This window comes from Micromonospora halotolerans, from assembly GCF_032108445.1.
Classification (GTDB): Bacteria; Actinomycetota; Actinomycetes; order Mycobacteriales; family Micromonosporaceae; genus Micromonospora; species Micromonospora halotolerans.
Window position 1 is genome coordinate 2,666,468 of record NZ_CP134876.1, and the last position, 55,503, is coordinate 2,721,970.

Consider the following 55,503-nt stretch of genomic DNA (forward strand, 5'->3'; position numbering starts at 1 on the left):
GATGCCGGCCGACGTCACGGCCGAGATCTGCCAGGTGCTCGGCTGCGCCGACGAGGTCGAGGAGCTTCGTGAGGTCTGAGCCACCCGGCCCGGAGTGGACCGGCGGGGCGGAGCCGGCTGACGCGACCGACCCGGCGCTGGAGACCGTACGCCCCGGGCAGCCGACCCCGGGCCGGCCGGCACGCGTCGGTCCGGGCGCGGACGAGGGCCTGGCCGAGCTGGACGGCGTGGGTCGCCGGCAGCGGCACGAGCTGTGGATGCGCCGGGCCCTGGAGGTCGCGGTGACCGGCCCGGACAGCGTCCCCGGCGACGGCGCCGACGCGGTCGAGGACGTCCCGGTCGGCGCCGTGGTCTACGGCCCGGACGGCGCCGAACTGGCGATCGGCCGCAACGAGCGGGAGCTGACCGGCGACCCGACGGCGCACGCCGAGGTCCTGGCGCTGCGCCGGGCCGCCGAGCGGCTGGGCCGCTGGCGGCTGGAGGGCTGCACCCTGGTCGTGTCCCTGGAGCCGTGCACGATGTGCGCGGGCGCCATCGCCCTGGCCCGGATCTCCACGGTGGTGTTCGGGGCGTGGGAGCCGAAGACGGGCGCCGTCGGCTCGCTCTGGGACGTGCTGCGCGACCGCCGCCTCACCCACCGCCCCGAGGTGTACGGCGGGGTGCGGGAGGCGGAGAGCGCAGCCCTCCTGCGCGCCTTCTTCCGGTGAGGAAGGGCCCCTTCTTAACGCCTCAGGTAGAGCAGGGGTCCCCTGTTAACACGCCCGCGCCCGCTCAGGCGGGCAGGGGGGCCGGACGCAGCAGGGTCGCGGCCACCGCCCGGGCCGCCTCGGTCCAGGCGGTCGGGCGCAGGGTGGCAGGATCCAGCCGGACGATCGACCGGGTGCCGTCGGCGTGCAGGACGCTGCCGTCCACCGAGCGGAACTCGAAGGCGTAGCGGGCGCTGCTCGTGCCGAAATGGTCCAGCCAGAAGTGCACCGCCACCGGGCCGACCCCGGTGACCGGGGCACGGTAGGCGATGGTGAACTCCCGGACGGCGTGGAACACGTCGGGGGCGGCGTGCACGTCGCCGCGGAAGGCGACGCCGCGCTCGGCCCAGTACGGCGTCAGGGCGCGCTCCAGCAGCACCGCGTAGCGGGCGTTGTGCAGGATGCCCATGGCGTCGAGGTCGTCGAAGTGCACCGGGACGTGCTCGACGTGCCCGAACTCGACAGGGGTCTGGCTCATGACGGGCCTTCCGGTAGCAGGGCCGGGTCGGGGCAGAGTGCCCGCAGCCGGTTCAGCAGGCCCCGGCGGGCGTGCTGGTAGGTGACGTCCGGGTCGAGCAGCCGGGACCGCATGACGGCGCTGATCCCCAAGGCGTCGATCTCGTACGCCAGTTGCGGGACGTCCAGGTCGGCGGGGAGTTCGCCGAGCTCGACGGCCTCCTGGACGAGGCGTTCGAGGAACGCGGTCCACCGGGCGAACGCCTCGGCGAGCCGGTCCCGGACCGGGCCGGGACGGGCGTTGTACTCGAAATCGGTGTTGGCGAAGAAGCAGCCGCCGGGGAGGACCCGGGCGGCGTAGAACTCGATGCGTGCCTCGTGCAGCGCGCGCAGTCGCCGGACGCCCCGGGGAGCGCGCAGGGCGGGGCCGACGATCCGCTCCTCCCACTGCGTCACGGCGCGCTCGACGGTGGCGAGTTGCAGCGCCTCCTTGGAGCGCCAGTGCGCGAAGAGGCCGGACTTGCTGACCCCGAGCCGGTCGGCGAGCTGGGCGAGGGAAAGCCCGTCCAGGCCGACCTCGGTGGCCATCGACACGGCGGTGTCCAGCACGGCGGTGCGGGTGCGGTCGCCGCGGGCGACGCGGCCGTCGGGGGTCATGCCGGCAGCGTAACAAGAACAAGCACGACCGGTCGTATTTATTCGGAGTGACCCCGGTAACGCCGACCGCCCCGCCACCTCAGCGGTGGCGGGGCGGTCGCGGATCGGGTCGGGTCAGGCGACAGCGGTGTCGAGGGCGATCTCGACCATCTGGCCGAACGTCTGCTCGCGCTCCTGCGACGTGGTCTTCTCGCCGGTCTTGATGTGGTCGCTGACGGTCAGGACGGTCAGCGCGCGGGCCTTGAACCGGGCCGCGATGGTGTAGAGCGCCGCCGACTCCATCTCCACCGCGAGCACGCCGTAGTCGGCCAGGGTGTCGTAGAGGTCCGGCCGGTCGGTGTAGAACGCGTCCGCCGCCAGGATCGGGCCGACCCGCATGGTGATGCCGCGCCGCTCGGCCACCTCGACGGCGGTACGCAGCAGCCCGAAGTCGGCCACCGGGGCGTAGTCGATCAACCCGTCGAACCGCATCCGGTTCATGTTCGAGTCGGTGGACGAGCCGATCGCCGCCACCACGTCGCGCAGCTGGAGGTCCTCGGTCAGGGCGCCGCAGGAGCCGACCCGGATCAGCGTCTTCACGCCGTACTCGTTGATCAGCTCGTGGGCGTAGATGGAGGCGGAGGGCATGCCCATGCCGGAGCCCTGGACGGAGACCTCGACGCCGTTCCAGCGGCCGGTGAAGCCCAGCATGCCGCGAACCGTCGTGTAGCAGCGGGCGTCCTCGAGGTAGGTCTCCGCGATCCACTTGGCCCGCAGCGGGTCACCCGGCATCAGGACCCGCTCGGCGATCTCTCCCGGCTCAGCGCCGATGTGCGTACTCATGGCAAGGATCCTGCCAGGCCGGGCGCGGGGATACCGGTTCGGTGTCCAGACCCGGGGTCCTGTACCCTACTCGGCGGTGGCGTGTCCGAGTGGCCTAAGGAGCACGCCTCGAAAGCGTGTGAGGGTTTACGCCCTCCGCGGGTTCAAATCCCGCCGCCACCGCTCGTGAAATGCGAGAACGCCCGGTCGATCCCGATGGATCGGCCGGGCGTTCCGCTTCCGGTCTCAGTTCCGGTCTCAGTTGGGTTCAAGGCGCCGTTTCATGGCCCTCTGCCGGTTTCTCCCACAGCAGCCCGCCGACGCGCTGGGCGATGTCCCGGCGCACCTGAGTCGTGACGTGCTGGTACCGGACCGCCATTGCCGAGTTCGACCAGCCCATGATGCCCATCACCGCTCGCTCCGCCACGCCGAGGATCAGCAGCACCGTGGCGGCCGTGTGACGGGCGTCGTGCAACCGACCATCCCGTAGACCAGCGAGCTTGAGTAGGCGCTTCCACTCGTCGTAGTCCGTACGGGGGTTGACCGGTCCACCGGTCGGCGTGGCGAACAGCCAGTCACCGTCCTCCCAGAGCTGGGCGGCGGTGACGCGCTCCTGGTCCTGCTCTTCGCGATGCTTTCGGAGCAGCGCGACCAGCTCGTCGGGGAGCCCGATGCTGCGCCGGCCAGCCCGGGACTTGGTCTCTGCGGTGTCGGCCCGTATCGGGCGACGGTCGGGGCAGTGCCCGCCATACTTCCGTCCGCACTGTGAGTGGCACCCGTGTTCCCACCTCGGCCGCTGTCGGCCGCGCCGAACGGTCAACGTCCCGGCGTCCAGGTCGACGTCCGACCAGCGCAGACCGAGCGCTTCTCCCTGCCGCAGCCCGAGGGCGAGTGCGACAGCCCACCGGGCGCTGTTGCGCCGATCGCGGGCCACGGCCAGGAGGCGTTGCACGTCCGCGACGGAGTACGGCTCGATTTCGCTCTCCGGCAGGCGCGGGGCCTTGGCGAGGGTGGCCGGGTTCTTGGCCAGGTGCCCGCGGCGCACCGCCTCGTTCAGTGCTGTACGGATGGTGCGGTGCGCCTGGTGCGCGGTCGCCGGGGCCCTTCCGTTCTCCTGCATCCTCCGGTAGAAGCGCTCCAAGTGCTCGGGCTCCAACCGCTCGAGGCGATGCCCACCAAGCCCGGGAATGAGGTGCCGGTAGACCGCCACGCGGTAGCCGGCGAGGGTGTTCTCACGCACGGCCGGTGCAGCGATATTCTCCACCCAGTGCGTCAGCCAGGTCTTGACCGTCCAGCGTTGGCCGGCTTTTCGGACCGTGCCGGTGTCCCGCTCTCGCTCCAGGAGACGCACCTTCTTGATGACAGCGGCTTCGGTCTTCCCCCGTACGTGCCGCCGATCAGGGGACCCGTCGTTCTTCACGCCGACGGTGACCCGTCCATGCCAGGAACCGTCGGCGCCGAGATAGACGCTTGACGCCCCGTTGGGTTTGCGTCCCATTGGTTGGCTCCTTCCTCAGGCGGCGGGGTCGAGTGGCGTCGGTTCGGCGAGCAGGTGTTGCACGTACTCGTCGAGGCAGAACGTGGGTACGCGGCGGAGGCGACCGATGGTGACGGTGCGGATTTGGCCTGCCTTGATGAGGGCGTACATGGTGGTCCGGCCGATGCCGAGACGCTGAGCGGCTTCTTCGATGGTGAGTAGTTCTCGGGGGTTCATCGCATTCCTTTCGCTGGCGTTGAGTTACGCGGCGGTGGGCATGGTTGTGCTGGTGGTGCCGAGCTCGTGGGCGAGTTCTTCGCGGCCGGTGGTTCGTCGCTCGCGGGCCATCGCGGCGGCGGTGTTGGCGAGGAGCGCGTCTCCGCTGGTGTGCCAGCCGACGCCGGCGAAGGTGAGGGTGCCGACGATGAGCGTCGTTTCCCCGTCGACGTGGTCGACCGGCGGGCCGCCGGCGGGCGTGTGCTCGTGGGCCTGGTCCTCGTGCCGCCGGAACGCGACGCGGGTGTCGCGCAGGAGTTGGAAGGTCACGGAGTAGTGGCGGCCTTTGGTGAGGAAGTGGCCGCCGTAGCCGAGCATGTGCGCCCATCGCCGTAGCCGGGCGTAAGGGTTGGCCGTCAGTGCGCTGACCGATTGGGTGTCAAGGGCGGCTTGACGGGCGGCTGTGCAGGTGGGGCAGGCGGCGTAGCGGGTGTGGGTGCCGCAGTCTGGGCATTTCCAGCGGTCGACGAAGCCGGGCCGGGGCCGGGTCTCTCGGGGCCGGTCGGACAGCGGCTGAGGCGTGCCGGTGGGTCGGCCGATGCGCCAGCAGGCGTCGATGAGGCGGGCGGTGTGGTCCCCGTCGGGGTCGGCGTAGTCGCCGATGGTGTCCGCAGTCAGGCGGGTGGAGGTGTGCCCGGTGGCCTCGGTGCTCTTGGTGGCGTACTTGGCAAGGTATCCGGCGACCATGCCGTCGGTGACCTCGCCCGCTGCTCCGCTGCTGATCGGTCGGATGTCGAGGCCCTTGGACGGGTCGCCCCATGCGATCGGCCAGCCCTGGGGCTTGTCTGGGTGCGGCGGGGTGTGGAAGGCGATCTGAGCGGCAGCCGTCTGGAACGCGTCGATGAGGTCGTCGACGGTGAACCCGGCCGGTGGCGGGACGATCGCGTCGGGGTCGTCCGGGTTGACGCCGTCGAGGCGGGCGATGGCGTGGAAGTGCACCGCGGCTCGGGCTTGCAGTTCGGCGACCTTGCCGGGCGAGAGCCGGACCGGGGCGACCTTGCGTGTCTTGCCGGAGGCGGTGACGACCTCGACGCGGGGGATGCCGCGTTGGCGGGCGAGCTTGGCGAGGTGACGTTGGGCGGCTTGCTTGGTGCGGTGCCACAGCTCGCCGGAGAACAGGTTCCAGACGACCTGGTGGTCGTGGTCGTAGCAGTCCAGGCACAACGGCCGCCCCAGCACAGCGTCACCGGCTTCGTGCCGTGCCCAGCAGACGGCGGGCCGGCCGTGCGGGCAGAGGCCGGCGGTGGGGTCGGTAGCGCGGCGGGCGTGGCAGGGTTCGGCGCGGCAGTCGCAGCGCTTCCGGTTGGTGCAGGTGTGCCGCTTGACCACCCGGGAGTGGACGGTGCCGAACGATGGGGCGGTGAAGGTGACGAACACCGCCGGCTGCGAGGCGACTGATTCGGGGACGCCCTTGCCGCCGACGAGGCCGGCGCGCAGGAGTTGGAAGGCGTCGCGCTGGTAGGTCTGGGCGCAGGAGGGGCAGACGGTGGCGCGGCGGTTTCCGCAGGCGGTGTAGATAGCGGCGTCAGGCATGGCGTCGGTGTGCCGCTGCTCCAAGACCCGGCCCGTTGAGGCGTCGACGGTGAGGAGCTGCCCGGCGAGGCGGATGGGGCGGGTGCAGCCGGCGGCGGCGCGGACGTGTTCGAGCCAGCCGAAGTAGTCGGGTCGGGTGGCGCGTTCGAACGCGGACCCGGCGGCGGTGTAGCCGAAGACGGGCGGAATGGTGTCGGCGTTCGAGCCCACCCCCCGGGCCGAGGTCCGGGGGGTGAGGTCCAGCGCCGAGGCCATCAAGCCGCCACCCCAGCGGTGGGGTGGTGGTTGGTGATGGTGCGTTCGGTGACGATGACCCGGCAGGCGCCGCACTGACGCTTGGCCGGCTCATGCCGATGACACGGGATGGTGGTGGTCACCTGACCGCAGCGGATGGTGACCGGTGCCCGGCAAGGGCCGCCGGGGATGACGTCGACGAGCACCCGACGGATGTCGTAGGGGTGCGGTTCCGGGTGGGCGGGGCAAGTGTGGATGACCTGCTCGACGTCGACGAGGTAGGTGGTCATCGGGCACCACCAGTCAGGGTGGTGAGGAGCTGCCCGGCGACGGCCGGGGCGACATCCAGGCGGTCGGCCAGCTCGGCGGGCGTGATCGGTTGGCCGGTGAACTGTTCGTGCTGCACGGCCGCGAAGCGGGCCATGGGCAGCAGGTGGGTAGGGACGTCGACCAGCTCCGGGGCCGGCACGGCGACAGGTTCCGGCTCGACAGCCGGGGCCGGCGAGGTGGCCGGGGTCGGTTCCGGGGCCGGGGTGATGGCAGCCGGCGGTGCCGGCTCGGTGGTGACCTGCTCGGCCACCTGAACCCGGAGGGGCTCGGCCGGCTCAGCCGCCGGCGTGGTGTCCTCCCGCACGGGGGCGGGAGCGAGGACGAGCTTCACCAGAGCCATGAACGCCAAGGCCGGAACAGCGGACAGGAGCCATCCGGAGGGGCTGGGCTTGGCGACCGCCAGCTGTGCGGCCAGGGAGAGGCCGGCGGCGGCGATGAGCAGGAACAGCGGGTAGCCGATCGGAGCGCCGGCCCGGCGGCGTCGGCGGATGGTGAGCAGGGAGGCGATGGGGACGAGTTCGGAGATGACGGCGTTGGCCCAGCCGAACCACTCCCCGGTCCCAGTCGGGGAGTTGGCGAGGGTCCAGTCCTTGACGTGAGTGAAGGAGGCGGCGCCGGCGAAGCCGGCGACGGTGAGCAGGATGAGGACCAGGACCAGGCCCTCAACGCGGGTGCCCGTGGTGGGGTGGTCAGCGGCCATGGGTGCTCACCTCCCCAGAGGTGACGGCGCGCTGCTCGGCGGCCAGACCGGCGAGACCGACCCGGATGCCGGCGCAGGTGTTGCAGCCCTGGCCGTCGGGAACGGTGCAATCGGCGAGGTGTGCTTCCTGCACGATGCGCAGAGACTCGGCGTAGTAGCCGGACAGGAACCGTTCGAAGGACAGCTCACCGCGTACGGCGAAATCCTGGGCGAGGGCGGTGACGACATAGTCGTCCGGAGTCATCCGCTCCTGGGCGGCGAGGTTGGTGATGGCGGTGGTCATCGGGCACCTCCCGGGGTGCAGTCGAGGCAGGAGCCGGTACGGCGGGGGATGTAGTAGGGCTGCACGAGGCCGCAGTGGCGGCAGGTGCGCCGGGCGCGTAGGGCTTTGGCGATGGCCTCCCGCTGGGCGGGGGTGGCGGTGCGTTTGGGTGCGGCGAGGTCGAGGCGGTAGAGGTAGGCGACCCTTTTGCCGCGACGCCAGAGGATCTGCGCGACCGGGTCATGCCCTCCGGGTCGGAGGCCGGCGGCCCGCAGTTGCCGACGGGTGGCGAGCCCGTTCGGGGCGAGCCGATACGGGTAGGTCGGGAACTCCTCAGCGGTGCCGGCCGGGTAGGCGGTGGTGGTCATGCCGGGCCTCCCCAGCGCTGCTGGGCGGCCTGCCGCGAGATGCCCAGCCGTTGGCCGATCTCGGCCCAGGAGTAGCCGAAGGCCCGCAGACCGATGACGGCTTGACCGATGGCCTGGTCGAGGTCGGCGGAGAGGGCGACGAGGTCGCGGAGAGCTTCGACGTCTCCGGTGGCGACCCGGCGGCCGTGGGCGCGGATGATGCGTCGAGCGAAGGCCGCGAACTGGTCGTTCTCGACGACCTCACGGCGGCGGCGGGATCGCGGGATGTGCGTCAAGGTGTGCTTGACGGTGCTCATCGGTTCTCGCCTCCCGTGGTGTGGAGGCGGTCCCACTCGTCAGCGGCGCTCTCAAGCGCGGTGACGACCTGCTCGGCGGTACGGGTCGGATCGTCGTTCCATGAGTAGGGAGAGGTGTGCTCGTCGATGACGAAGCCGTCCTCGTCGACGAGGAACAGCGGGTGGAAGTCGTCGAGGTAGTCGACGAACGCGGCGAGGGCGGCGAGGTAGTCGGCGAGGGTGTCGCCGTCGAGCTGGGAGAAGTGCTCGACCCGGTGGCCGGCGCAGGCGATGCCGATGGCCCCGGCGGCGCAGGCCGGCGGAGTCGGGTGGTCGGCGGGGAAGAGGGCGTTGTAGTAGGTGCCCTGGTGCCAGCCGTGCCGGCGCAGGTAGAGGGCAGCCATCCGGAGCAGGTCAGCAGGGGTGACCGGCGCGGTGATGGATGGGTTATGGGTAGCCTTCATGGCAGCCACGTCCTTTCGGTAGGGCTGTTGGTGGAGGTCGGCAGGACCAGCTCTGCTGCCAGGCGTCGTCTGGTCCTGTCGGCCGATCAGGAGGAGCGGAGCCGCAGGTAGCGGCGGTGACGGGTGTCATCCCCGCCCATCTGGTGCGGTGCGGAGACGTAGACGAGCCGACCGGTCTGGGCGGCGGCGTGGAGCATCACGGCCAGGTCCTCGGGAGGGCCGACGATCCACAGCTCGGTGTATTGCGCGGCCCGCTGGTTGTTGGCGCGGGCGTATTCGCGTTCGCGGGTGGCCATGCCGCCGTCCCCAGCTCGACGCGGGTGAGGTCGGGGACGAGGGCCGGTAACCGGCGGGGTCGGCGGATCCAGGCGGCGTAGTCAGCGATGCCGGCGATCTGGGCGTCGGACAGGTAGGCGACCTTGATACGGCGGGGGACGCCACCTTCGGCGATGAGGTAGGCCGCACCCTGGTTGGTGGGCTGGATGTCGGTGGCGGTGTAGCCCTGCTCGGCCCAACCGTGGCCCAGCACGATGTTCGAGCTGTTCGGAGTGGTGCACCGGAAGGCGGCCCGGTAGCCGAACAGGTCCCGCAGGCTGGTGGGGATGATGTCGAACGACGGCCGCTGGGTCGCGGCGACGACCGGGATGCCGGCGGCGCGGCCCCGGGCGACCAGGTCGCGGAGCAGGGCAACGAACTCTTCCTGCTCCTGCTTGCTGCCGACGGTGGCGCTGTAGAAGGCGATCTCGTCAATCAGGACGGTGATGACGGACAGGCCGTCGGCGGCGGTGACTTTGCGGCGCCCGTGGGCGCGCAGCCAGGCGTAGCGGTTGTTCATCACCAGCTGCAGCCGCTTGAGGACATCGAGGGCGGCGGTGATGTCAGGGCCGATGAACGCATCCGCGCAGTCCTCCCACTGGCCCAGCTCGACGAGCTTCCCGTCGAGCAGCACGAGCCGGGAGTCGACCGACAGGGCGGCGTGGGCAGCGATGGTGTTCAGGAGGCCGCTCTTGCCTCCGCCGGGTTCGCCGCCGGCGAGGAGGTTGCGGTAGGCGAGGGTGATGTTGACGTGCTGACCGAACTCGTCGATGCCGACGAAGATGGGGTCGAACATCGACAGGCCAGGCCCCACCGGTATGCCGGTGTCCGGGGCGGGTGTCGTGGTGGCCATGGGTTGCCTTCCTTGGGCGAGAAGTGGGCGCGAGGAGCCGCACGAACGAGCCGTAGGGCTCCTCGCGTCCTGGGTTGGGTTGGGGTTAGATCAGGCCGTCGTCGTGCTGCTCGTCGTGCCGGTCGGCGTCGAGCTCGGCGTCACGGCGGCGGTCCCATGTGCGGCCGTCTCGGCCGCAGGCGTAGCAGTGGAAGTAGAAGGCGTCGGTGGCCTCGTCGTACTCGATCTGCGTCATGGTCAGATCCAGTCCGAAACGTCGTCCTCGGGAGCCGAGGAGGTAGCCGCGGGCTGGCTGCCGTTGGCGGTAGTCGCCGGCTTCTTCGCGGCTGGCTTGCTTTGCATGGGCAGGGTGACGGTGGGGATGTCGACGTCGGGCAGGTCCAGAGCCGTCGGCACGGCCGGCGTGGGCCGGTCGGTGGCCGGGGTGGCCGAGTCGATGACGTCGACGAGCGGGGAGCCCACCTGGGCGGTGAGGACCTCACGGCGCTTGATGTCGAACCGCAGATAGGCGGCGTTGCCGTCGGAGGCCCGCTCGATCAGGGCCGTGGAGGCGTGGCAGGCGACCGCGATCCGGTCGAGCCGCCCCTCCAGGTCGGCCAGGGACAGGCCGGGCCGCAGGTAGACCCAGACCCGCTCGCCGACGGGGGTGGGACGGGCCCACAGGATCAGCGGCAGGCTGCCGGATCGGTTGGCGATGATGAACTGCGCGAAGCACACGCGCAGCCGGTGCCGGACGAACAGGCACAAGGCCCACCCGAACACGGCGCGGCGGATGACCGGAACAGAGGCCGGGACGCCGACGACCAGGGCGACCACGACCAGGGTGACGGGCGTGGTGGTGTGGTTGGCCAGCTGCACCCAGAAGGTGATGGCGGCGGTGGTGAGCACGATCTCGGGAAGCCACCACCACAGCAGCCGCAGCACCGGCCAGATGCGGACCAGCACCCAGACGAGCCCGCCCATGGGAACGCCGATCAGGGCGCCGACGAAGAGGGCGAGGATGGGGTGGATGTAGGAAGCGGCCACCACGGCCGAGAGAAGGCCGACGATGACCGCCGTGAGGATGAACGCCAGCCGGGCGTTCCGGGCCGAGGACCGGTGAACCTGGGCCTCAATGACCGTCACCGTTCCGCTGGACTTCCCGCCGAAGGGGCGGCGGGCGCTAGACTTGGACACGACGAGTCCTCCCTTGCACGAGGGTGGATGAGTTGGAGGGCACGGGGTCGGCAGGTTTGGACGCCAGTACCGACCCCGCGCCAGCTCTTACGGGGCGTGACCACCGGTCGTGGTCACCAGGCCGGGAACGTTGGACGCCAGAGCCGTCCCCGGACTGCCTTGTTCAGTTGGATGGGTTCAGCGGACCTCAGCCGCTTCGGTTTGCCACGGACACCAGTGGCTGACACAGCACGGTGATCGAGGACCTACTTGGCCGCCGAGGTACCCGCCTTCGGCTTCAGCGAGATGGCGCGGAACGCGACGCCGTTGCGCCCGTTGGTCGCCCACGGAATGGCCTCCAACTGCTCGACAGCGACGAGCTGTCCCACCGTCACGCCCGGCTTCTCACCCGCCGTGGTGATGGTGATGATCTCGCCGCCGGTCTCGTCGAGAACGAAGACCTGGGTGGACCACATGGGCCGGCCAGTGTTCTTCTCCGACCGCTGGTTGCCGTTCTGGTCGTTCTTCGGCTCCGGGTCCTTCGTCACCTGGACCTGCTTGCTCTGGGTGTCCACGTACAGCTTCACGAGCTACCTCCTGTGTCTAGGCGCATCCCCTGATGGATGACTGCCTCGCCATCAAAGTACCAACTCAGTTGGTACTACGCCAGACTCTAACCGGAGTTCTTCCGGCGTTTCGCTGACACCCACAACGATCGCCTTCACTGCGCCAGAACGACAGGTGTCACTGCGGTGACAGGTCTAAGTCCCCTCGCCATGTCCCCTTGGTCGGGGCGATACTGGCCTCATGGCTGACGTAGCGGCTGACCTCGAACGACCGGTCTGGGCAACCAGGTTGAGAGCTGAGCGCACAGCGCGGGCGTGGTCGCAGGGGGAAGCCGTGCGCGCCATGCGGGCACACGCCAACGAGCAGCTTCCGGCCGACAGCACCCTGCTCCGGAACTGGAAGCGGTGGGAGGCCGGAAGCTCCGAGCCTGACGCCTTCTACAAGGCCCTCATCGCCAAGACGTTCGGCACCGTCACCGCCGCGTTCTTCCCGCCGGCGGCACCCCATGAAGCTGACGCGGAACTGATCGCGGGAACCGGCATGGAGACAGTGGAGATCCTTGCCCGCCTCCGCAGCTCCGACGTATCGAACGCCACGCTCGAAGCGCTGCGGATAACCGCTGACCGGCTGTGCTGCGAGTACCCCTATATGGCACCGGAGCAGCTACGGGTGGAGGGCCGTGCGTGGCTGCGCCGGATCAACGCACTGAGGGAACGCCGGCTAACCCTCGCTCAGCACCAGGAGGTGTTGACCCTGGCAGGCTGGGTCGCGTTGCTCGTTGGCTGCGTGGAGTACGACCTGGGCCTCCGTCGCGTTGCCGAAGGCACCCGCAAGGCGGCGTTGACGCTCGGCGAGGAAGCCGGCAATGCCGCCATCTCAGGTTGGGCCTACGAGATGCGAGCCTGGTACGCGCTGACGCAAGGCGACTATCGAGGCGTCATCGCGGCGGCTGAGGCAGGCGAGGCAGTTGCCGCCCATGACGGGGCGGCTGTGCAGTTGGCCGCGCAGCGTGCCAAGGCATGGGCGCGACTCGGCGACAGGCGGCAGGTAGAGACGGCGCTGGACAAGGGCCGTACGTTGCTTGAGTCTCTGCCGTATCCCGAGGACACCGACCACCACTTCGTGGCGGACCCGGCGAAGTTCGACTTCTACGCCATGGACTGCTACCGCATCGCAGGCGAAGACCGCCTCGCAGAAATGTATGCCCGTGAGGTCATCCGTTCCTCGACCGACCCGGACGGGACCGACCGGAAGCCGATGCGCCAAGCAGAAGCCCGGATAACGCTGGGCGTGGCGGCGGCCAGAGCAGGCGATCTAGAGAGGGCTGTCTCCTACGGGCGACAGGCGCTAGAGGGAGATCGCAAGTCCCTACCCTCGCTGCTGATGGTCTCGAAGGAGCTGGCGACCCTGCTGCGGGAGCGATACCCGAAGGAGCCGGAGGCCACCTCGTACCTCGATGAGGTGCGAGCCCTCAGCGCGAGCTGACCCCGTCGTCGTCTTCACCTCCACTTGCTCGGCTCGGACGACCGCCGACGCCTGGGCGTGGGCGACTCTCATGCCAGGACATGATTCGGCTCGGGCGCCACATATGTGTGCGGCCCACCGTGGCATCCGGCTCTGGCATCTGGCCCCGCTTCCGGTAGTTCGTCACCGTCGCGACCTTCACGCCGAGGTACGCAGCTACGTCGGAGGTTGTCCACCACTCAGCAGTCGTGTCCGGGCCAGCTTCCACGGCCTCATTCTGGCACCAACGGCCGCATGACGGTCGCAGCCGACGACCGGCACTGGCTGGGAAACCCACCGGAGGCATATGTTGCCTTCTATGGGACCAGGGGAGGCACCAGTCCTGCCGGGTCGCCGGGCGGCGGCAGGCAAACCGTTGGTGCGGTCGTCGCGCCATTGGCCGTGGGTGGTTCTCTCGCTCGTAGCCGTGCTCTGTACCGGGGTCGTAGCAGTGCCCGTGTCGTGGGCCGTTCTGCGGCAGGCGGAAGCGGAGCGAGGTGAGGCGACGCCGGAGGCGGCGGTGAACGTGTACGTGCTCCAGATGAGCAGCGGAGAGGAGATCGGCCTTTCGCGGGTGTTGGCCGGCAGGCGTCATGACGAGCTGCTGCGGCAGTGGCGTGAGTACCGCGGCGAGATGGAACGCGGCAATGTTCCGTCGAAGCTTGAAGTGGTCGGACCGATCGGCGTCGAGGACCAGGCCGACGACCGTGCGACGGTGACCGCCCAGGTCCATGCGGTCTGGTGGAACGAACAGGTCAACCTCAACGGCACAGCTCACCCGTGGCGGTTCGAGACGCGGCGATATGCCGGCGGTTGGCGGGTGTGGGCAGCCGACCTGCCGCCGTGGTGCGGTGTGCACGTCCGGGCAGACGCCTGCCGTTGAGCGCTATCCAGCGCGACCTGTCCAGCTAGTGAGTCCGCCGGCGGTTGGACTCCTGCCGGATCGCCTCCGTGAGATCCCGCCAGGTGCCGGCCGAGGTCTTCTTCATCCGGTCGACCATCGAGCGGGCGGCGCGTTCGTCCGGGAAGTCGTACGAGACTTCCTGCCCGTCGTCACCCCCGAGGCGGCCTCGCACTCGCCACAGCCGGCCGTCGGAGAGCAGCCAGATGTCCCGCCGGGCCATGCGGCCCCACGACCCGTTCCACCAGCGACCCCATACCTCCACCAGCAACAATCTAGTCGAACATGCGTACGAGACAGCCGGCTGCCGGTGTATCTAGTTCCACCTGTGTGGGGGGTAATCATCTGGCACCTGCGGTCGGCTGCCACATGATGCGTTCGTAGCAGACGAGGGCGGCGAGGACAGCGGTGATGACGCCGAAGGCGCCGAGGGCGGGCAGGCTCCGGGCGACGGGAAGCAGTGCGAGCATGATGCCGGCCGCGACGATTTGGGCGCGTGGGGTGTGTCCGACGGTGAAACGGAGGAACAGGCTCCGGCCGATGAGGTAGACGACCGGGCCGCCGAACAGGGCTGCTGTGGAGGTCCAATCCAGCGGCGCCCCGGCAGGATGCTGCGACGGGTGGCGGGCCAGGTGCTCGAGGACCAGTTCGATGCCCAGGGCCAGGTAGATGATCCCGGCGATGAGCGGGAAGTGGGCCAGGCTGTAGGCGTTGATGGCAGGCCGGACGCGGTCCTGGTCGGGGAGGCGCGCCAGGGCCTGTCCGGCCGGCGCGGCGGCGTTCTCGAAGTACAGCCACCACAGGGCCGTGGCATTGGCCACGGCGAGCAGTGCGGCGATCAGGACCGGCCACAGGGTGACCGCCGATCCGGCGCCGGCGCCCACCGCGATCAGCGACTCGCCCAGGGCGATAATCAGTAACAGGCCATGCCGGTCGCACAGGTGGCTAGCACTGCGCAACCGAAATCGGTCTCTGCTGAACACCGAGACGCACGCGGTACCGAGGCAGTCGATGAGGAACGCTGCGGCCCACAACAGCGTTTGTGTGGCGCCGCCGAGCACCGCCCCGAACAGCAGCGGAATCCAGCCCCCCGCGATCGGGATGGCATAGCGGAAGCCGGGCGCCGGGATTCGCGGGTTAACGACGGCCACGTGCCAATTGAGTAGGTAAAAGGCGGTCCGGATCAACATGTACGCCACCGCCACCGTCAGCGCTTCGGACACCGCCCACCTGCCGTGCCCCCACGCGTCCGGGATGACCAAGCCGGCCACGAACATTGCGGCCATCACCACGACCAGCCCGGCGCGCACCAGGCCCACGTCGGCGCGGACCCGGTTGGCCAGCCAGGCAAAGGTAGTGAAGGGCCACCACAGCAGCATCAGGAACACCAGGCCCTGCGCCAGGACGAGCGGCGTCGGCGACCCTGCCATGAACGTGGCCACGCGGATGAAGGCGAACGCGAACACCAGGTCGAAGAAGACCTCAAACGGGGTGGTGCGTTGGGCCTCGCCAATCGGCACCGGTCGTCGAATCCCCAAGGTATGCCCCATAGGCGCATCTTCCTACTCATCCGGCCAATACGGACCCGGACGCCTAATACGGTGCCAGCCCACCAGCGGTCCACAGCCGAGACGTTCCCAACGGTTCGGGCGATCTCCGTCGTCGACGCACCGCCTGGACTTCCAGCACCACGCGATTCCGCTGCTCCGTCGCGGCAAACTCCACCAGCACACGGCGCACTGTCACGCAGGTTCTGCAATCAGACAGGCTGGCTGCCGGCGGTTGGTGCAGAGCTGCCGGCAATGTGGTTCAAAGTTTCTGTACGTCTTCAAGGCGGCCCTTGACGGGCCGCACGCGCCGCCGCCTGGGCGCGCGCCGGCCTGTGTTGGGCCGGCAGCCGGCCGGGCCGCGCGGCCACGAGCCCGCGCGGCGTGAGGGAGCGGACGCCGGCCGCGTCGGCGAGCTGGCGGTGGTCGCGCGGTTGCGGTTAGGGCGCCTCCGGCGGGGGCGCTCCGGCTCCAGGATGGCCGGGGCTGCGTCGGCGGGTCGCGGTCCGTGGGTGGTTGCGGTAGGCCATCCCGCCTGCCCTCGACCCGGGCGAGCCGAGCAGACCGCCGCCCGACCCGCCAGCGTCCGAACGTGCGTCAAGGTCCGCTTGACATGGCGGGCCGGGCGGTGGCCCGCTCCCCAGGAGGGCGGGTCGAGGGCAGACGGGATGGCGCAAATCCTCTTTGGCTACGCCGGCTCCAGCCACTTCTGATCATCGAGGTACAGCCTGCATTCGCCGGTGTCCTCGAACAACACGGTGGCGATGCGCTGACCACCGAGAGTCTGCCGGGTGTCGATAACGACGCCGACCTCGTTGGTCGTCTTGACCAACACGCGGCGAGCCTGGGGCGTTCCGCCGCCAATCACTTCCGTTCGTACCGTAACGTCCATGTAGGAAGTATGTCCCCTGGATGCGACAAAGACTCGATCATCAGGACCGAGGCATGCCATTCGCGGATGGTTCAAGCTTCGCGAGCGGTGACGGCCGGATGGCCATCCGGTAGCTTGGCGGAAAGATCAGGTCCAGAGGTCGCCATCCGGGGGTAACGGTGCCAGGGGCAGCAGCTTGGTTGGATAGGGCCGTCCGCGACTTCGGTGCGGCCTGTGCTTCAAAGCTCGCCGGTCCTGGCGAGCGTGAAGCCGCAATCCGCAGGCCGATCGAAGTGCTTCTCGGAGCCGCCGGCGAGCAGCTGGGCGTGACGGCCGTCTTTCACGATGAGGTCCGCGACACCGAACGACAGGTTCGGCCGGACTACGGAGTCAGTGTCGGCGGGGCGATCACCGGGTACGTGGAGATCAAGGCACCCGGCAAGAGCATCGATCCAGGCGGGCTGCGCGGCCATGACCGGGTGCAGTGGGAGCGCCAACGCGACCTGCCGAACCTGCTCTACACCAACGGCACGGAATGGCGGCTCTACCGCGATCGGGAGTTGGTCGAGGCACCGGTACGGTTCACTGGCAGCCTCGATAGCGGAAGTGTCACCGCCCCACTGGCTTTCGAGAAGCTGCTCACCGAGTTCCTGAGGTGGAAGCCCGCACCGATCACCAGCGTCGGGGCGCTGGTGCGCGCGGTTGCCCCGCTCACGCGGCTATTGCGCGGCGAGGTCCTGGACCAGCTTGCCGCCGAGCGGAAGGCGGTCCGGGAAGGGAAAGAGCGCGAGGTTCAGCCGTTCCTAGGACTGGCGCAGGACTGGCGGCGGATGCTGTTCCCCCAGGCTGACGACGCCACATTCGCCGACGGATACGCGCAGACGGTGACGTTCGCGCTACTGCTGGCCCGCACTAACTCGATCACCGTCACTGAGCATTCACTGCACACAATCGGCGAGCAGCTCCGTGCCGAGCACTCACTGATGGGCCGGGCGTTGCAGCTACTCACCGACGACCTCGCCCGTGACTTCAAGGTCACCCTTGATCTGCTCGCCCGGGTCGTCGACGCCGTTGACTGGACGAGGGTCCGGAGAGGCCGGCGCGACACCTACCTGCACCTGTATGAGCACTTCCTCGACGAGTACGACCCCGAGCTGCGGAAGGCATCAGGGTCGTACTACACCCCGGTCGAGCTAGTCGAGCAGATGGTCAGGCTGACCGACAACGTCCTCGTCTCCCGGCTGGACAAGCCGCGTGGCTTCGCCGCCCCCGACGTGCTCACTGTTGACCCCGCAATGGGCACCGGCACATACCTTCAAACCGTTCTTGAGCGAATCGCCAGGGTCGCTGAAGCTCACGACGGCCCGGGGGCAGTAGCCGGCGCAGTCAGCCTGGCTGCTGAGCGCGTAATCGGCTTCGAGCTTCAGATGGGTCCGTACGCGGTAGCCGAGCTGCGCGCCGCAGACCTGCTTGCGTCGCACGGCGCGGCTCCGCCACCCGGGGGAATGAAGTTGTTTGTCACCAACACGCTCGACGACCCGCACGCCAGTGACGTCCAACTCGGCTCGGGACTGCAACTCATTGCCCGTGCCAGGCGCAAGGCCAACGCGATCAAGGCCCGCGCGAACGTGACCGTAGTCATCGGAAATCCTCCGTACGCGGAACTCGCCAACGGCGACGGCGGCTGGGTGGAGAACGGCACGACTGGTCTCGACAGCAAGCGTCGCGCTCCGGCCCTGCTAGAGGATTGGTATGCCCCGGGGATCGCGCGGTTCAAGGCGAAGCTGAAAAACCTCTACGTCTACTTCTGGCGCTGGGCGACATGGAAGGTGTGGGAGTCGACCCGCGACCAGGTCGACGGGGACGCAGGCGTGATCTGCTTCGTCACCACCTCCGGCTACCTTTCCGGGCCGGCCTTCACCGGCATGCGCGAGTACCTGCGCCGCTACGCCTCTGAGGGCTGGATCATCGACCTCACGCCCGAGGGACAGACCCCGGACATCCCGACCCGGATCTTCCCCGGCGTCCGGCAACAGCTCGCCATCGGCATCTTCGTTCGAACCGCCGACGCCACCCGGGACAAGCCGGCACTGATTCATCACCGCAGCCTGACCGGCCGCAGAGAGGACAAACTAGCCGCGCTGGCCGAGGTGCAGCTCGACGACGACGGCTGGCGAGACTGCCGGACCGAGTGGGACGCCCCGCTTACCCCGGCCGCCATGAGTAGCTGGGACACCTACCCCGCGCTTGACGACTTGATGCCCTGGTACTCCCCAGGGCTGTTTCCGACCCGCACATGGGTCTACGCGCCCAGCCCAGACGTGCTGAGCCGGCGGTGGGCGATGCTGGTTGGTGAGACGGACCGAGAGCGTAAGGCCGAGCTGTTCAAGGAAGGCCGCGACGCCAACCTCGTGAAGGTGAAGCCTCGCCTGCCCGGTGACGACACACATCCGAACCCAAGCGTCCCGGTGATCGACGAAGTCGAACCGGCCGCCCTCCTCGTGCGGGTTGGCTACCGGGCCTTCGATCGGCAATGGGTGCTCGCCGATCCACGCCTCATGGACATGCCCCGCCGTGATCTCTGGTCAGCTCGGGTGCCCGGCCAGGTGTTTGTCATCGAACAGCACCGCAAGACCATTCGGTCTGGCCCGGCGCTCGTCTTCACTTCACTGATTCCAGACTTCGACTACTTCAAGGGATCGGAAGGCGGTCGAACGCTGCCCTACCTGCACCCGGGCGGTACCCCGAATCTCGCCCCAGGGCTTCTAGCCGCACTGGCCGAACGGCTCGGCCTGGAGGCCACCGCCGCAGACGTCCTTGCCTACATCGCCGCCATTACGGCTCACCCGGCCTTCACCGCCACCTTCACCGATGAACTCACCACGCCCGGAGTCCGAGTACCCGTCACCACCGATCCCGCGCTTTGGCGCAACGCAGTTGATATCGGCAACCAGGTCCTGTGGCTACACACCTACGGCGAAGCGTTCACCGCCGCGGAGCGGCCGGCCGGCTTGATTCGGTTCCCCTCCGGTGATGCACGGCAACCGCTGTCGCGCGTTCCGGTCACGACGGTGCCAGAGACGATCAGCTACGACTCGCAACGCCAGGTCATCGCCGTCGGCGACGGAGAGTTCGGGCCAGTCGGGACGGACGTGTGGGATTACTCCGTCGGTGGCCGGAACATCATCAAATCGTGGTTCAACTACCGAAAGAAGGAGCCGGCCGGGCGACGCGGGTCCCCGCTCGATGACGTGCACGTAAGCGCCTGGGAGCCGAAATGGACAGGCGAATTCATCGACCTGCTAACCGTCCTGACCCGGCTCGTCGAGCTGGAGCCCGCCCAGGCCGAACTCCTCGCCGCAGTGCTGGCTGGTGACATCATCCATCGTGACCAGCTGGTGGCCGCCGGCGTCCGTTGGCCCAGTGGCTCGACAGACCGCAAACCCCTGTACAGCCTAGCCAGTGATCAACAAAAGGCAGCGACCAATGGTGTCGCACGCTTGCTGTAATCGAGGCGCACTGCGACCAGCTCTGCCGAACTTGGCCGGGGCGCTACACCCAGTGCGGATCGGTAGAGGGAGGTTCAATTGGCAGCCGCACAGTGGTATGAGGTAGGCAGTTTTTGGACAGCATTGACAGGGGTGGGGGTTACCTTGCTCATAGGTTGCCTAACCCTTCTCGTGACGTATCGGGTCGCTGTGCCGAAGCGTCGCATCGTATATCGACTCGAGGCAGAGCAGTTGTTCGTAGAGTCCGAAAAGTACACCACCGGCGTGACAATTCATCACAATGGTCAGAAGTTGGCGGAGCCGCACGCCATTTTCCTCGGGGTGGGAAATGACGGCAGAAGAGACATCCCATCTACCGCATTCGACTCGGGCAAGCCAATAATCTTCGACTTCGAGGCGCCGATCGTCGAGATATCCCACCAAGCGACGAAGCCAGACGGCGTGCCACTCAGCGAGATGACTGCGCACCTAGCGCAGCCAGTCGCCGCAGCAGAAGCGAAGATTGAGGTGTCAGGCACAACGCTCCGTATTGGCCCGTCACTCATGGCGTCGCGGCAGATAATCATGCTATCCCTGCTGATCGATGGGCAGCCTCGCGTGTCGATCTCGAATCCACCAGTCGATGTTCGAGTCTTAAACAACCGGGTGGTACTCGAAAAACAGAGGCGGTTTGCTAAAGTGTTGAGAGCGCTGGCCCTGATGGTTGCCGCAGTCTCAGTCGCCTTGCCGATCGCCTCAACTCCCCGCCTCGGGTTTGCAATACCGCTCGCCGTTTTCGGCGCATTCCTGGTGGCTGTGGCTGTTATGGCTGACACGGTTACCCGCTTGATTGTTGGCAGAGCCATGACCCCTGTTGACAACAGCATCTAGAACCAAGGCGGACGGTAGGGGCAGCGGGGCAGCGGGGCAGCAAGAAGGCAGCGTGAGCCTTGATTCGCGCCAGACCTAAACGCCGACCGACGATGTCCGATACCTGCTTGTCGACACGCCTCGGCACCAGCTGGCAGTAGCCGACACCTTGAAACCGCATCCCCCCGACGGGGTCCCGCCCTCTCGTCGTAGCCGGCCAAGTTCCTGGTCTACGGCATGCCGAGCGACCGTCAGAATCAAACGGGTGGGCGGTCCCGGGAAAGGCGCCATCCGACGAACCCAGCCGCCGACAGCAGGACGGCGGCGGCCACGAGTGTGAACACGGCGACGCGTCGCGCGCCATGATTTTCAGCGTCCTCCACCCCTGGGGCAAGGTCGTCGGGGTTGTAGCGGATGCGTACCCGGTCGCCCTCGTCGAGGTTGGGGCTGCAGCTCGTACACTCCGCGCTCAGGGTGTCGCCGCTCTGGGCGGTGAACTCGACGGTGACCTTGGTGCCGCGTTGAAAACGGTCGACTTGGACGACGGTGGCGTCTGTGGTGAGGCCGCGGTTTGCGAGGCCGATCGCGGTCGTGCCGTTGTAGAGGGCAGTGCAGCACATGAAGGTGGCACCCACGGCCAGGGCGATCAGCGCGCCGATCAGGTTGCGTCGTCGCGGGTGAAGTTGTTCCCAACCTTCGTCCACGTCGCGATGCTAGGTCCCGACGTCAAGGAGGTTTGACATCAGTCGTTGACATCAACGGTGGCGGCCGAGGCTGGACGAGCGCGGACGGGTATCGCCTCCAAGCCGAACGCGGTGGACGTCAGCGGACGCAGCGATCTTTGCCGAAAGCGCCTTGTAAGCGAGGCGTCGATTAGGCTCTGGCTCCGCCCATGCACGGAGCAGCAAGGTAGCTGCGAAAATGCCGCCTAAGTCGACTCGTCACGGCAGCAGGCGAGGTCGTACACGAGCTGCGAGGCACAGGACGACAGATGCCAGCAGATGAGGCACCGCAACCGGGTTCCGACGACCGAGCGGTTGAGGCCGGCGAATCACCGGTGCGCGCCCGCCCAAACGCCTCCGCTCTTATTCAAGCCAAACCATCGTGCTACTTCCATCTTCCCTTGATCGCCTCCGCCGCCTTGAGACCCTCTAGATCCATGTACTCTTATCTGCGCCGGCGATAAGAACCTTTTGTGCCAAGAACCGGATCAAGTCGATGTCATGTGTTAGCTGACGCGCTTCCGTGCTGAAAGGAAGCAGCAACGGTGCATCGTTCGGTCCGCCACCGTCCTTGCTGTGGACGATCCGACAGCGGATCTCATATATTCGGGCAGCTACTTGATCCTGTAGCGGCTGCTTATCGTCTTTCAGCGCGATCTGCGGGATGCCATTTAGACCTTTCCGTGCTCCAAGAAAGTTCTGCCTCAACTCATCTGACTCGATGAAGGATCGCAAGTCCTCGGCCGTCACACAATAGTGCAAGGTTGACTTTAGCTGTTCACGCTCACTCTGGAAGGACTTACCCTTAATCGCCAAAGAGAGGCGTGCTAAATCGGCGTCGCGATGGGGGTTGAATGTTGGGTCTACGACAATGTGTCGAAGTCGTCGGAGGGTCTCGCGCTCCGCGTATGAGGGAAAAGAATGCTCGATAACCTGGTAGTAGGCCAGGAAGCTAAGCAATGGCATCCCCGATGCTGAAGCAGCGTAGCGATAAAGCGTCGTCGCTTCGTGGGAGTAGCGCAATCGGGGTATGCGAGGCAACGAAGTCGGGTCGAAGCTGTCTGCGGCGCGTGCTTCTCCTTGCCCAGGAAATCTTCTAGGTTCCAACTTGATGCCGTAGTTCATATCAAATTCAACGAAGACAGCATCAACGATTTCTGCAACCGAGGCGATTACTTTCTCGCCGGCTAGGTCCTTGTTGCTCAATCCGGAGATATAAAGACTCGGCAACCGGGCGATGCCATTTGTCAATGCCGCCCTGGAGGTCAGGCCCATGGTAGACATCAGTGCATGGCTCGTGGCCGCAATCCTCAGCCGGAGCGACGACTTGGGGTTCGGTTCGAATTCAAGATTGAAGTTTGCATGCAGAGCCCTCGACCCAAACAGGCGGTTGAGGACGCCGCGCTCAACCCCGCCAAGGGTATTCAGTCGCCGAATCTCAATTGGTGACGGCGGAAGAAGGACCACCTCAATCTCGCCACGCGATGCATGGTGGACGGCGACGTACTCGCCGATGAACGTCCAATATTCGAATTCTGCGTCTAAGAAAAACTGGGCGTTGTCTCTATCGATAAGTACTTGGCGATGGCCCCCGCCGGTGGCTGGTATCTGCACAGTTAAGTGGGTTCCGTCGCCGTTCGTTTTCACCTTGAACCCGGGGCCTTGTGCGCGATGTTTGATGTTATGCAGCAGGCCGGGGAGGGGCACGCCAGCGGTCTGTTCCACGTCTGCACCTATTCGGGGATGTATGAGCCACGTACGTAGAAAGTAGGGCGACCTTGCGTTGCCGTCAGGGCGGCAGCTCTCGGGATCTGACAAGGGTAAGGCTCGCTGATGGTCCCGATCGATCGCAAGGGTCGCTCAGGCGACCCTGCCCTTGGTTTGCACGAGCCCCCCAGACAGAGACCGGATGCGCGTCACCAGGGCAGCGACGAACGGCTCCTGTTCGAACACGCCGTAGCCCCCGCTGTGACGATGCGCCCGCACTTCGTAGAACAGGCAAGCTCGCAGCACATCGACGTCCTCGCCTAGCTCTCCGGTCCGGTGCCAGCGGCCCCGCGCGGACTGCACCATGGCGGCTAGGGCCTCCAAGCCGCCACGGAGTTCGTAGCCGTTGTAGGAGTGCGCGAAGTTGATGAAGTCTTGACTGTCCGCATCCTCGTCCGGCACCCGCACTTGCCTGGCCATGGCCGCTCCAAGGTTCCGTGCTGTTGTGGCAGGACGACGCTATCCTGCCCGTCAACAAGCGATCGGACGGGAGCGTTGGGCCATCTGCGGCCTGCTTCAAGGGGGAAGGGCGGTCTCAACTGCGGTCTCATTCGCTGCGATACGCGGTCGTCCACCGCAGTCCAACGGGCAGCGGAACCGCTGGTCCTGTGCACTGTCGGACCGGTCTGGACGCATGATCGCAGAACTCGAAAGCGTGTGAGGGTTTACGCCCTCCGCGGGCTCAAATGCCGCCGCCACCGCCGGTTGACAGGCGAAACGCCTGGCCGGTCCGAACGGACCTGCCAGGCGTTCTGCCTTGTGGTCTCAGTTGGTTTCCGCCCTCAGCCCGCGACCGGCTGGGGCGATGCGTCCGTTGCCGGCGCGTCTCCGGCCAGCCGGCGCAGCTGTGACAGGGCGACGACGCGGGTGGTCAGCACGCTGGCGTTCATCACGGCCGCGACGGCCGTCCAGCTGACCAGGGCAATTGAGTAGTAACAAAGCTGGATGAAGGTGATGTCCCGCCCGCCGCCGACGAGCCGACCGAGGAGGTCCGGAAGGGCCACCAGCAGGGCGAGGGGGGTGAGCCGGGGCAGCAGCCGCAGGGCCAGCCGCCACGACGGCCGGGTGGCGAAACGATCTGCCCAGATCCGAGCGCGTCGCAGGTTGCGAATGCCGAGCAGAAGGCTGAGCAGGGTGAGGCCGGCCAGCGTCAGGTCGACGATCAGCCGTACCGGTGCGCCGGATGACGGCTCGCCCCCGGTCACGAGGGTGGCCAGCTCGTCCGCGAGCGGGGTGATGCCTTCGTTGGCGAGTCCGATTCCGCTGTTGCCGATCACCGCGATGCCGTAGCCGCCCGGGAGCAGAAGTGCGTCGGCGGTGTAGGTGAACCAAACGCCGTTGTGGTTGACCCGGCCTTTCTGGTCGGTGTCCCAGCCCATCCCGTACGTCCAGCGTGGGTCCGACGAGGTGTGCATGGCGGTGATGCTCGTGGCCGAAACCAGTCGGGTCCCATTTGCGGCCACGCCGGCGTTGCTTTGCATGATCAGCCATTTCGCCATGTCCGACGCCGAGGTGACCACGCCGTCGGAACCGTTGACGAACCGCTTCGGCTCGACGGCGGGGATCGACGCGCCGTAGGCGTAGACGTAACCCTTTCGGACGGCGGCTGGCAGATCACGCGGGGTCTGGTTGATTGTGGTGGTCGCCCCCATGCCGATCGGCTCGAAGATGTGACGGCGCAGATAGTCCGCGAACGGCTCGCCCGCGACGACCTCCACAAGCCGAGCGGCAAGGTGATAGTTGGTGTTCGTGTACCTGTGCTCCGTGCCCGGTTCGGCGGACAAATTCGCGCTCCGCGCTCGGGTCACGGCGTCGGCGAGCGAATCGGGCTGAGGCAGGCTCTTCTCCGGGAACGTGCCATCGGTGATCCCTGAGGTCTGGTTCAACAGTTCACGTACCGTGATCTGCGCTCCTCGGGGGTCGGCGATCCGGAAATCAGGCAGGTAGTCGCGCACCGGCGACTCCAACGTCACCTCGCCCGCCTCGACCAGTTGCATCACGGCGAGCGCGGTGAACGACTTGCTGGCGGAGGCGATCGGCATGGGCGTCGTCACGGTCACCGCGGCGCCAGCGGAGTCATGGCCGTATCCGCCCGCGTACAACACCTTGTTGCCTTTGGTGATCGTCACGGCGATTCCCGGATAGCCCACCTTTTCCGCGTATGCGGATACCACTCGCTCGATCGCCGCCCCGTCAGGTTCCTGCTTGGCGCTCGCGGTGCCTGGCACCATCAGAACCACCAAACCGACGGTCAATGGTGCTACCACAGCCCACCGCGAGTCTTTGCCCTGCCACACAACGTGCTCCCAACGCCTCGGTTGTCACCGGCCACGCTAGGTATCGCGACAGCCGAGGGGCAGGACCCGAAGGACACCAGCCAGCCCTGACTTTCGTTGAGTTTCGGACGAGTCGTCTCCCGGCAGAGTCTGACGGTCTCGGTTGCGGTCTCGTTCGCTGTGGTAAGCAGTCGTCCGCTGGCGCTCGCCGAGTAGTCCGATGCCTGGTCACAGGCCTTGCCGGACGGCGGTGGACGGGTGGTCGCAGACCTGGAAAGCGTGTGAGGGTTTACGCCCTCCGCGGGTTCAAATCCCGCCGCCACCGCTCGTCAGATGCGAGAACGCCCGGTCGGTCCTGACGGATCGGCCGGGCGTTCCGCTTGTCATCGGATGATCTTGACGGGAGTGGAAAGCAGCTCGTTGTCCGCCGGGATCGCGTCCCGGTTCGGGCTCAGGTCCGCGGCCGCCCGGAAGGTGAGCTTCCCGAGGGCCAGGTCGTCGGCGGTCACCGTGTAGGTGAACGCGAAGCGGGTGGTCCTGCCCGCCTCCCGGACCGGAACCAGCTGTTTCACCGCCCCGAGATGGGCGTAGTCCCCCGCGAGGCTCTTGTAGAGGTCCACCTGGACGTTCTCCTCGTACCGGGTGTTCTGGACGTGGACCTCGACCGTGACGGTCTGCCCCACCCGGGCGCTCGTCGGCACCTTCACCCGCACGATTGCCACGTCATGGGTACGCACCTCGACCACCCGGGTGATCGAGTCGGTGCGCCCGTCCGGCGTCTCCACCGCCAGCCGGACCGGGTAGTCACCGTCCCGGGGGAAGCGGTGGACCGGGTTCGCCTCCGTCGAGGTCGAGCCGTCCCCGAAGTCCCAGGTGTAGGACTCGATACCCGCTCCGGCCGGGTCGTGGGCGGTCTGGGAGAACGCGGTGAGTTCGAACGAGTTGGGGTCGCTCCGGGAGTAGGCGAAGTTGGCGACGGGATCGGGTGCCTCCACCAGCTGGAAGGCGTGCGAGGCGGTGCCGTCCCCGCTGACCTGGAACAGGTACGTCCGGCCGGCTTCCGCCACGAAGGTGAGCGAGCCGTAGTCGTAGAGGCCGGTGCACCGGACGTAGGACAGGCCGCCGAGCGAGGAGCCGAGGTACACGTTGATGCCGGCGTACGCCGGGTTCGTCTGGGCGACGACCGACGTGGTGGTCGTCGGCGTGTACGAGTACCAGGTGGTGTGCTGCGAGGAGGCGCAGACGGACCTCTCGCCCGCCTCCCGGGTGGCGGCCTCGTAGGGCTGGGTGTTCGAGTAGGGCAGCCCGGTGACCGCGATCGCGTCGGCGAAGTTGTCGTTCGGCGGCGGCGGGACGTAGCTGACCGAGAGCCGGAGCGAACCGCCGCCGGCCCCGCCGTTGCCGCAGCAGACGGCGACCATGAGGCGGTAGGTGGTCCCGGCGGTGACCGGGAAGGCGACCCTCGACTGCTGGGCCTGGTAGTCGTCGTTGCAGGCCAGATGGGTGAAGGCCCCCGGCTCGCCGGTGAAGGCGGAGAGCACGGTGTCGTAGTCGCTGCCGATCGTGTCGGCCTGCAGGCGGCCGTCCCGCTCGGGCGTGACGGTGAACCAGACGGACCCCTTGTTGGCGCAGGTGGTCGGGTCGGTCGGGCCCGTCGTTGCGCCGCTGGTGTCGATGGTGGTGGTGAAGGGAAGGGTCTCCACCGCGATGGCGGCGGAGTAGTCGTCGTTCGTCGGCGCGGCGAAGGCCGCGGTCTGACCCGCGGCGAGCAGGGCGATCACTCCTCCGAAGGCGACGACGAGTCGTGCGGCATGGCGTCTGACCACTGGATGTCCTCCCGGGCCCCGTATCCCTTGTGGATATGACCGGTTGACGGTAAGGCCTCGTATCGAGCGGCTTCGCTAAGAGAATGCTGGGTTTTGGTTAAGAGCGGGGCAGGGAGGTCAGGCGTTTCCGCTCGGGTCGTATTCCTCCCGCCGGGCCGGTGCGGCGGCGCGGAACCGTAGCAGCGGCAGATCGGCCGCCGCGCGCTCGGCGAAGTGGTCGAGCAGTTCCCGGTGCACGAAGATGTAGCCGTCACCGACCTGGCGCAGGAAGAGGCACTGCACGGCGTGGTCGAGGAACGGCAGCAGCGGGTGGGGCACCAGGCCCTCCCGGGCGAGCCGGCGCCGGACCAGGGCCTGCTCGATCATCGGGGCGAACGCGACCACGGTGAACACCACGAGTGCGGTGCCGCCACCGAGCAGTACCGCGAAGCGGAGCGCCTCGGCCGCGCCCCGGGCCAGCGCGACCGGCACGAAGCCGAGCGCGCCGACCACCACGCCGAGCGTGACGAGATCGGCCGCTACGGCGGTCAGCCGTTGCCGCAGCAGCGGGCTGGGCAGCTCGCGGCGGTCCATGCGGGGCGGCGGCGGCCGGAAGTGGAGCCGCACCTGGATGCTGTCGAGGGCGATCAGGGCGACCACCGTGGCGAGGAAGAACCCGCCGCCGTAACCGAGGCCTGCGGTCCAGCTCGGCCCGCCTGGGGTCAGCCAGCCGGTGAGCCCGCCGACGGCCGCGCCGGCGACGAGCGCTGAGACCTGGATGAGCCGCTCCAGCTCGGCGACGCTCCTGGTCCAGACCGCCTCCACCCAGCTCTCCGGTGGCCGGTCGTCGCGGTCGCGGATGGTCGAGGTCAGCTCGAACAGGTCGGCGTAGTTGACCACGTGCATGAGCACGGCCAGCCCCAGCAGGCCGCCGGCGACCACCAGGCCGACCACCGAGCCCAGCGCCCAGCCCGCCGTGCCGAGCAGCGCGGCGAGCGCGGCGCAGCCGAGCAGCCGGGCGAGCGCCGCCGAGGTCCACGGCGCGGCCGGACGCCGGGCCGACCAGGACTCGTCGATCATGTCCAGCACGAAGACCGTCTGGTTGCGCAGGCGCAGCACCCGGGCGAGGGTGGCGAGGTGGCCGGCGGTCCGCTCGGGGCGGTACCGGGGATGCGGCCGGCGCCGCAGCATCGTGTCGACGTACCGGGTGAAAAGCCGTTCGCGCCCGGAGCCGGCGGGGGCCGCGGTGGCACCGGCGTCGCCCGGTTCCGCGTACGCCAGGGCCATGATGCTGAGCATCAGCGGCGAGTCGGCGAGCTGCCACAGCTCCGGGTCGGCGTCGAGCCCCGCCCGCAGCCCGCCCAGCCCCGGCCGGTCGACGTACCGCTCGATCTGGGACCGGTCCAGTGGCTGGATGGCGACCGTGCCGTAGAGGGGCAGCTCCGACCGGAGTCGTGCGTACTCGGCCTGGCGGCAGCAGACGGCGATCGGGGTGAGCGGCTGCCGTTGGTGGAACGCGGCGATCGCCTCGGCGCACTCGTCGCGGTGCTGCTCGCCGACCTCGTCGAGGCCGTCCAGCAACGGCAGGATCTCCCCGGCCGCCACCCACGCGGTCGCCTGCTCGGCCGGGATGCCGTACCGCTCGGTGAGCTGCTCGACGAGCCACCGGTCGAGGGGCCGGCGGAGGGTCGCCCAGGAGGAGAGGTTGACGACGGCGGGGATCGGGGCGTCCGGGTCGTGGTCGGCGCGATCGAGCAGGTCCCGGGCGAGTTCCAGCAGCGTGGTCGTCTTGCCGGCGCCGGGTGCGCCGACGATGACCACCGCCTGGTCGAGTTGGTCGAACAGGGCCGACATCGAGGTACGGTCGTCCAGCGAGCCGCTGAAGCCGTCCCGGTGGCTGGCCCGCAGGCTCCACGGGTGCCGGCGGTCGTCGGCGGTCGCGGCGATGCCCAGCTCGATCCGGGCCTCCTCGTACAGGGACCGGTCCAGGACGCTGGTCACCCAGTAGCGGCGGACGCGCTCCAGCAGCACCTTCCGGGCCCGCGCCGCGCCGGCGGTTCCGGTCCGCCGCGGCTCCCGCCCGCGCTGCACCTCGATGGCCACGAGGACCGCCACCAGCAGCAGCACCAGCGGCCAGGCCAGCCAGAGGTACGGGCTCCAGCGTGCGGGCAGCGCCCCGGTGGCGACGTTCGTGGCCACGCCGAGGAGGGCCACGACGATCACCGACAGGCCGACCATGACCACCCGACGCATGCGTCGTCTCTACCGTCCCACCGGCCGGCCGCACAACCCGCCACCCCTGAGCGGGCGGGTCAGCAGGGGCCGTAGCCCTCGTCGAAGAGGCGGCGGGCCCAGTCCGCGTACCCGGCGATGATCTTCCGGACCGTGGTGCCGTCGTGCAGGAAGAGGTACGCGCGGTCGCCGCTGCGGGCGAGCAGCCCGTCGAACCGGTGCATCTCCTGTGGAGCGTCGAGCCGGACCACCCGCGGGTACGCGGCGTGCACCGCGTCGACCCGCGTGCCGACGGTGATCCCCTCCGGAGTGCTCATCGGGTCGTCGAGCCAGAGCAGGACGAGCCGGTCGTCGACGAAGATCGGGCTGACCGAGCCGTGCCCGGCCAGTGTCGGCCCGCACGCGTCCTCGTCGGTGCGCAGCACACCGCGCCGGGTCAGGTCCTCCTCGGTGGCGCCGAACTCGGCGTTGCCCAGCCCGTGGAGGCTGACCACCTCGGCGGCCCCGACCGGCCGGGCCGGCACGTCCAACCCCTGTGGACGGACGCCGCTGCCGGCGATCGAGGCAGCCGTCAGCAGTACGGCGATGAATCCGAATTGTCGCAGTTTCATGCAATCCCCCAGTCCCCAACGGGACCGGGGCGATTGAGTTGCTGGTGCTGGTCGGATTGGCGCAGTTCCCACTCCTCCGCCAGCTCGTCCCAGTAGTCGGCGGAGAGCCCACGGCGGCCGTGCGCCAGCCAGCCGGCCGTGTCCCGCTCCAGGTGCAGGCCCAGTTCGGCGAACGGGTCGATCCACGGCCCCGGCTCGGCCCCCAGCCGGGCCAGTGCCGCGTTGATCGGCCATTCGGCGCGCGGCCGGTCGAGCCGGTCGTCGAAGCAGGGCCCCCAGCTCGGCTCGCCGCCCAGCCAGACCGCCGCGGCCTGGTGGCCCAGCCCGCCGGCGAACTCCGCCTCCAGGTAGGCCACCGGCCCCCGCCGGGACCAGCGGGCCAGCAGCTCGAGCAGCGGTGGTGACAGGACGAGCTGGAACGGGTGCCCCGCCGACGGTTCCCCGGTGGCGAAGTCGGGCAGCCCGCCGGTCAGCTCCTCGACCAGTTGCGGGGTGACCGGCAGCAGCGCGAAGTCCTGGCGCAGCGCGGCGAGCACCGCGTGGTCCAGCTCGGCGGTCTGCTCACGCAGCAGCTCGACGTCGGCGACCACCGCGCTGAGCTGGTAACTCATCCGATCCCCTCGGTGTCCACAGGCTGTGGATGGAACATGTGTACGACGGCTGCTCAGTCCTCGCCGGCCGGTGTCGGGTCGGTCATCTCGAAGGCCATGAGGGTGGCGCCCACCCGGACCGTACCGGGGGCGTGCGGCGGCTGGGCGGCGTCGTGCAGCTCGGTCATGATCGCGTGCAGCCGCCGGCGTGCCGCCGCCCAGGCGTCGGGGGACACCCAGAGCTCGGCGTCGGTGGTGACGCCGGACGTCCCCGGGGCGCGACCGGCCACCCGGTCGAGCAGGTTGCGGGCGAGCGACTCGGCGAGCAGCGGCTGCCCCTCCTGCTGCTCGGTGAGCCAGGGGCCGCGCACCGCGCGGTAGCGGCGCTCCCGGCCGCCACGCCGCGCGCGCACGTCGGCCAGCTCGACCAGGCCGGCGGCGTCCAGCCGGCGCAGGTGCTGGCTGGCCAGGGCGTGTGAGATGGACAGCTCCCGGGCCAGCGCGGCGGCGGAGAGCGGCGCGCTCCACAGCAGCGAGAGCATGCGCAGTCGTACCGGATGGGCCATCGCGCGCAGGCGCGGATCGGCGGTGCTCACGGCCGCCATTGAACCGCACCGGCCCGGCGCACCCACCCCCAAGCATTGACTTGGGGGTGGGGTGTGGACAGAATCGCACGGCACGGGGGAGGTGCCATGAGCTGGGGTACGACCAGGGTGCTGGGCAACCGCGACGCCGGCCGCTACCTGGCCGGCGTGCTGGTGTCCGGCTTCGGCACGGCCGCCATGCTCCTGGTGGCCGGGATCTGGGTGAAGGACCTGACCGGGTCGAGCAGCCTGGCCGGGCTGGTCACCCTCGGCATCTGGGGGCCCACCCTGGTGGCCCCGCTCATCGGGGTGCTGGCCGACCGGTTCCGCCGCCGGCCGCTGCTGATCGCCCTGCACCTGGCCATGGCCGCCCTGCTCCCGGTGCTGCTGCTGGTCGACTCCGCCGCCCGGGTCTGGCTGATCTTCGCGGTGATGGCCGCGTACGGGGTCAGCTTCGTGCTGATCGACTCGGCCGAGGCGGCGCTGGTGCCGACCGTGGTCCCCGGGGAGCTGCTCGGCGACTTCAACGGGCTGCGGACGACGGTCAACGAGGGCATGAAGCTGGTCGCGCCGCTGGCCGGCGCCGGACTCTTCGCCGCGTACGGCGGGCACCCGGTGGTCCTGCTCGACGCGGCCACCTTCGCCCTCGCCGCCGCGCTGCTCACCCTGATCCGGGTACGCGAGGAGCGCCCACCGCCGCCCGAACCGTGGACCCGCCAGCTCGCCGAGGGGCTGGGCCACCTGCGCCGGCACGCGGCCCTGCGTCACCTCGTCGCCTGCACCGGCGCCACGCTGCTGCTGGCCGGGATCAACGGCGCCGTCGCGTACGCCGTGGTGGACGACGGCCTGCACCGGCCACCCGAGTTCAACGGGGTGCTCGCCACCGTGCAGGGCGTCGGGGCCCTGGCCGGTGGCCTGGCCGCGGGAACGTTGCTGCGCCGGCTCGGCGACCGGCGGCTGACCGCGGTGGCGGTCGCGGCCCTCGCCGCCGGGCTGACCCTGCGCGCGGTGCCCGCCCTCGCCCCGGTGGCGGTCGGCACCCTGGCCGTCGGGTTCGGGGTGCCGCTCGTGCTCATCACCGTCTGGACCGCCGTGCAACGGGAGACGCCGAACGCGCTGGTCGGACGGGTCTCCGCGACGGTGAACACGCTGACCTTCGGCCCCGGCACGCTCGCCGTCCTGGCCGGCGCCGGCCTGCTGGAGCTTGTCGACCACCGGGTGGTCCTGTCGGTCGCGGCGGCCGGCGCGGCACTGCTCGCCGCCTGGGCGCTGCGCGGCGGCCCGCGCCCCGGTGCACCGGTCGGGCCGCAGATCGCCCAGCCGGCGGAAACCGCGTCGCCGGCCACCGTGGCGGGGACCGCGCCGGTGCCGGGCGAGCCGCCGACCGCCGCCCCGGCCGGCCCGCCTGCCGGTCCGCCGGGGCGGGGCTGACGGCGTACCCCGGCGGGGGCCGGCCTGGGACGGAGCCGGCCCCCGCCGCGTTCAGCTCGTGAAGCCGCCGTCCGCGTTGATCGTCGCGCCGGTCACGTACCCGCCGTCCGGTCCGGCCAGGAAGGCCACCACGGCGGCGATCTCCGCCGGGTCGGCGTAGCGGCCCAGGGCCGTGAAGCCCCGGATGGCCTCCGCGTTCGGCCCGTCCGCCGGGTTCGCGTCGGTGTCGGTCGGGCCGGGGTTCACCAGATTCGCGGTGATCCCCCGGCCGCCCAGCTCCCGGGCGAGGCCCCGGGTCAGCCCGAGCAGGGCGGTCTTGCTCATCGAGTACAGGGCGAGACCGGGGAAGACCGCCCGCTCGGCCACGTTGCTGCCGATGCTCACGATCCGGCCGCCCTCGGTCATGTGCCGGACCGCCGCCTGGGCGAACACGAACGGCGCCCGCACGTTCACCGCGATCGTCCGCTCGACCTCGTCCGGGCCCAGTTCGCCCACCGGGCCGGTCAGGAACACGCCGGCGTTGTTGACCAGCACGTCCAGCCGGCCGAACTCCCCGGCGACCCGGTCGACCGCCGCGCGCACCGCCTCCGGGTCGGCGCTGTCGGCCGGCACCGCCAGGGCGCGCCGCCCCACCGCCTTGATCTGCTCCACCAGCTCGGCCGCCCGGTCGGCGCGCCGCTCGTAGGTCAGCGCCACGTCGGCGCCCTCCCCGGCCAGCCGCAGCGCCACCGCCGCCCCGATACCCCGGCTGCCGCCGGTCACCAATGCCACTTTTCCGTCCAGAACTCCGTTCATGCCACCAGCCTGGTCGGCGGCGGGCGGAGAGTCTGGCGGTGATCGGACGGCGCGTTGAGCGGCCGGGGAACGACGAAGGGCCGGCCCCGAGCGGGGCCGGCCCTTGCGTCGACGGCGGAGGATACGAGATTCGAACTCGTGAGGGTGTTAACCCAACACGCTTTCCAAGCGTGCGCCCTAGGCCTCTAGGCGAATCCTCCGCGAGCCAGGATACAGGTCCCCGGCGGGCGAGCCACCCCACCACCCCATGAAGATCCACCCCGGGTCGGGTAGGCTTGGCGGCACCCCCCGTGCGGCGTGCATCTCGTGAACCTCCCCAGGGCCGGAAGGCAGCAAGGATAAGCGGGCTCTGACGGGTGCACGGGGGGCCTTTCTGTCTCCGGGTGCCGGTAACGTCCCTGCGGGTCAGGTCACGGGGTGGTGGGTGGTCACCCGCGGCCGACCGGCGCAGAATGGCTCGGTCGAGAGGAGGCGGGACGGGTGGCACTGGCCCTTTACCGCAAGTACCGGCCCCGTACGTTCGCCGAGGTCATCGGACAGGAGCACGTCACCGAGCCGCTGTCGCAGGCGCTGCGCAGCGGGCGGCTGAACCACGCCTACCTCTTCTCCGGCCCCCGGGGCTGCGGCAAGACCTCCAGCGCCCGGATCCTGGCCCGCTCGCTCAACTGCGAGCAGGGGCCCACCCCCGAGCCGTGCGGGCAGTGCGACTCCTGCCGCTCGTTGGCCACCGACGGCGGCTCGATCGACGTCATCGAGATCGACGCGGCCAGCCACGGCGGCGTCGACGACGCCCGTGAGCTGCGCGAGAAGGCGTTCTTCGCGCCGGCCCGCAGCCGCTTCAAGATCTATGTCATCGACGAGGCGCACATGGTCTCGTCGGCCGGCTTCAACGCCCTGCTCAAGCTGGTCGAGGAGCCCCCGGAGTACGTCAAGTTCATCTTCGCCACCACCGAGCCGGAGAAGGTCCTCGGCACGATCAAGTCGCGGACCCACCACTACCCGTTCCGGCTGATCCCGCCGAAGGTGCTCCGGCCCTACCTGGAGCAGCTGACCGAGGCCGAAGGGGTCAAGGTCGAGCCGGCGGTCTTCCCGCTGGTGGTGCGCGCCGGTGGCGGCAGCGCCCGGGACAGCCTCTCCGTGCTCGACCAGCTCATGGCCGGCGCCGGCCCGGAGGGGGTCAGCTACGCCCGGGCCGCCGCGCTGCTCGGCGTCACCGACTCCGCCCTGATCGACGAGATGTGCGACGCGCTCGCCGCCGGGGACGGCGCGGCCGCGTACGCGACCGTCGACCGGGTCGCGGAGGCCGGGCACGACCCGCGCCGGTTCGCCTCCGACCTGCTGGAGCGGCTGCGCGACCTGATCGTCATCCAGCAGGTGCCGGACGCCGCCGCCAAGGGCCTGATCGACGGCCCCGACGACCAGATCGAGCGGATGGCCGCCCAGGCCCAGCGGCTCGGCCCGGCGACCCTGTCCCGCTGTGCCGACATCGTGCACAACGGTCTGGTCGAGATGCGCGGCACCACCGCGCCCCGGCTGCTGCTGGAGCTGATCTGCGCCCGGATGCTGCTGCCCGGCGTGGACGACTCGTCCGGCGCCCTGCTCCAGCGCCTGGAGCGCATGGAGCGCCGGCTCACCCTGGGTGGCGCCGCGCCGCCGCCGGCCGCCGCCGGCTCCGCGCCGGCCACCCCCGCCCCGGAGGTACGCCCGGCGCCTCCCGCCCCGACCGCGGCTGCCGCCGCGCCCGACCCGCAGACCGCCGGCACGCCGGCGGCTGCCGGCGCCCCGACCGGGGCGGCCGCCGCCCGTGCCGCCGCCGCGGCGGCCGGTGCCCGCCCGACCCCGGCCGTCCGCCCGGGCGACCCGGCCGCGAGCGGCCCCGGTGCCGGTGGGCAGGGTCGCCCGGTCGACCCGGTGCCCGGTGCGGCCGCCCAGCCCGGTCCGGGCGCCCGCCCCGCTGATCGGTCGGGCTCGGCCCAGCCGGCCTCCGGTGGCTCCCCGGCCGACCGGGCGTCCGGCGGTCCGGTGGCCGACGGTCCGGCGTCCGGCGGTCCCGTCCGGCGTCCCGTCCCGGCCTCGGCGGTGCTGCCCGATCCGGCCACCCCGGAGCCGCCGCGCCCCGGCGCGGCCCCGGCCGGCGCGCTGGACGCCGTCGCGGTGCGCCGGGTCTGGGCCGAGGTCGTCGGCAAGGTCAACCGGAGCAACAAGCGGATCGCGGCGCTGATGCGCGATGCGGTGGTCCGCGACCTGGACGGCGACACGCTGGTGCTGACCGTGAAGTCGACGGTGCTGGCGAAGATGATGGCCGACCACGCCGCGGTGCTCACCGACGCCCTCTACGAGGAGTTGGGTGGCCGCTGGCAGATCCGCTGCGAGGTGGCCGGCGAGCGGGGCGCGGCGTCGCTCGGCGGCCCGGCCCGCCCCTCCGGTTCGTCCCGCGTGGCTTCCGCCGACCCGGCCCCGGCCCGCCCGGCATCCGGCCCGGACGCCGCGCCGGCCCGTGCGTCCGGCCCGTCCGACGCGCCGACCCGTGCGTCCGGCCCGTCCGACGCGCCGGGGACCGGCGGTTCACCCGGGGCCACCGCTGCCCAGCCCGGCTCCTCGGCGAACCGTGCCGGTGGCTCAGCCGGGGCGCGGCCCGGCAACGCCGCCGGCCCGTCGGGCGGGGCCGCCCGCGCGTCGGAGCCGTCCGGTGATCCGGCGCGGCGGCCGGCCGGCCCGGCAGCGCAGGGGACGGGCGCCGGCGGGGACGACGACGAGGAGGACTGGCCGGAGCCGGCCCGACCGGGTGGCGCGGGGACCGACGCTTCCTCGGCGGCCGGCACGGGCGAGGACGACTGGCCCGAGGCCGCCCGTCCGGGTGGTGCGGCAGCCGTGGCCACGGCCCCCGCGCCGGCCGCCGTCTCGACGGCCGCCACCGCGCCCGCCGTACCGAAGCCGGCCGGACCAGCGGTCACAGCGCCCTCGCCGTCGGGCGGTGGCGCGCCGAAGAACAGCGCGATCGCGGCGGCCCGGGCGGCCGCGGCGGCCGCCGCTGGTGGTGGCCCGAGCAAGGGCCCGCGGGCGGCCCAGGCGACCCGCAAGACCGCGGACGCCGAGTGGGCCGGTGAGCCGCCCTACGATCCCGACTACGACGGGCCGGTCGCCGGCCGGTCGGCGGCCGCGGCCCCGGCGGCGCCCGCCTACGAGGGCTTCGACCCGGGCGACGAGCCGCTGGACGACGTGATCGACGAGCGGACCGCCCGGCAGTCCAGCGAGGAGCAGGCGGTGCAGTTGCTCCGCGAGGCGTTCGGGGCCGAGAAGATCGACGAGGTGGACGCGCGCTGAGCGCGCGTCGACCGCCGAGGAGCAGTGCCGTCGCCCGACTAGGCTGGGCGCGGCCGATCAGACGAGTGCGAGAAGGAGCCCTCCGTGCGCCCAGGTGGACAGCCGAACATGCAGCAGATGCTGAAGCAGGCGCAGAAGATGCAGCAGCAGATCGCCAAGGCGCAGGCCGAGCTGGCCGAGGCGGAGCTGACCGGCACCGCCGGTGGGGGCCTGGTCACCGCCACCGTCGCCGGCACCGGTGAGCTGAAGGCGATCAAGATCGACCCGAAGGCAGTCGACCCGGAGGACGTGGAGACGCTGGAGGACCTGGTCGTCGCCGCCGTGCACAACGCCGCCGAGGCGGCCCGGGAAATGACCGAGAAGAAGATGGGCCCGGTCGCGGGTGGGATGGGCGGCCTCGGCCTGCCCGGGTTCTGAGCCGGCAGATGTACGAGGGTGCCATCCAGGATCTGATCGACGAGCTGGGCCGGCTGCCGGGCGTGGGCCCGAAGAGCGCCCAGCGGATCGCCTTCCACGTCCTGTCCGCGGATCCCGCCGACGTGAACCGGCTGGCCGGCGCGCTGCGCAAGGTCAAGGAGCTGGTGCGGTTCTGCACGACCTGCTACAACGTGGCCGAGTCGGAGCAGTGCCGGATCTGCCGTGACCCGCGGCGCACGGACGAGGTGCTCTGCGTGGTCGAGGAGCCGAAGGACGTCGTGGCGATCGAGCGCACCGGCGAGTTCCGCGGCCGCTACCACGTGCTCGGCGGCGCCATCAACCCGCTGGAGGGCATCGGCCCGGACAACCTGCGGATCCGGGAGCTGATGACCCGGCTGGGCGGGGGCGCGGTCCGTGAGCTGATCCTCGCCACGGACCCGAACACCGAGGGTGAGGCGACCGCCACCTACCTGGCGCTCATGGTGAAGCCGATGGGCATCGCGGTGACCCGGCTGGCCAGTGGCCTGCCGGTCGGCGGCGACCTGGAGTACGCCGACGAGATCACCCTGGGTCGCGCGTTCGAGGGCCGCCGGGCGATCTGACCCGGAGCGACGACCAGGCCGGCCGGTCCCGTGCGCGGGGCCGGCCGGAGTCGTCCGCCCATCCGGAATGTGGGACGGGTGGGATTCGCCACGCGCGCGCCACCCGGCCGGCGGCTGCCCGGTTTTGGGGTGCTGCGTCCGATCCCACTATCTGTTCCGGGCTGTGACAGGGCTGTTTGTCGGGAGATCAGAAGCTGTCAGACCCGGCCACTTGGTGTCGGCTTGATAGCGATTGCCTCACGGGCGTTCCGCATTCTGTGTGTCGTGTCATAGCCTCCCGCACACGGACTGAGTCACAACTCGGCGTGGCACATGCGCATGACAGAGGTGAGAGATGCAGGCGAGCAGGCTTAAAGCGGCCGTGGCCCTCGCGGCCGCTGCCGCTCTGGCGGTCGGAGCGTCCGGCTGCGCCAAGAGCGAGCGCGACGAGGACAGCGGTGGGGCCAAGACCGGCGGCACCTTCGTCTTCGCGGGCGCCGGTAACCCCAAGAACTTCGACCCGATCTTCAACGACGACGGCGAGTCGTTCCGGCCGATCCGCCAGATGTACGACACCCTCGTGCAGAACAAGCCGGGTACGGCCGATCTGCAGGGCGCCCTGGCGGAGAGCTGGGAGCACGACCCCGAGGGCAAGGTCTGGACCTTCCACCTGCGCAAGAACGTGAAGTTCCACGACGGCACCCCGTTCAACGCCGCCGCGGTCTGCTTCAACTTCGACCGCTGGTTCAACATGAAGGGCGCCGCCGCCCAGTCGCAGATGATCTACTACTCGGACGTCTTCGGCGGCTTCGCCAAGAACGAGGCCGAGGGCGCGGGCGAGCCGGTCTACAACAAGTGCGAGGCGAAGGACGACGGCACCGCCGTCGTCACGATGAACCGGTACAAGGGCGCCTTCCCGGGTGCCTTCGCGCTGACCGCGCTCTCGATCGCCAGCCCCGAGGCGCTCAAGAAGTACGACGCCGACACGGTGAAGCAGAACGGCGACTCGTTCGAGTACAGCGCGTTCGCCAACGAGCACCCGGTGGGCACCGGCCCCTTCACCTTCGGTGGCTGGGACAAGGCCAAGGGTGAGATCACCCTGAACCGGAACCCCGACTACTGGGGCGAGAAGGCCAAGGTCGACAAGCTCGTCATCAAGGTCATCGAGGACGAGAACACCCGCAAGCAGGAGCTGCGCGCGGGCACCGTCCAGGGCATCGACTTCCCGGCCCCGGCCGACCGGAAGGCGCTCTCGGGCGAGGGCTTCCAGGTCCTCGACCGCCCGGCGTTCAACATCCTCTACCTCGGCTTCAACCAGAAGAACCCGAAGCTGAAGGACCTGCGGGTGCGCCAGGCGATCGCCTACGCCCTCAACCGCCAGCAGCTCGTCCAGACCAAGGGCCCGGGTGGCACCAAGGTCGCCGACGAGTTCATGCCGGACACCGTGCTCGGCTACGCCCCTGACGTGCAGAAGTACGAGTACAACGTCGACAAGGCCAAGCAGCTGCTCAAGGAGGCGGGCGCCGAGAACCTGACGCTCAACTTCTACTACCCGACCGATGTCTCCCGGCCGTACATGCCGAACCCGCAGGAGATCTTCACCGTCCTGGCCAACGACCTGCAGGCCGTCGGCATCAAGGTCAACGGTGTGGCCCGCCCGTGGAACGGTGGCTTCAAGGACGACGTGCAGCAGTTCGGCAAGCAGGACCTGCACATCCTCGGCTGGACCGGTGACTACAACGACCCGGGCAACTTCGTCGGCACCTTCTTCGGCCGCGCCAAGGTCGAGTTCGGCGACCAGGCGATGACCGAGATGTTCGACGCCATCACCAAGGCCGACGGCACGGTCGACGAGGCCGGCAAGAAGGCCGCGTGGGAGCAGGTCAACCGCGACATCGCCGCCAAGTGGCTGCCGGCCGTGCCGGTCTGGCACGCCCCGCCGGCCATCGTGGTCACCAAGGACGTCAAGGGTCTGGTCGCCAGCCCCCTGACCGACGAGCGATTCAACACCGTCAGCGTCGGCTGAAGCGCCACTGACCGCTGACGCCGTACGCGGAATCGGCCCGGGCCGGGCTCTCTCTCCCGGCCCGGGCCGACCCGCTGTTACCGAGAATCTGGTGTGTGAGAGATGTTGCGAGTCATAGTCCGCCGCCTGCTGCAGCTGGTGGTGACCCTCATAGGGCTGTCCGCGCTGGTCTTCATCTGGCTGCGGAACCTTCCCGGCGGCCCCATCGAGGCGCTGCTCGGTGAGCGGGCCACGCCGGAGCGGCGCGCCCTGCTGGTCAAGGCCCTCGGCTACGACCAGCCGATCCTGGTGCAGTACGGCAAGTTCATGCAGCGGCTGCTGACCGGCGACTTCGGCAACTCGATCCGGAGCGGCGACCCGGTCACCGAGGTGATCGGCCGCGCCTTCCCGGCCACGATCGAGCTGGCCGCGGCTGCCATGATCATCGCTATCGGGCTCGGCGTGCCGCTCGGCTACCTCGCCGCCCGGCACCGCGCCCGGCTGCTCGACAACCTGAGCATCGCCGGCACGCTGCTCGGCATCTCGATCCCGATCTTCTTCCTGGGCTACCTGCTCAAGGACGTCTTCACCCAGAACATCCACTGGTTCCCCCCCTCGGGCCGGATCAGCACGGGTGTCGACAACACCAACGTGACCGGGTTCTTCGTCCTCGACGGCCTGCTCACGCGGGAGTTCGATGCCACCGCCGACGCGCTGTGGCACCTGATCCTGCCGGCGCTCACCCTGGCCACCATCCCGCTGGCGGTGATCGTGCGGATCACCCGGGCCAGCGTGCTGGACGTGCTCAACGAGGACTACGTCCGCACGGCCGAGGCGAAGGGCCTGCGGCACAAGACCATCCGGGGCCGGCACATCCTGCGCAACGCCCTGCTGCCGGTGGTCACCACCATCGGCCTGCAGACCGGCGCGCTGCTCTCCGGCGCGGTGCTCACCGAGCGGGTCTACAACTGGGGCGGGCTCGGCACGCTGATCTACAACTCGATCAGCGGCGGTCGCGACTACCCGGTGCTCCAGGCGCTGATCCTGCTGGCCGCGCTGGTCTTCGTGCTGGTCAACCTCCTGGTCGACCTCTCCTACGCCTTCATCGACCCGAGGGTGCGTGTGCGATGAGTGACCCGATCACCCGGCCCACCGTGGGCACCCCGCGCGAGAGCGTGGACCCCGCCGCCGTCGAGGAGAAGCGCGAGGGCACCCTGCCGCGCGGCATCGACCGGCTCGGCGAGCGCAAGCGCGCCCGGCTGGAGCAGTTGACCCAGGCCACCGCCGAGAAGGGCGGCGTCAGTCTGGTCCGGGACGCGTTCCGCCGGCTGCGGCGCAACCCGACGGCGATCATCGGCGCGTCCATCGTGGCGCTGTTCATCCTGGTCGCGATCTTCGCGCCGCTGCTCGCGCCGCACGACCCGGCGCAGCGCTTCGACGAGCTGACCAAGAACCTCACCGTGGAGAACATCCCCGGGGCCAGCAGCGAGTTCCCGCTCGGCTCCGACCCGCTCGGCCGGGACTTCCTGTCCCGCATGATCCATGGCAGCCGGCAGACGCTGTTCGTCGGTGTGCTCGCCACGCTCATCGGGTTGGCCCTGGGCGTGCTGGTCGGCGCGATCGCCGGCGCCTTCGGCGGCTGGGTCGACAACATCCTGATGCGCTTCACCGACGTGATGCTGGCCCTGCCGGCGCTGCTGCTGGCCATCAGCCTGGTGGCCATGGCCAGCCGGTCCAGCCAGTGGACGGTGATCCTGGCGGTGGCCATCGTCAACGTGCCGATCTTCGCCCGGCTGCTGCGCGGATCGATGCTCGCCCAGCGGGAGAGCGACCACGTGCTCGCCGCCCGGGCGCTCGGTGTCAAGCAGGGGTCGATCGTGCTGCGGCACATGCTGCCCAACGCGATGACCGCCGTGATCGTGCAGGCCACGCTGACCCTCTCGACCGCGATCCTGGAGGCGGCGTCGCTCTCCTTCCTCGGCCTCGGTGACCCGGACTTCAACCGCGCCGAATGGGGCCAGATGCTCGGTGTGGACGGTCAGCGCTACTTCGAGGTCCGGCCGGAACTGGCCTACTACCCGGCCATCGCGATCATCGTGGTCGCGCTGGGCTTCACCCTGCTGGGTGAGGGCATGCGCGAGGCGATCGACCCGAAGAGCCGGCGGTGACGGCGATGGCGACAACGGACCAGCACGATGAGGAAGTGACCCGATGAGCCTGCTCGACGTACGCGATCTGAGCGTGGTGTTCCAGCGTCGCGGTGAGCGGCCGTTCACCGCGGTCGACAAGGTCAGCTTCAGCGTGGAGCCGGGGCAGACCGTGGGCCTGGTCGGCGAGTCCGGCTGCGGCAAGAGCGTGACCAGCCTGGCGATCATGGGCCTGCTGCCCCGGCGGGGCAACAAGGTCACCGGCGAGGTCAACTTCGACGGCGCCGACCTGCTGAAGCTGCGCCCGGACGACATGCGGGACCGGCGCGGCCGGGACATCGGCATGATCTTCCAGGACCCGCTGTCCTCGCTGAACCCGGTCGTGCCGATCGGCGTCCAGGTGACGGAGGTGCTGGAGCGGCACCGCGGGATGGACCGCAAGGCGGCCATGAAGGAGGCCCGCGAGCTGCTCGACGCGGTCGGCATCCCGGACCCGATGCGGCGGCTCAAGGAGTACCCGCACCAGATCTCCGGCGGCATGCGGCAGCGCGCGTTGATCGCCATGGCGCTGGCCTGCAAGCCGCGGCTGCTCATCGCGGACGAGCCGACCACGGCGCTGGACGTGACCATCCAGGCGCAGATCCTCACCCTGCTCAAGCAGCTCGTCGACGAGACCGGCACCGCGCTGATCATGATCACGCACGACCTGGGCGTGGTGGCCGGCCTCTGCGACACGGTCAACGTGCTCTACGGCGGCAAGGTGGTCGAGCGGGCCGCCCGGCACGAGCTGTTCGCCCGGCCGCGGCACCCGTACACGCACGGGCTGTTGAGCTCGGTGCCGCGGCTGGACTCGCCGCGGGGCGAGCGGCTGCACGCCATCCGCGGCTCGGTGGCCGACAACATCCCGTGGGTCGAGGGGTGCGCGTTCGCCCCCCGCTGCGACAACGTGGTGGACGCCTGCCTGGAGGGCGCGCCTCCGCTCGAACCCACCGCGACCGGCGGCGACCTGCGCTGCAACAACCCCGTTTCCGAGGAGGTGGCGGTGCCGTGACCGAGTCGACCGAGCGGACCGAACCACTTGTCGAACTGCGCGACGTCAAGGTCCACTTTCCGATCAAGAGCGGCGTGCTCTTCGACCGCACCGTCGGCCACGTCTACGCCGTGGACGGCGTCTCGCTCACCATCAACAAGGGCGAGACGTACGGGCTGGTGGGCGAGTCGGGGTGCGGCAAGTCCACCCTCGGGCGGGGCCTGCTGCGGCTGGTCGAGCCGACCGACGGTGAGATCGTCTTCGACGGCACCGACATCCGCGCGCTCAAGGGCGAGTCGATGCGCCGGATGCGTCGCCGCATCCAGATGATCTTCCAGGACCCGCTGTCCAGCCTCGACCCCCGCCAATCGGTGGAGTCGCTGCTGGTCGAGGGCCTCAAGGCGCACGGCCTGGCCAAGGACAAGGCGGCCACCGACAGGCGGCTCCGGGAGACGCTCGCCGCGGTCGGCCTGCCCGCCTCGGCGCTGAGCAAGTACCCGCACGAGTTCTCCGGCGGCCAGCGCCAGCGCATCGGCATCGCCCGCGCCCTGGTGCTCGACCCGGACCTGATCGTCGCCGACGAGCCGGTCTCCGCGCTGGACGTGTCGATCCAGGCGCAGGTGATCAACCTGCTGGAGGAGCTGCAGAACGAGCACGGCCTGACATACCTGATCATCGCCCACGACCTGGCGGTGGTCCGGCACATCGCCGACACGGTCGGGGTGATGTACCTCGGCGGCCTGGTGGAGGAGGCGTCCAGCGACGACCTCTACCGGGAGCCGATGCACCCGTACACCAAGGCGCTCATGTCCGCGGTGCCGGTGCCGGACCCGCAGGTGGAGGACCGGCGGGAGCGGATCCTGCTCGCGGGCGACCTGCCCTCCCCGACGAACCCGCCGCCCGGCTGCCGGTTCCACACCCGGTGCCCGTGGGCCCAGCCGACCCGGTGCGCCGAGGAACGGCCGGCGCTGCGCGAGGTGCTGGGCGGGCACCGGGTGGCCTGCCACTACGCGGAGGACATCGCCGCCGGCCGGATCCGGCCGCACGAGGTGAAGCCGGAGCTGGTCCGGCCGGACGACGGCGCGGCGCCGGGCGACACCGGGGAGCTGATCCCGACCCCGTGACGTGACGACGCGAGGCCCCTTCCCCGGGCGGGGAAGGGGCCTCGTCGCGTTCCGACCGGGGTCAGCCCTCGGGGCGGTGGAGCAGGGCCACCGCGACGGTGTGCACGGCGTCCAGCGCGGCCGGATCGGCCAGCGGCACCCGGGCGCCGGTCACCGCGTACCACTCGTCGGCGTCCTTGTACTGCACCCGCAGGGTGACCTGGCCATCGGCGTACTCGGTGCGCAGCGTCAGGTCGCCGGTCACCACGCCGACCTCGTCGGTCATCACCCCGCCCGGGCCGGCGGTGATGTCGCTGGTCCGTTCCGGGGCTCCGGGCGCCGGCGGGGCGGCCGCGGGCGCGGGCGCGGCCGGCGTGGCGTCTGCGGACATCCCGGCGCCGGAGACGTCGGCGGGGGCGGACGGCGTGCCGTCGGCCATCATCCCGGCCGAGGTCGGCCCCGGCGCGGTCGCGCCACCGGCGGACGCCGCGGCGTCCCCGCCCGTGGTGTCCGGCGTTCCCTCCGGCGCCGGCGCGCCACCGGCGCCGGTCACGGCTTGTTCGCCCATGTGCAGCCCTCCAACATGTCGGTGAGGGCGGCCTTCTCGGCACTGGTCACCGTCAGCCGCCAGTAGTGCTTGACCGTCACCCAGTCCGCGGCGTACTGGCACCAGTACGAGCGGTTCGCCGGCTTCCACTGGGACGGGTCCTGGTCACCCTTTGCCCGGTTGGAGCGGAGGGAAACCGCGATGAGCTGCGGCCGGGTCAGGTCGTTGGCGAAGTCGCCGCGCTTCGAGTCGTCCCACTCGTCGGCACCGGAGCGCCAGGCGTTGGCCAGCGGCACCATGTGGTCGATGTCCACGTCGGCCGGATCGGTCAGCGCCAGCCCGTCGTACGCGCTCTCCCAGCGGCCGCCCACCACGTTGCAGCCGGAGAGCTTGATGCCCTCGCCGTCCCGTTGCAGCACGGTGTCCCGCACGTCGCAGTTCTTGCCGGTGTCCCGCCAGTGCGGGAAGCGGGTCCGGCTGTAGCCCTTCATCGACCCGGCGGCGGCGACGGTCAGCTCACCGAGCTGCTGGTCGACGTTGCCGGCGGCGCTGGGCGGCGTGTCCGGCTCGTCGACCGGCACGCATCCGGTGACGCCGAGGGCGAGCACCGCGGTGAACGCCGCGGCCATCCCGGCGCGGGCTCCTGATCTCGTACGCACAGACGACACCTCTCCAGCTTGAGCGCTCCGGGCGAGTCCGCACAGTACCCGGCGACGGTTTCCGTGATTCGTGGCGTCGGAGTGGAGGGCCGGGCAGAGTGGTTACCCATGACCGCACCCGCTCCCGCGCTGCGTATCGGCACCGCCGCCGGTCGCGGCACCCTGCTCGCGGCGATCCTCGCCTCCGGCATGGTCTTCCTGGACAGCACCGTGGTCAACGTGGCGCTGCCCCGGCTCGGCGCCGAACTCGACGCCACCGTGGCCGGTCTGCAGTGGACGGTCAACGGGTACCTGCTGATGCTGGCCGCGTTCGTGCTGCTCGGCGGCGCGCTCGGCGACCGGTTCGGGCGGCGCCGGGTCTTCCTGGTCGGGGTGGTGTGGTTCGCCGTGGCCTCGATGCTCTGCGGGCTCGCCCAGGGCACCGGCTGGCTGATCGCCGCCCGGTTCCTCCAGGGCGCCGGTGGGGCGCTGCTCACCCCCGGCTCGCTCTCGGTGCTCCAGGCCAGCTTCGACCCGGACGACCGGGCCCGGGCCATCGGCACCTGGTCCGGGCTCTCCGGGGTGTCGACGGCGCTCGGCCCGCTGCTCGGCGGCTGGCTGATCGACGCGCTCTCCTGGCGGTGGATCTTCTTCGTCAACCTGCCGCTGGCCGTCGGGGTGGTGCTCGCCGCGCTGCGCTGGGTGCCGGAGAGCTGCGACGAGGCGGTCTCGCGTACCGGAGCCGACCGGCGGTTCGACGTGGCCGGCGCGCTGCTCGGCGCGCTGGCCCTCGGCGGCGTCACGTACGCCCTGATCGACGCGCCGGCGCGGGGCGCCGGCTCTCCGGCGGTGCTGGCCGCGGCGGTGGTCGGAGTGCTCGGCGCGGTGGTCTTCGTGCTGGTCGAGCGGCGCCGCGGTGACACCGCCATGCTGCCCACCGGGCTGTTCAGCAGCCGGCTCTTCTCGGTGCTGAACATCTTCACCGTGATCGTCTACGCGGCGCTCGGCGGCTTCACGTTCTTCCTGGCCGTCTACCTGCAGAACGTGGTCGGCTGGTCGGCGCTGCTCACCGGCCTGGCCACCGTGCCCATGACCCTGCTGCTGCTGGTCGGCTCGGCGCGGGCCGGTGCGCTCGCCGCCCGGATCGGCCCCCGGCTGCCGCTCACCGTCGGCCCGGTGGTCGCCGCGGCCGGCCTGCTGCTGCTGCGCCGGGTCGGGCCCGGGGCGTCGTACTGGGTGGACGTGCTGCCCGGGGTGCTCCTGTTCGGGGCGGGGCTCACCCTGGTGGTCGCCCCGCTGACCGCGTCCGTGCTGGCCGCGGTGGCGGACCGGTTCGCCGGAGTGGCGAGCGGCTTCAACAACGCCGCCGCCCGGGCCGGCGGCCTGCTCGCGGTGGCCGCGCTGCCGCTGCTGGTCGGCCTCTCCGGCAGCGGCTACGAGCAGAAGACCGCGCTGGCCGGCGCGTTCCGCGGTGCGCTGCTCTGGTGCGCCGGCCTGCTGCTGGTCGGGGCGGTGCTGGCCGGGCTGCTGATCCACCGCCCCCGCCAACCGACCGGGCGTTAGGAGGGGCCCCCTGCTATGCACGAGGCGTTAACAGGGGGCCCTTCCTTTCGACTCAGGCGCGGGCGCGGTTGACCGCGCTGGTGACCGCCTTGATCGAGGCGGTCACGATGTTGGCGTCGACCCCGACGCCCCAGACGGTCCGGCCGTCCACTTCGCACTCCACGTACGCGGCGGCCTGCGCGTCCCCGCCGGAGGAGAGCGCGTGCTCGTGGTAGTCGAGCACCCGTACGGCCACGCCCAGCGACTGCAGCGCGTTGACGTACGCGTCGATCGGGCCGTTGCCGACCGCGGTGAGCGGCTGGACCGCGCCGTCGTAGCCGACCCGGGCCTCGATCTCGACCTTGCCCTCGACGGTGCCGATGGCGTAGCCGGCCAGGGTGACGGCCGGGTCGACCTGGTGGTCGACCAGATAGTTGCGGGCGAAGATCTCCCACATGGTGCCCGGCTCGACCTCGCCGCCGTCGTGGTCGGTGACCTGCTGGACCACGCCGGAAAACTCGATCTGGAGGCGGCGCGGCAGGTCGAGCTGGTGCTCCGACTTCATGATGTACGCGACGCCGCCCTTGCCGGACTGCGAGTTGACCCGGATGACCGCCTCGTAGGTGCGGCCCAGGTCCTTCGGGTCGATCGGCAGGTAGGGCACGGCCCAGGTGAACTCGTCGACCGGCACCCCGGCCGCCGCCGCGTCGACGTGCAGCGCGTCGAAGCCCTTCTTGATCGCGTCCTGGTGCGAGCCGGAGAAGGCGGTGTAGACCAGGTCGCCCGCGTACGGGTGGCGCTCGTGCACCGGCAGCTGGTTGCAGTACTCGACGGCGCGCTTGACCTCGTCGATGTTCGAGAAGTCGATCATCGGGTCGATGCCCTGCGAGAACAGGTTCAGCCCCAGGGTGACCAGGTCGACGTTGCCGGTGCGCTCGCCGTTGCCGAACAGGCAGCCCTCGATCCGGTCGGCGCCGGCCAGCAGGCCCAGCTCGGCGGCGGCCACCCCGGTGCCCCGGTCGTTGTGCGGATGCAGGCTCAGCACCAGGCTGTCCCGCCGGGGCAGGTGCCGGTGCATCCACTCGATCGAGTCGGCGTAGACGTTCGGCATGGCCATCTCGACGGTGGCCGGCAGGTTGACGATCAGCTTCCGGTCCGGGGTGGGGTCGACCACCTCGATGACCTTGGCGCAGACCTCCAGCGCGTACTCCAGCTCGGTGCCCGTGTAGGACTCCGGCGAGTACTCGTAGTGGATGTCGGTGTCCGGGGTGTGGGTCTCCGCGTACTTCTGGCAGAGCCGCGCGCCCGTCGTGGCGATGTCGGTGATGCCGTCCCGGTCCAGGCCGAAGACCACCCGGCGCTGGAGCGTCGAGGTCGAGTTGTAGAAGTGCACGATGGCCCGGCGCGCGCCGCGCAGCGACTCGAAGGTCCGGTCGATCAGGTGCTCCCGGCACTGGGTCAGCACCTGGATGGTGACGTCCTCCGGGATCAGGTCCTGCTCGATCAGCTGCCGGACGAAGTCGAAGTCGGTCTGGCTGGCCGAGGGGAAGCCGACCTCGATCTCCTTGTAGCCCATCTGCACCAGGAGCTGGAACATCCGGCGCTTGCGCTCCGGCGACATGGGGTCGATCAGGGCCTGGTTGCCGTCGCGGAGGTCCACAGCGCACCAGCGGGGCGCGGCCTCGACGCGGCGGGTGGGCCAGGCGCGGTCCGGCAGGTCGAACCGGAACTGCTGGTGGTAGGGCAGGTAACGCTGGAACGGCATCCGGCTGGGGCGCTGCCGGGCGATCGGATCGGTCTCGGCATCGGTGACAGGTTGAGCCATCTCGGAGTGCTCCCTGGGAACATGTGGCGTCAGCAGATCGGAAGGTGTCGGCGAGATGCCGGGCGACGGTGCCGCGGCGGTGCCGAGAAGAAGTTCGGATGTGCTGGACGGCGCGGTTCAACTCCGCGACGAGGTGCCGGCCGGTCAGGCCTCGTCGCGGCAGCGAAGGAGAAGGTACGCCCGCCACATGACAAGGTCACCCTACGTGGTGAGATCGTCGGTGGGAAGCCAGGTCCGGACTATGGGACCGGTGTCACGACCTCTTCCGGTGCCACGGCGCCCAGGCGCGGCGTCCGCCCGGCCCAGGCCACCGCGGGCACGATCGCCAGCCCCACCAGCGCGAAGACGGCCGCCGTCGGGTACCAGCCCCAGCCGCCGGTGGTCACCCCCAGGGCGGTGAGCCCGGCCGGGGCGATCAGGTACTGCAGCTGCGTGCCGAGCCGGAACGCCCCCACGTACGCGCCGCGCTGGGTGGCCGGCGGCAGGGCGGCGGTGAGCCCCCAGGTGCCCGCCGACTCGACCAGCTCGGCGACGATCAGCAGCATCGCGGCGGCCACCAGCACCACCACGGTGAGCGCGCCCCGGGTCACCCCGGAGATCGGCAGGACCAGGCAGAACAGGGCGATCAGCAGGGCACCGCGGCGCGACGCCCGGGCGGCGCCCGGCGCGGTGTCGGCGCCCCGGCTGGCGCGCACCTGGAGCAGCACGATGAGGACCGTGTTGAGCACCACCAGCCCGGCGATCACCGTCTTCGGCGCGTCGGTGCGGGTGAGGATCCAGAGCGGCATCACCGTCAGGTAGAGCGTCTGGTGCGCGGTGAGCAGCCCCGACAGCAGGGACACCGTCATGAACGGGCGGTCCCGCAGCACGGCGAGCCGGCTCATCGGCTCCACCGGGCGGGACGCCTGCGGCAGCCGGGGCAGCCGCCGCACGAACAGCGACGTCACCAGGAACACCGCCGCGATGAACCAGACCATCCCCCGGTACGCCGCAATCGTGTCCACCGCCAGCACCAGGCCGCTGATCGCCGCGCCGAGCCCGAACCCGACGTTCAGCAGCGAGCGCTGGTAGGCCATCGCGGTGACCCGCTCGGCCGGGGGGAGCGCATTGATCGAGTAGACCTGCCGGGCCACGCCGGCCGCGGCGTCCACTGCGGCCAGGGCCACCACCACGGCGAGGAATCCGGCGAACCCGCCCACGAACGGGTACGTCGCGAAGAGCGCCCCGTCCAGCACCAGCGCGACCACCCAGACCCGCTGCGGCCCGTACCGGTCGGTGAGCCCGCCCAGGGGCACCGTGCCCAGCAGCGACACCCCGGCCGCGATGGACAGGCCCAGCCCCACCTGGGCGGCGCTGAGCCCGAGCGCCCGGGTGAAGAAGACGGCGCTGCCCGCCTGGAACAGCCCGCCGCCGACGGCGTAGACCATGGCCTGCACGGCCAGGGCGCGGGTCAGCCCGGCGGGCGGTACGACGTGTTGGACGGCGGTGCGGATGGTGTCTCTGGCCCCCATGGCCGGTGAGTGAACCGTGCCCCCACGGAGTCCGTCGAGCCTTTTAGTCTGTGGCGAATCCTGCGTCCGGGGGGTGCGCGTGTCCGAGTTGCGGTTCAGCCTGGCCGACGTCGCGGGCGTGCGGTTCGCCGTCTCACCGGCCAACGAGACGGTCATGAGCATGTGGGCGCTGGCCGACCCGGTCCGCTACGCCGTGCACCTGCCGTGGATCGACCGGGCCCGGGCGACGCTGGGCCGGCCGGAGGTGGCCGACCGGGTCCGTCCGCTGAGGGAGCTGACCCGGCCGCACCGCTGGCTGCCCGACTTCCTCACCCCGGCCGCCCGGCCGGGCGCGGAGATCACCGAGCAGCTCGACCAGATCGCGGTGACGCCGCCGGACGTGGTGGTCCAGGACCTGCTGGCGACCACCCCGCGAGGACCGCTGAGCCCGTTCGGGCAGGCGCTGCTCGCCGATCCCCGCGCGTTGCTGCCGCAGCTCGTCGACGCGGTGCGGATCTGGTACGACGAGGCGATCGCCCCGGACTGGACGCGGATGCGGGCGCTGCTCGACGCCGACGTCGCGTACCGGGCCGCCCAGCTCGCCGAGGGCGGCGCCGGTCGGCTGTTCGCGCAGCTGCACCCGAGCCTGCGCTGGCTGGGCGACCGGGTGGTCAGCGACGACCCGTTCGAGCGGGACTTCGACCTCCGTGGGCGCGGGCTGGCGCTGAACCCGAGCGTGTTCACCGACCGGCGGGTGCTGTGGAACCTGCTGGAGGACTCGCTGCCGGCCGGGGCGTACCCGGTCCGGGCGGTGGGCACGCTCTGGGAGACGGTCGAGGCGCCGCCCGGTGACGCCCTGGCGCGGGTGGTCGGCGCCGGCCGGGCCGCGCTGCTGCATCTGCTCGACACGGCGGCCACGACCACCGACCTGGCCCGGCGCACCGGGATGTCGGGTGGGAACGTGTCGCAGCACCTGGCCGCGCTGCACGCCGCCGGGCTGGTGTCCCGGTCCCGGCAGGGCCGGCACGTCCTCTACCGCAACACGGACGCCGCGACGGTCCTGGTCCGGGCCAGCCGCGGCGGGTGACGCCGGCGGGGGCGGGTCAGGCCAGGAGCAGGTCGGCGAGCGGCCGGCGGCGGCGCAGTGCGGTCTCCCGGTCCCGGAGGTCCTCGGGCAGCGCGAACGGGTCCCCGAGCCGGCCGACCGCGGCCACCACCAGGGGCCGCACGTCGAGCGCCAGGTCCAGCTCGGTGGCGAGGCCGGCGCGGTCGAAGCGGGTGAGCTGGTGCACGTGCAGGCCGAGCGCGGTGGCCTGCACGGTCAGGTGGGCGACGGCCTGGCCCAGGTCGTACGCGGCCCGTTCCGGGTCGCCGCCGGTGTGCGCGCCGACGACCAGGGCGGCGGCGTGCCGCACCCAGCGTTGGTCACCCTCGGGCAGGTTGACCAGGATGCGCTTCCACGTCTCGTCCTGCCGGTGGCCGAGCGCGAAGCGCCACGGCTGGGTGTTGCCGGCCGAGGGCGCCCAGCGGGCGGCCTCCAGCAGGGAGATGGCCTCGCCGCCGGTCAGCTCGGCGGCCGGGTCGAAGGCGCGGGGGCTCCAGCGGAAGGCGAGCAGCGGGGTGAGGTCGGGCATGGGGTGAAGCATCCCTGATGAGCGTTTTGCCCCGACGGCCCGCCCCTGACAGATGTGGCCAAGAGCACCCGTAACGGACATCGGCGTCAGGGCGTTCCCGCGCTCGGGCTGTCGGTCGGCGACGGCGCGTCCCGGCTCACCGGCTCGCCCTCGGTGACCGGCCCGGCCAGCGGCACGGTGGCCGGCGCCGCACCCGGCTCGCCGGCCAGCTTCAGCGTGCCGAAGGCGGTCCGGACCGCGGCCGGCGTGCCGTCCGGCAGGTAGCAGTAGATCCCCACGTCCAGCGGGGCGTTCAGCGACGCCGAGGTCGACTCGACCGAGTAGCACTCGCCGTTCACCCCGGGCAGCGGGGTGGCCGGCGAGACGGCGAGCGGGGCACGCCGGTCGGTGAGCACGTCCAGCCAGTCGGTGAACGGGTGCTGCACCCGCGGGTCCAGCTTGCGGGGCACGGCGTCGTCGGCGTCGCCGAGGCGTACGCAGCCCGCCGGCTGCGCCCACCCGGTCGACGGCAGGGCGCACTGGAAGAGCCCGTCGGCGGTGGCGGCGAGCGAGACGTCGACCGTGCCGCCCTGCCCCCAACCGGGCACGTCCACCCGCCAGGTGCCGTCGTTCGCACTGGTCACCGCGACCGTCCGGGTCGTGCCGTCGGCCGGCTCGAAGGTGTACGTGGCGGTGAGGTGCCGGTCCTGGGCCGCGGCGGCCAGCGCGGCGAGGTCGTCCCGGGCGGCGTCCACCCCGGCCGGGACGGGGTCGGCGGTGCTGGTCGGGGCCGGGCTCGGCGGGTCGGCGGTGCAGGCGACCAGGAGCGCGGGCAGGGTGAGCGCCAGGGCGCCGGTCAGTCGCCGGGCCGCGCGTCGGTGTGCGTGCACCGGGACATTCTGCGGTGCCGGCCGCGCTCCGGCGAGCCCGCCGTGCGGGTGTTCCGGCCGGCGTGTCGTCCGGCCGGTCGGGTCCGGTGAGCCGCCGCACGCCGGGGCCGGATGGTGGGATCACCCGGCCCGGCCCCGTGCGCCGCCCGATACCCTGGGAAGGTCTGACACGCGCCGCCGGACCGAAGAAACCGGCGGCGCCGGCACGCTCAGGGTCGTCGCTGGGAGGGAGTGCACCGTCGTGGCACTCGTGGTGCAGAAGTACGGCGGGTCCTCCGTCGCCAACGCCGAGCGGATCAAGCGGGTGGCCGAGCGCATCGTGGCCGCCCGCAAGGCCGGCGACGACGTGGTCGTGGTGGTCTCGGCCATGGGAGACACCACCGACGAGCTGCTCGACCTGGCCAACCAGGTCAGCCCGCTGCCGCCGGGCCGCGAGCTGGACATGCTGCTCACCGCCGGGGAGCGGATCTCCATGGCGCTGCTGGCCATGGCCATCCACAACCTGGGCTACGAGGCCCGCTCGTTCACCGGCTCGCAGGCCGGCGTGCTCACCACCTCGGTGCACGGCCGGGCGCGGATCATCGACGTCACCCCGGGCCGCCTCAAGGGCGCGCTGGACGAGGGCGCCGTGGTCATCGTGGCCGGCTTCCAGGGCGTCTCGCAGGACACCAAGGACGTCACCACGCTGGGCCGGGGCGGGTCGGACACCACCGCCGTGGCCCTCGCCGCCGCGCTCGACGCGGACGTCTGCGAGATCTACACCGACGTGGACGGCGTCTTCACGGCCGACCCGCGGATCGTGCCGAACGCCCGGCACATCAAGCACATCACCTACGAGGAGATGCTGGAACTGGCCGCCTGCGGCGCCAAGGTGCTGCACCTGCGCAGCGTCGAGTACGCCCGGCGCGCGGGGTTGCCGATCCACGTCCGTTCGTCATACTCGACCAACACCGGCACGATGGTCACCGGATCGATGGAGGACCTTCCTGTGGAACAGGCACTGATCACCGGGGTCGCCCACGACCGCAGCGAGGCGAAGATCACCATCGTCGGGGTGCCCGACGAGCCGGGTGCCGCCGCGCGGATCTTCGACACCGTGGCCGGCGCCGAGATCAACATCGACATGATCGTGCAGAACGTGTCCACCGAGGGCACCGGCCGCACGGACATCTCCTTCACGCTGCCCAAGACCGACGGCCCGACCGCCATGGCCGCGCTCAGCAAGATCCAGGAGCAGGTCAAGTTCAAGGGCCTGCTCTACGACGACCACGTCGGCAAGGTCTCCCTGATCGGTGCCGGCATGCGCTCGCACCCGGGTGTCGCGGCCGGCTTCTTCGCCGCCCTCGGCGCGGCCGGGGTCAACATCGAAATGATCTCCACCTCGGAGATCCGGGTCTCCGTGGTCTGCCGGGACACCGACCTCGACAAGGCGGTCCGGGCCATCCACGACGCCTTCGAGCTGGGCGGTGACACCGAAGCCGTCGTCTACGCCGGGACCGGGCGGTAGCGCGGATGTCGTCGCTGCCCACCCTCGCCGTGGTCGGGGCGACCGGTGCCGTCGGCACGGTGATGTGCCAGATCCTCTCCTCCCGCCGCAACGTGTGGGGCGAGATCCGGTTGCTCGCCTCCGAGCGCTCGGTCGGCCGCCAGGTCCAGTGCCGGGGCGAGTCGCTGACCGTCCAGGCACTCACCCCGGAGGCGTTCGACGGCGTCGACGTGGCGATGTTCGACGTCCCGGACGCGGTCTCGGCCGAGTGGGCACCGGTCGCGGTCAGCCGCGGGGCGGTCGCGGTGGACAACTCCGGCGCGTTCCGGATGGACCGTGACGTGCCGCTGGTCGTTCCCGAGATCAACCCGGAGCAGGTCCGGAACCGGCCGAAGGGGATCATCGCCAACGCCAACTGCACCACCCTGGCGATGATCGTGGCGATCGCCCCGCTGCACCGCGAGTACGGGCTGCGCGAGCTTGTGCTCGCGTCGTACCAGGCGGTCTCCGGGGCGGGGCAGGCCGGCGTGGACGCGCTGCACGCCCAGCTCGGCAAGATCGCCGGGGACCGGGTGCTCGGCTCCCGGCCGGGCGACGTCCGGCAGGCGGTCGGCGACGAGCTGGGCCCGTTCCCGGCGCCGCTCGCGCTCAACGTGGTGCCCTGGGCCGGCTCACTCGCGGACGGCGGCTGGTCGTCCGAGGAGCTGAAGATGCGCAACGAGTCGCGCAAGATCCTCGGGCTGCCCGACCTCAAGGTCTCCGCGACCTGCGTCCGGGTGCCCGTGGTGACCGGCCACTCGGTCGCGGTGCACGCGGTCTTCGCCACCGAGGTCGACGCCGAGGGCGCCCGCGAGGTGCTGCGCAACGCGCCCGGCGTGATCCTGGTCGACGACCCGGCCGCCGGCGAGTTCCCGATGCCGATCGACGCGGTGGGCACCGACCCGTCCTGGGTCGGCCGGATCCGCCGCGCCGTCGACGACCCGCGTGCCCTCGACCTCTTCGTCACCGGCGACAACCTGCGCAAGGGCGCCGCCCTGAACACCGCCCAGATCGCCGAGCTGCTGGCCAAAGAGCTGACCCGCTGATCCGCGGCCCGCGTCCGCCGCGCCCGGCCGGTGCGGGTGCCCGTGCCGGTCAGGCGGCGGAGAGGTGCACGCCGTCGCGGCCGTCCCGCTTGACTGCGTAGAGGGCCTGGTCGGCGCGGCGCAGGGTCCGCTCCGGTGTCTCGCCGGGTCGCGGGAGGGCGACGCCGACGCTGATCGTCCGGCCGGTGCGGCGGGCGGCCTCGGTGAGCCGTTCGGCGATCCGGACGGCCTCCTCCGGGCGGCTCACCTCGATCACCGCGACGAACTCGTCGCCGCCGGTGCGGTACAGCTCGTCGCCCTGGCGCAGCGCCCCCTCCA

At 70.6% G+C, this 55,503-nt stretch carries 56 protein-coding genes, 3 tRNA genes and 1 other RNA gene (2 of these 60 only partly in view); 22 read left to right on the forward strand and 38 right to left on the reverse strand.

Annotated features, from left to right (window positions below; translation table 11 throughout):
* Window positions 1-79 carry the 3' end of a tRNA adenosine deaminase-associated protein gene (locus RMN56_RS12670; protein WP_313723988.1) on the forward strand. Its footprint begins 449 nt before the window's first position, so the window shows 79 of its 528 coding nt (coding positions 450-528); the start codon falls outside the window, past its left edge; its stop codon occupies window positions 77-79.
* A 178-nt stretch (window positions 80-257) separates the two neighbouring features.
* A complete protein-coding gene (locus RMN56_RS12675; protein WP_262283156.1) occupies window positions 258-707 on the forward strand; it encodes a nucleoside deaminase in 450 nt (149 codons plus the stop codon).
* Window positions 708-771: 64 nt separating this feature from the next.
* On the opposite strand, the gene RMN56_RS12680 is transcribed toward RMN56_RS12675, so the two are convergent.
* From RMN56_RS12680 to deoD, 3 genes are all read right to left on the reverse strand, one after another.
* Window positions 772-1,224, reverse strand: coding sequence for an acyl-CoA thioesterase (locus RMN56_RS12680; RefSeq protein WP_313723989.1), 453 nt, complete (start codon window positions 1,222-1,224; stop codon window positions 772-774).
* On the reverse strand, window positions 1,221-1,859 hold the full coding sequence (locus tag RMN56_RS12685) for a TetR/AcrR family transcriptional regulator (RefSeq protein ID WP_313723990.1): 639 nt from the start codon (window positions 1,857-1,859) through the stop codon (window positions 1,221-1,223). Before RMN56_RS12685 ends, RMN56_RS12680 begins: the two co-directional genes overlap by 4 nt.
* Before the next feature lie 114 nt (window positions 1,860-1,973).
* On the reverse strand, window positions 1,974-2,681 hold the full coding sequence (deoD, locus tag RMN56_RS12690; RefSeq protein ID WP_262282614.1) for a purine-nucleoside phosphorylase: 708 nt from the start codon (window positions 2,679-2,681) through the stop codon (window positions 1,974-1,976).
* A gap of 75 nt (window positions 2,682-2,756) precedes the next feature.
* Between deoD and RMN56_RS12695 the strand changes: the two genes are divergently transcribed.
* Window positions 2,757-2,843: transfer RNA gene (locus RMN56_RS12695), tRNA-Ser, on the forward strand.
* Between the two features lie 85 nt (window positions 2,844-2,928).
* Here RMN56_RS12695 and RMN56_RS12700 read toward each other — a convergent pair.
* From RMN56_RS12700 to RMN56_RS12765, 14 genes are all read right to left on the reverse strand, one after another.
* Complete coding sequence (locus tag RMN56_RS12700) at window positions 2,929-4,158, reverse strand: tyrosine-type recombinase/integrase (protein WP_313723991.1); 1,230 nt, start codon at window positions 4,156-4,158, stop codon at window positions 2,929-2,931.
* A gap of 15 nt (window positions 4,159-4,173) precedes the next feature.
* The gene (locus RMN56_RS12705; protein ID WP_313723992.1) at window positions 4,174-4,374 is read right to left on the reverse strand and encodes a helix-turn-helix domain-containing protein; all 201 of its coding nucleotides are present in this window, start codon (window positions 4,372-4,374) and stop codon (window positions 4,174-4,176) included.
* A 24-nt stretch (window positions 4,375-4,398) separates the two neighbouring features.
* Window positions 4,399-6,201 (reverse strand): replication initiator, encoded by a 1,803-nt coding sequence (locus tag RMN56_RS12710; RefSeq protein WP_313723993.1) that lies wholly within the window; start codon window positions 6,199-6,201, stop codon window positions 4,399-4,401.
* A complete protein-coding gene (locus tag RMN56_RS12715) occupies window positions 6,201-6,470 on the reverse strand; it encodes a hypothetical protein (RefSeq protein ID WP_313723994.1) in 270 nt (89 codons plus the stop codon). Before RMN56_RS12715 ends, RMN56_RS12710 begins: the two co-directional genes overlap by 1 nt.
* The gene (locus tag RMN56_RS12720) at window positions 6,467-7,210 is read right to left on the reverse strand and encodes a hypothetical protein (protein WP_313723995.1); all 744 of its coding nucleotides are present in this window, start codon (window positions 7,208-7,210) and stop codon (window positions 6,467-6,469) included. Before RMN56_RS12720 ends, RMN56_RS12715 begins: the two co-directional genes overlap by 4 nt.
* The gene (locus RMN56_RS12725) at window positions 7,200-7,493 is read right to left on the reverse strand and encodes a hypothetical protein (protein ID WP_313723996.1); all 294 of its coding nucleotides are present in this window, start codon (window positions 7,491-7,493) and stop codon (window positions 7,200-7,202) included. The genes RMN56_RS12720 and RMN56_RS12725 overlap by 11 nt, the downstream gene beginning before the upstream one ends.
* Window positions 7,490-7,840: an RRQRL motif-containing zinc-binding protein gene (locus RMN56_RS12730; protein WP_313723997.1), complete on the reverse strand. Its 351-nt coding sequence runs from the start codon at window positions 7,838-7,840 to the stop codon at window positions 7,490-7,492. Before RMN56_RS12730 ends, RMN56_RS12725 begins: the two co-directional genes overlap by 4 nt.
* Window positions 7,837-8,136, reverse strand: coding sequence for a hypothetical protein (locus RMN56_RS12735; RefSeq protein ID WP_313723998.1), 300 nt, complete (start codon window positions 8,134-8,136; stop codon window positions 7,837-7,839). Before RMN56_RS12735 ends, RMN56_RS12730 begins: the two co-directional genes overlap by 4 nt.
* Window positions 8,133-8,579, reverse strand: a complete 447-nt coding sequence (locus tag RMN56_RS12740; protein WP_313723999.1) for a DUF6197 family protein — start codon at window positions 8,577-8,579, stop codon at window positions 8,133-8,135. The genes RMN56_RS12735 and RMN56_RS12740 overlap by 4 nt, the downstream gene beginning before the upstream one ends.
* An 86-nt stretch (window positions 8,580-8,665) precedes the next feature.
* Window positions 8,666-8,875, reverse strand: coding sequence for a hypothetical protein (locus RMN56_RS12745; protein WP_313724000.1), 210 nt, complete (start codon window positions 8,873-8,875; stop codon window positions 8,666-8,668).
* Entirely contained in the window at window positions 8,776-9,747 is a 972-nt protein-coding gene (locus RMN56_RS12750) for an FtsK/SpoIIIE domain-containing protein (RefSeq protein WP_313724001.1), read from the reverse strand. The genes RMN56_RS12745 and RMN56_RS12750 overlap by 100 nt, the downstream gene beginning before the upstream one ends.
* A gap of 85 nt (window positions 9,748-9,832) precedes the next feature.
* Entirely contained in the window at window positions 9,833-9,982 is a 150-nt protein-coding gene (locus RMN56_RS12755; RefSeq protein ID WP_193599537.1) for a hypothetical protein, read from the reverse strand.
* Between the two features lie 2 nt (window positions 9,983-9,984).
* Entirely contained in the window at window positions 9,985-10,923 is a 939-nt protein-coding gene (locus RMN56_RS12760) for a hypothetical protein (RefSeq protein ID WP_313724002.1), read from the reverse strand.
* A 245-nt stretch (window positions 10,924-11,168) separates the two neighbouring features.
* Complete coding sequence (locus RMN56_RS12765) at window positions 11,169-11,489, reverse strand: hypothetical protein (RefSeq protein ID WP_313724003.1); 321 nt, start codon at window positions 11,487-11,489, stop codon at window positions 11,169-11,171.
* A 322-nt stretch (window positions 11,490-11,811) separates the two neighbouring features.
* Between RMN56_RS12765 and RMN56_RS12770 the strand changes: the two genes are divergently transcribed.
* Entirely contained in the window at window positions 11,812-12,954 is a 1,143-nt protein-coding gene (locus RMN56_RS12770; protein ID WP_313724729.1) for an NsdA family TPR-like regulatory protein, read from the forward strand.
* 538 nt (window positions 12,955-13,492) lie between these two features.
* Window positions 13,493-13,855 (forward strand): hypothetical protein, encoded by a 363-nt coding sequence (locus RMN56_RS12775; protein WP_313724004.1) that lies wholly within the window; start codon window positions 13,493-13,495, stop codon window positions 13,853-13,855.
* 25 nt (window positions 13,856-13,880) lie between these two features.
* Here the strand turns inward: RMN56_RS12775 and RMN56_RS12780 are convergent, their stop codons facing one another.
* The 3 genes from RMN56_RS12780 to RMN56_RS12790 form a co-directional block, all read right to left on the reverse strand.
* Window positions 13,881-14,138, reverse strand: coding sequence for a hypothetical protein (locus RMN56_RS12780; protein WP_313724005.1), 258 nt, complete (start codon window positions 14,136-14,138; stop codon window positions 13,881-13,883).
* Window positions 14,139-14,214: 76 nt separating this feature from the next.
* Window positions 14,215-15,393: a low temperature requirement protein A gene (locus tag RMN56_RS12785; RefSeq protein ID WP_313724006.1), complete on the reverse strand. Its 1,179-nt coding sequence runs from the start codon at window positions 15,391-15,393 to the stop codon at window positions 14,215-14,217.
* 715 nt (window positions 15,394-16,108) lie between these two features.
* A complete protein-coding gene (locus RMN56_RS12790) occupies window positions 16,109-16,312 on the reverse strand; it encodes a hypothetical protein (protein ID WP_313724007.1) in 204 nt (67 codons plus the stop codon).
* 179 nt (window positions 16,313-16,491) lie between these two features.
* On the opposite strand from RMN56_RS12790, the gene RMN56_RS12795 reads away from it, so the two are divergent.
* Together RMN56_RS12795 and RMN56_RS12800 are read left to right on the forward strand one after the other, a co-directional pair.
* The gene (locus RMN56_RS12795; RefSeq protein ID WP_313724008.1) at window positions 16,492-19,800 is read left to right on the forward strand and encodes a type ISP restriction/modification enzyme; all 3,309 of its coding nucleotides are present in this window, start codon (window positions 16,492-16,494) and stop codon (window positions 19,798-19,800) included.
* Between the two features lie 189 nt (window positions 19,801-19,989).
* A complete protein-coding gene (locus tag RMN56_RS12800; RefSeq protein ID WP_313724009.1) occupies window positions 19,990-20,670 on the forward strand; it encodes a hypothetical protein in 681 nt (226 codons plus the stop codon).
* A gap of 236 nt (window positions 20,671-20,906) precedes the next feature.
* Here RMN56_RS12800 and RMN56_RS12805 read toward each other — a convergent pair whose 3' ends face one another.
* The 4 genes from RMN56_RS12805 to RMN56_RS12820 all read right to left on the reverse strand — a co-directional run bounded on the left by RMN56_RS12805 (window position 20,907) and on the right by RMN56_RS12820 (window position 25,369).
* Window positions 20,907-21,353: a DUF3592 domain-containing protein gene (locus RMN56_RS12805; RefSeq protein WP_313724010.1), complete on the reverse strand. Its 447-nt coding sequence runs from the start codon at window positions 21,351-21,353 to the stop codon at window positions 20,907-20,909.
* 447 nt (window positions 21,354-21,800) lie between these two features.
* Window positions 21,801-23,096 (reverse strand): hypothetical protein, encoded by a 1,296-nt coding sequence (locus tag RMN56_RS12810; protein WP_313724011.1) that lies wholly within the window; start codon window positions 23,094-23,096, stop codon window positions 21,801-21,803.
* A 135-nt stretch (window positions 23,097-23,231) separates the two neighbouring features.
* Window positions 23,232-23,558, reverse strand: coding sequence for a hypothetical protein (locus tag RMN56_RS12815; RefSeq protein ID WP_313724012.1), 327 nt, complete (start codon window positions 23,556-23,558; stop codon window positions 23,232-23,234).
* 362 nt (window positions 23,559-23,920) lie between these two features.
* Window positions 23,921-25,369, reverse strand: coding sequence for a serine hydrolase domain-containing protein (locus tag RMN56_RS12820; protein WP_313724730.1), 1,449 nt, complete (start codon window positions 25,367-25,369; stop codon window positions 23,921-23,923).
* A gap of 292 nt (window positions 25,370-25,661) precedes the next feature.
* On the opposite strand from RMN56_RS12820, the gene RMN56_RS12825 reads away from it, so the two are divergent.
* Window positions 25,662-25,741: transfer RNA gene (locus RMN56_RS12825), tRNA-OTHER, on the forward strand.
* Between the two features lie 56 nt (window positions 25,742-25,797).
* Here RMN56_RS12825 and RMN56_RS12830 read toward each other — a convergent pair.
* The 5 genes from RMN56_RS12830 to RMN56_RS12850 form a co-directional block, all read right to left on the reverse strand.
* A complete protein-coding gene (locus RMN56_RS12830) occupies window positions 25,798-27,240 on the reverse strand; it encodes a PKD domain-containing protein (RefSeq protein ID WP_313724013.1) in 1,443 nt (480 codons plus the stop codon).
* A gap of 117 nt (window positions 27,241-27,357) precedes the next feature.
* Window positions 27,358-29,472 carry an NACHT domain-containing protein gene (locus tag RMN56_RS12835; RefSeq protein WP_313724014.1) on the reverse strand — a complete coding sequence of 705 codons (2,115 nt, stop codon included), beginning with the start codon at window positions 29,470-29,472 and terminating at the stop codon, window positions 27,358-27,360.
* Between the two features lie 59 nt (window positions 29,473-29,531).
* Window positions 29,532-30,026: a hypothetical protein gene (locus RMN56_RS12840; protein WP_376787320.1), complete on the reverse strand. Its 495-nt coding sequence runs from the start codon at window positions 30,024-30,026 to the stop codon at window positions 29,532-29,534.
* Between the two features lie 32 nt (window positions 30,027-30,058).
* Window positions 30,059-30,673 (reverse strand): hypothetical protein, encoded by a 615-nt coding sequence (locus RMN56_RS12845; RefSeq protein WP_313724016.1) that lies wholly within the window; start codon window positions 30,671-30,673, stop codon window positions 30,059-30,061.
* 53 nt (window positions 30,674-30,726) lie between these two features.
* Window positions 30,727-31,248, reverse strand: coding sequence for a helix-turn-helix domain-containing protein (locus RMN56_RS12850; RefSeq protein WP_313724017.1), 522 nt, complete (start codon window positions 31,246-31,248; stop codon window positions 30,727-30,729).
* A gap of 96 nt (window positions 31,249-31,344) precedes the next feature.
* Here RMN56_RS12850 and RMN56_RS12855 point away from each other — a divergent pair, with 96 nt between their 5' ends.
* Window positions 31,345-32,667, forward strand: coding sequence for an MFS transporter (locus RMN56_RS12855; protein ID WP_313724018.1), 1,323 nt, complete (start codon window positions 31,345-31,347; stop codon window positions 32,665-32,667).
* A 51-nt stretch (window positions 32,668-32,718) separates the two neighbouring features.
* Here the strand turns inward: RMN56_RS12855 and RMN56_RS12860 are convergent, their stop codons facing one another.
* Both RMN56_RS12860 and RMN56_RS12865 read right to left on the reverse strand, forming a co-directional pair.
* The gene (locus tag RMN56_RS12860; protein WP_313724019.1) at window positions 32,719-33,462 is read right to left on the reverse strand and encodes an SDR family NAD(P)-dependent oxidoreductase; all 744 of its coding nucleotides are present in this window, start codon (window positions 33,460-33,462) and stop codon (window positions 32,719-32,721) included.
* A gap of 115 nt (window positions 33,463-33,577) precedes the next feature.
* Window positions 33,578-33,662 (reverse strand) — tRNA-Ser (locus tag RMN56_RS12865).
* A gap of 82 nt (window positions 33,663-33,744) precedes the next feature.
* Between RMN56_RS12865 and ffs the strand changes: the two genes are divergently transcribed.
* The 9 genes from ffs (at window position 33,745) to RMN56_RS12910 (ending at window position 44,090) form a co-directional block, all read left to right on the forward strand.
* An RNA gene (gene ffs / locus RMN56_RS12870) (signal recognition particle sRNA small type) lies at window positions 33,745-33,835 on the forward strand.
* Window positions 33,836-33,942: 107 nt separating this feature from the next.
* Window positions 33,943-36,786 (forward strand): DNA polymerase III subunit gamma and tau, encoded by a 2,844-nt coding sequence (locus tag RMN56_RS12875; RefSeq protein ID WP_313724020.1) that lies wholly within the window; start codon window positions 33,943-33,945, stop codon window positions 36,784-36,786.
* 108 nt (window positions 36,787-36,894) lie between these two features.
* A complete protein-coding gene (locus RMN56_RS12880; protein ID WP_313724731.1) occupies window positions 36,895-37,203 on the forward strand; it encodes a YbaB/EbfC family nucleoid-associated protein in 309 nt (102 codons plus the stop codon).
* A gap of 8 nt (window positions 37,204-37,211) precedes the next feature.
* Entirely contained in the window at window positions 37,212-37,805 is a 594-nt protein-coding gene (gene recR, locus RMN56_RS12885) for a recombination mediator RecR (protein WP_091316841.1), read from the forward strand.
* A gap of 334 nt (window positions 37,806-38,139) precedes the next feature.
* Window positions 38,140-39,810, forward strand: a complete 1,671-nt coding sequence (locus tag RMN56_RS12890) for an ABC transporter substrate-binding protein (protein WP_313724021.1) — start codon at window positions 38,140-38,142, stop codon at window positions 39,808-39,810.
* Between the two features lie 102 nt (window positions 39,811-39,912).
* Entirely contained in the window at window positions 39,913-40,920 is a 1,008-nt protein-coding gene (locus tag RMN56_RS12895; RefSeq protein WP_313724022.1) for an ABC transporter permease, read from the forward strand.
* A gap of 95 nt (window positions 40,921-41,015) precedes the next feature.
* Window positions 41,016-41,957: an ABC transporter permease gene (locus RMN56_RS12900; protein ID WP_313724732.1), complete on the forward strand. Its 942-nt coding sequence runs from the start codon at window positions 41,016-41,018 to the stop codon at window positions 41,955-41,957.
* 43 nt (window positions 41,958-42,000) lie between these two features.
* Window positions 42,001-42,987 carry an ABC transporter ATP-binding protein gene (locus tag RMN56_RS12905; protein ID WP_313724023.1) on the forward strand — a complete coding sequence of 329 codons (987 nt, stop codon included), beginning with the start codon at window positions 42,001-42,003 and terminating at the stop codon, window positions 42,985-42,987.
* A complete protein-coding gene (locus RMN56_RS12910) occupies window positions 42,984-44,090 on the forward strand; it encodes an ABC transporter ATP-binding protein (protein ID WP_313724024.1) in 1,107 nt (368 codons plus the stop codon). The genes RMN56_RS12905 and RMN56_RS12910 overlap by 4 nt, the downstream gene beginning before the upstream one ends.
* 61 nt (window positions 44,091-44,151) lie before the next feature.
* Here RMN56_RS12910 and RMN56_RS12915 read toward each other — a convergent pair whose 3' ends face one another.
* Window positions 44,152-44,637: a hypothetical protein gene (locus RMN56_RS12915; protein WP_313724025.1), complete on the reverse strand. Its 486-nt coding sequence runs from the start codon at window positions 44,635-44,637 to the stop codon at window positions 44,152-44,154.
* The gene (locus tag RMN56_RS12920; RefSeq protein ID WP_313724733.1) at window positions 44,619-45,245 is read right to left on the reverse strand and encodes an HNH endonuclease family protein; all 627 of its coding nucleotides are present in this window, start codon (window positions 45,243-45,245) and stop codon (window positions 44,619-44,621) included. Before RMN56_RS12920 ends, RMN56_RS12915 begins: the two co-directional genes overlap by 19 nt.
* A 138-nt stretch (window positions 45,246-45,383) precedes the next feature.
* Here RMN56_RS12920 and RMN56_RS12925 point away from each other — a divergent pair, with 138 nt between their 5' ends.
* A complete protein-coding gene (locus tag RMN56_RS12925) occupies window positions 45,384-46,817 on the forward strand; it encodes an MFS transporter (protein ID WP_313724026.1) in 1,434 nt (477 codons plus the stop codon).
* A 52-nt stretch (window positions 46,818-46,869) separates the two neighbouring features.
* On the opposite strand, the gene leuA is transcribed toward RMN56_RS12925, so the two are convergent.
* Window positions 46,870-48,621, reverse strand: a complete 1,752-nt coding sequence (gene leuA / locus RMN56_RS12930) for a 2-isopropylmalate synthase (RefSeq protein WP_313724027.1) — start codon at window positions 48,619-48,621, stop codon at window positions 46,870-46,872.
* Between the two features lie 239 nt (window positions 48,622-48,860).
* Window positions 48,861-50,132: an MFS transporter gene (locus RMN56_RS12935; protein WP_313724028.1), complete on the reverse strand. Its 1,272-nt coding sequence runs from the start codon at window positions 50,130-50,132 to the stop codon at window positions 48,861-48,863.
* A 79-nt stretch (window positions 50,133-50,211) separates the two neighbouring features.
* Between RMN56_RS12935 and RMN56_RS12940 the strand changes: the two genes are divergently transcribed.
* On the forward strand, window positions 50,212-51,198 hold the full coding sequence (locus RMN56_RS12940; RefSeq protein WP_313724029.1) for an ArsR/SmtB family transcription factor: 987 nt from the start codon (window positions 50,212-50,214) through the stop codon (window positions 51,196-51,198).
* A gap of 16 nt (window positions 51,199-51,214) precedes the next feature.
* On the opposite strand, the gene RMN56_RS12945 is transcribed toward RMN56_RS12940, so the two are convergent.
* Both RMN56_RS12945 and RMN56_RS12950 read right to left on the reverse strand, forming a co-directional pair.
* Window positions 51,215-51,745 (reverse strand): nitroreductase family protein, encoded by a 531-nt coding sequence (locus RMN56_RS12945; RefSeq protein ID WP_313724030.1) that lies wholly within the window; start codon window positions 51,743-51,745, stop codon window positions 51,215-51,217.
* Between the two features lie 86 nt (window positions 51,746-51,831).
* Window positions 51,832-52,614, reverse strand: a complete 783-nt coding sequence (locus tag RMN56_RS12950; RefSeq protein ID WP_313724031.1) for a hypothetical protein — start codon at window positions 52,612-52,614, stop codon at window positions 51,832-51,834.
* A gap of 241 nt (window positions 52,615-52,855) precedes the next feature.
* On the opposite strand from RMN56_RS12950, the gene RMN56_RS12955 reads away from it, so the two are divergent.
* Entirely contained in the window at window positions 52,856-54,121 is a 1,266-nt protein-coding gene (locus RMN56_RS12955) for an aspartate kinase (protein WP_151462326.1), read from the forward strand.
* Between the two features lie 5 nt (window positions 54,122-54,126).
* Window positions 54,127-55,185 carry an aspartate-semialdehyde dehydrogenase gene (locus tag RMN56_RS12960; protein WP_313724032.1) on the forward strand — a complete coding sequence of 353 codons (1,059 nt, stop codon included), beginning with the start codon at window positions 54,127-54,129 and terminating at the stop codon, window positions 55,183-55,185.
* Window positions 55,186-55,234: 49 nt separating this feature from the next.
* On the opposite strand, the gene RMN56_RS12965 is transcribed toward RMN56_RS12960, so the two are convergent.
* On the reverse strand, window positions 55,235-55,503 hold the 3' portion of the coding sequence (locus RMN56_RS12965) for a sensor domain-containing diguanylate cyclase (protein WP_313724033.1). It continues 1,195 nt past the right edge of the window; the window shows 269 of its 1,464 coding nt (coding positions 1,196-1,464); its start codon lies beyond the right edge, outside the window; the stop codon is at window positions 55,235-55,237.

Bases quoted from the DNA above. Each gene is read 5' to 3' on its own strand.
- RMN56_RS12735 (WP_313723998.1), bottom strand. From the start codon at position 8,136: ATGAGCACCGTCAAGCACACCTTGACGCACATCCCGCGATCCCGCCGC.
- RMN56_RS12700 (WP_313723991.1), bottom strand. From the start codon at position 4,158: ATGGGACGCAAACCCAACGGGGCGTCAAGCGTCTATCTCGGCGCCGAC.
- RMN56_RS12755 (WP_193599537.1), bottom strand. From the start codon at position 9,982: ATGACGCAGATCGAGTACGACGAGGCCACCGACGCCTTCTACTTCCAC.
- RMN56_RS12925 (WP_313724026.1), top strand. From the start codon at position 45,384: ATGACCGCACCCGCTCCCGCGCTGCGTATCGGCACCGCCGCCGGTCGC.
- RMN56_RS12915 (WP_313724025.1), bottom strand. From the start codon at position 44,637: ATGGGCGAACAAGCCGTGACCGGCGCCGGTGGCGCGCCGGCGCCGGAG.
- RMN56_RS12890 (WP_313724021.1), top strand. From the start codon at position 38,140: ATGCAGGCGAGCAGGCTTAAAGCGGCCGTGGCCCTCGCGGCCGCTGCC.
- RMN56_RS12895 (WP_313724022.1), top strand. From the start codon at position 39,913: ATGTTGCGAGTCATAGTCCGCCGCCTGCTGCAGCTGGTGGTGACCCTC.
- RMN56_RS12675 (WP_262283156.1), top strand. From the start codon at position 258: ATGCGCCGGGCCCTGGAGGTCGCGGTGACCGGCCCGGACAGCGTCCCC.
- RMN56_RS12860 (WP_313724019.1), bottom strand. From the start codon at position 33,462: ATGAACGGAGTTCTGGACGGAAAAGTGGCATTGGTGACCGGCGGCAGC.
- RMN56_RS12845 (WP_313724016.1), bottom strand. From the start codon at position 30,673: ATGAGTTACCAGCTCAGCGCGGTGGTCGCCGACGTCGAGCTGCTGCGT.
- RMN56_RS12815 (WP_313724012.1), bottom strand. From the start codon at position 23,558: ATGGCCAGGCAAGTGCGGGTGCCGGACGAGGATGCGGACAGTCAAGAC.
- deoD (WP_262282614.1), bottom strand. From the start codon at position 2,681: ATGAGTACGCACATCGGCGCTGAGCCGGGAGAGATCGCCGAGCGGGTC.
- RMN56_RS12710 (WP_313723993.1), bottom strand. From the start codon at position 6,201: ATGGCCTCGGCGCTGGACCTCACCCCCCGGACCTCGGCCCGGGGGGTG.
- RMN56_RS12705 (WP_313723992.1), bottom strand. From the start codon at position 4,374: ATGAACCCCCGAGAACTACTCACCATCGAAGAAGCCGCTCAGCGTCTC.
- RMN56_RS12740 (WP_313723999.1), bottom strand. From the start codon at position 8,579: ATGAAGGCTACCCATAACCCATCCATCACCGCGCCGGTCACCCCTGCT.
- RMN56_RS12855 (WP_313724018.1), top strand. From the start codon at position 31,345: ATGAGCTGGGGTACGACCAGGGTGCTGGGCAACCGCGACGCCGGCCGC.
- RMN56_RS12945 (WP_313724030.1), bottom strand. From the start codon at position 51,745: ATGCCCGACCTCACCCCGCTGCTCGCCTTCCGCTGGAGCCCCCGCGCC.
- RMN56_RS12920 (WP_313724733.1), bottom strand. From the start codon at position 45,245: ATGGCCGCGGCGTTCACCGCGGTGCTCGCCCTCGGCGTCACCGGATGC.
- RMN56_RS12770 (WP_313724729.1), top strand. From the start codon at position 11,812: ATGCGGGCACACGCCAACGAGCAGCTTCCGGCCGACAGCACCCTGCTC.
- RMN56_RS12715 (WP_313723994.1), bottom strand. From the start codon at position 6,470: ATGACCACCTACCTCGTCGACGTCGAGCAGGTCATCCACACTTGCCCC.
- RMN56_RS12820 (WP_313724730.1), bottom strand. From the start codon at position 25,369: ATGGTGCCAGGCACCGCGAGCGCCAAGCAGGAACCTGACGGGGCGGCG.
- leuA (WP_313724027.1), bottom strand. From the start codon at position 48,621: ATGGCTCAACCTGTCACCGATGCCGAGACCGATCCGATCGCCCGGCAG.
- RMN56_RS12685 (WP_313723990.1), bottom strand. From the start codon at position 1,859: ATGACCCCCGACGGCCGCGTCGCCCGCGGCGACCGCACCCGCACCGCC.
- RMN56_RS12750 (WP_313724001.1), bottom strand. From the start codon at position 9,747: ATGGCCACCACGACACCCGCCCCGGACACCGGCATACCGGTGGGGCCT.
- recR (WP_091316841.1), top strand. From the start codon at position 37,212: ATGTACGAGGGTGCCATCCAGGATCTGATCGACGAGCTGGGCCGGCTG.
- RMN56_RS12880 (WP_313724731.1), top strand. From the start codon at position 36,895: ATGCAGCAGATGCTGAAGCAGGCGCAGAAGATGCAGCAGCAGATCGCC.
- RMN56_RS12725 (WP_313723996.1), bottom strand. From the start codon at position 7,493: ATGACCACCGCCATCACCAACCTCGCCGCCCAGGAGCGGATGACTCCG.
- RMN56_RS12935 (WP_313724028.1), bottom strand. From the start codon at position 50,132: ATGGGGGCCAGAGACACCATCCGCACCGCCGTCCAACACGTCGTACCG.
- RMN56_RS12835 (WP_313724014.1), bottom strand. From the start codon at position 29,472: ATGCGTCGGGTGGTCATGGTCGGCCTGTCGGTGATCGTCGTGGCCCTC.
- RMN56_RS12790 (WP_313724007.1), bottom strand. From the start codon at position 16,312: ATGGACGTTACGGTACGAACGGAAGTGATTGGCGGCGGAACGCCCCAG.
- RMN56_RS12960 (WP_313724032.1), top strand. From the start codon at position 54,127: ATGTCGTCGCTGCCCACCCTCGCCGTGGTCGGGGCGACCGGTGCCGTC.
- RMN56_RS12730 (WP_313723997.1), bottom strand. From the start codon at position 7,840: ATGACCACCACCGCCTACCCGGCCGGCACCGCTGAGGAGTTCCCGACC.
- RMN56_RS12905 (WP_313724023.1), top strand. From the start codon at position 42,001: ATGAGCCTGCTCGACGTACGCGATCTGAGCGTGGTGTTCCAGCGTCGC.
- RMN56_RS12680 (WP_313723989.1), bottom strand. From the start codon at position 1,224: ATGAGCCAGACCCCTGTCGAGTTCGGGCACGTCGAGCACGTCCCGGTG.
- RMN56_RS12745 (WP_313724000.1), bottom strand. From the start codon at position 8,875: ATGGCCACCCGCGAACGCGAATACGCCCGCGCCAACAACCAGCGGGCC.
- RMN56_RS12720 (WP_313723995.1), bottom strand. From the start codon at position 7,210: ATGGCCGCTGACCACCCCACCACGGGCACCCGCGTTGAGGGCCTGGTC.